This window comes from Pedobacter cryoconitis (assembly GCF_001590605.1).
Lineage (GTDB): Bacteria > Bacteroidota > Bacteroidia > Sphingobacteriales > Sphingobacteriaceae > Pedobacter > Pedobacter cryoconitis_A.
Genome location: NZ_CP014504.1, coordinates 3,748,476 through 3,805,896 on the forward strand (window position 1 = coordinate 3,748,476; position 57,421 = coordinate 3,805,896).

Consider the following 57,421-nt stretch of genomic DNA (forward strand, 5'->3'; position numbering starts at 1 on the left):
TCACCAGAAGAGGTTTATGACCTGTTGAAGATCAGCAAAAAAGCTTTCAAGAAAACAACTGGTGCGCTTTATAAGGAGCGTTTGATTACCATCGGTGATCATGAAATCAGGTTATTATCTGAATAGATTAAATGATTAGCTGAATACCAAAGAAGAGGCCTCTTATAAATATAAGAGGCCTTTTTAATGCTATCTACGTCCCCTTTCTTCCCGATGCGGGTTACCTTGATGTGGCTGGTGGGCTTCACGTTGCGGATGATGTTGTTGCATGCGGTGCTGTTGTTGATTAGGATGTGGCTGTTGCATATGATTTGGCTGTTGCATATGATTTGATTGCTGTTGTTGCATAGCATTTGAATGTCTGCTTATCCCAGGATGCCACTGTTGAGGTGATTTAGCTCCATTAGCCAGCCTGTCGTCTTTCAAAGGACTATTTCCGTTAATCTGCCTGTCATTTTTCATTGGATTATTTTCATTAGCCTGATGATTGTTCCCGGCTCCATTCCCATGTATCCTGTCCATTGCTGGATTTGCAGGCTTACCGTGATTTACATTAGCAAACTGATTGTGATCTTTTCCAGCCGATTGCTGATGAGCTAATTGAGAGGCAGTTGGCTGTATATGATTTTCGTTCATTGCCCTGCGTTCTTCTTCACGAGGCTGCACATTTACTCCCCCCTGACCATTAAAGCTTGTACGGTTGTTATTTACTATATTGTTATTAATTACTGTTTTATTGATATAAGTGTTATGAACGACAGTAGTATTTACATTAGTGATGGCTGTGTTATATCTATAGGATCCTCCCTCCCATCTCCCACCATAAAAGCCTGAACCACTATAACCATAGCCATAATTGATACCACCGTAAAAACCAATATGCGGCCCCCAGTAGCCAGAGTGAAAACTATAGACTCCACCGTCAAAGCCCCAGTAGGCAGGAGTCCATAATACACCAGCACGTGGAGGATGCACCCATACGCCTGGTACCCAGTAATAGCCATCTGCATCGTCATAGGCCCAGTAGCCAGGAGTCCATAAGTAACCATCGGCCGGACAAGGAGGTTGTGAATAAACCGGAAGTGCTGGCGGAGCAATTCTTGCAGATATATTAATGCCTACACTGATCTGCGCGAATGCAACAGTCCTGGCAAAAGTCATTGCTAATAGCAAAAGACTAATTTTCGCAATCTTTTTCATAAATATGAGTTTTAAATTTCATAGTTATAGGATCTGAAGATCAGGAGATAGTTTAAATTAGAATTCCATTAAAATTCGATTAGTAAATTTTAATTTTTATCGGGTCTGTTAGCCAATATTAAAAAAATGATTATAAATCAAACACCAATGGAATCGTGAAATATTTTCTCAGTGTCAGGATCGAAATCCTTATCCTGGTCTTGACTGTACCAATTGGAATGTTAAGAATTTTTGCAGTTTCAGCATGTGAATAGCCCTGAAAATAGACCAGATCAAGTACTTCTTTCTGAAAGGGATTTAATGTTGTCGTCAATTGTCCGATCCCAATAGTATCAGTATTGTAATAACAATAGTTATTCATTTCTACCAAGTCCATGATTTCTTCTATTTTTATATTTTTGGCGCTGTTAGTAGAACTACGCCCTTTGATATGATCAAAAGCTTTATTTCTTGCAATTCTTGCCATCCAGGTAAATAACCGGCCTTTAGTTTCATCGTACTGAACAATTTTGGAAGCCACTTTCGTAAAAGTTTCCTGCAATACGTCTTCTGCGGTTTCTCTGGATTTTACAATCTTTATAATGATAGCTAACAAAGCCGGTGAATATTGCGCATACAGGAAAGTAAATGCTCTCATATCCATTAATTTCAGATCTTTGATCAATTCCTTTTCCCGGTTACCGGCAACACTAATTGCGGGCAGGAGATTTGTCTTTACAGAAAAGATTCCGATGAGTATAAGCATGGCTTAGGATTAAGTAGCTATTTAAATAAATGTGTATTTTATTACACTATTAATTAAATTATCTACAAGCGTGCCATTTACTACATCTATTTATGTTGCATAGACTGAACAATCTGATTTAGGCCAAACCCTCCTAACTTAAAGAGGGCTTGAAATCTACTTAAACGCATAAATTCATTCTATATATTAAAATCCCGTTCAATTTATTCATTAACCTCCTAAACAAATTCTTAGCAGAAAGACATTCAATTGACTCAAATAAGATGCGGCAGATTTAATTAGATATAATCGTATATAACATCCAAATTGAACAGGAATAATGACCTGTATCACCAATCGGTTTATCCAACAAACTGAATCCCAGCTTCTCGTAAGCAGAAACTGCAGCGGAGAGTTCTGGCATTGATTCGAGATAAATATATTTGTAACCCAGTTCTCCGGCTAAGTCAATACATTTTTGCATTAGTATCTTCCCGAGTCCCTTGCCCCTATGTGCTGAAGCAAGGTACATTTTCACCAGCTCAACAGTATCTTCAGGAAGTCCTTTCGAAGGGTATAGTCCTACTCCACCTAAGATTTCATTTCCTTGTTCAGCAACAAAATATTTGCTTCCTGCTACCCGAAATGACTCGTACAAATGATTTGTACTTTCATCAAAATAGGCAGTACCTGGAATGTTAAGACCAAATTCTTCCAGACTTCTTTTTAGAATAATCGCCATTGCAGCATTATCTTGCGGCTGAATTTCTCTTATCGTTATATTCATAGGGCCCAATCTAGCTAATCTGCACAAAAAATAAAAGCCATTCTTCAAAACATATAGCTAGCAGTGTTTGTTATCTTTGATCAGATTAAAAGTTAAATTATATATTAATAATTAATGAAATATATCTTTATTATCGTCATTTTATTTTCCTCGCAAAAAATGTTCTCTCAGTCAGCTACTTATAAATTAATAAATAAGGAGAAAGGTACTTCGAGCAATATATCAGTTAGGAGAACAGACGATCAGGTGGAAGTAAACGTGCTGGCTAATTGGAACAATAAGGCTGGGACTTATGGTCAGTTTACGGGAAAAGGAATATTGACAGATAATAAAACCACTATTAAGGCAGAGAAAAAATCACTGCTGTGCAAAGTATCTCTTAAATTTTTGAAGGATTCATTAGAAGCCAGTTTCCAGGATTGCAATAATTATCAACTTACAGATCGCTTCAATGGCATTTACGCCAAGATTGCCGATAATGTAACCGGGGAATATATTGTTTCCACGGATATTTGTTATTTCTATAGCAAACCAGATGATAAATCAAGGAAGAAAGGTTTTGCTAATACTCCTGAGGTCATTAACGTTGAGGAAATTTTTGAAGGCGAATGGGGTTTTGCGACCCTCATGTCCAATGGGAAGCAACTTTTTGGGTATGTCAAATTATCAGATTTGAAGTTCAAAAGGACTTATTTGTATGATTAGGGATTAGGGCAAAAAGTCTTTGTTTTTAATTAGAATGCAAAGATAAATTATATTTTGCACCTTCGTTAGGGACAACAATGAGGAATAGTAAAAATGAGAATCTTATTAACAGTTGCACTATTTCTCTCTATCGCAGGCATTTCGTATGGTCAAAACAGCACCCCTCAAAAAGCTGAAGCTAATAGATTAATTAATGAAGCAGGTAATTTACTTTATAAACCTGGCAACATAACAGAAAGAGATAATAACCTTAAACAGAGTATTTCTTTAGCAAAAAAAGCGATTCAATTAGATACTAGCAGATTTGTAGCTTATGAACTTCTATTTGGTGCATATATGATGCTAAAGGATGCTAAAGGAAGTATAAACACTTGCTCGGAATGGTTAATTAATCATCCCAACGATTTAAATGTACGGTTAAGAAGAGGTGTTATTTATCACCGTATCCAAAAACAAAAACTTGCAGATAAGGATTTCAAATTTGTTAAAAATGGATTAGCTAAAACACATGTAAAAATTACGAATAGGCTATCAGAGAAAGAAATAGCTGGTATTGTGTCAAATGCATATACCTATCTTTTAATTGGAGATAGAAAAACTTCTTTAAATTCAATGGATAGTCTTTCTAAAGCATTTCCAGCTAATAAAAAAATTGCTCAAGCCAATAAAGAAATTCAAAATTTGGATATAGAGAAAAGCATGTACGAAACCACAGGTTTTTAATAAACTGCAGTAAGAATCTATAGAAACACTATAGGTTCTTACTCTTATAAATTGAATTAATTCAACATTAGTCAAAAAATGAGAATCTTATTAACAGTTGCACTATTTCTCTCTATCGCAGGCATTTCGTATGGTCAAAACAGCACCCCTCAAAAAGCTGAAGCTCAGAGATTGATTAATCAGGCTGGTGACTTGATGTATGATGTTGGGGATGGAAGCTTAGCTCAAAAAAATGGCAATCTTAAGAAAAGTATTATTCTGGCAAAAAAAGCGATCGAGTTAGACAGCAGCAGATTTGTAGCCTATCAGATTTTAATGGGTTCTTATCAAATGTTACATGAGCCACGGGGAATAATCAATACCTGCTCGGAATGGCTTAGAAATCATCCCAATGATATGAATGTACGATTAAGAAGAGGTATTATCTATCACCGTACTCAAAAACAGAACCTCGCAGACAAAGATTTCAAGTTCGTTAAAGACGGATTAGTCAAAGCGCATATAAAAATTAGTAATAAGCTATCAGAAAAGGAAATAGCTGCCATAGTATCTAACGCATATACTTACCTGCTAATTGGAGAGAAAAAAACATCTTTAAATACAATGGAAAGCCTTTGTAAAGCATTTCCAAATGATAAAAAACTTGTAGAAACTTATAAAAAGATTCAAACTATTGATATAGAAAAAGAATCAATTTAGTTTTATTAACTCCTTATGCAGCTGTATCCAATAAAAAAAAATCTATTCATCTCTGTCCTGACCTTTTTAATCTTAGGTTTCAGTATTTCCTTTGCCTGTGCACAGAAAAAATTTGATTATAATTATAAAACATCAAATAGTGAAGTAAAGAAGATAAATAACGATGCCTCTAAGATACTTTCCCAAATAAATATTGGTAAAGTTGAGGAATCTGCACTTATCTCTGTAAAGAAGGATTTAAAACGAGTTATTCACCTTGATCCTGATTATAAAAGATCGTATTTGAATCTACTGGATTGTATAAAATCACTGAACGAAAAACCTTATTCAGCTAAAATAGGTTTTCAAAAAGAGCAAATTGATATTTGTAGTACATGGTTAGCAAGACATCCTGATGATCAGGATATGAGAATTAAAAGAGGTATCCTGTATGAAAAAAACAAGGAAATAGTTTTATCTGATAAAGATTATGAAATGGTGAAAAACTATTTGGGTAAATTAAATATTAAGTGTGTTACTGGTATGTCCGAGCAAGAAATACAAGACAATGCCAGTTACTCATTACTGTTTTTTGTTGTTAGGGAAAGAGAAAAAGGATTAAAATTAATTAGCGATTTTAAAAAAATATATCCTAATAATGCTCGAGTAAATTTTATGTATAAAGTCATTGCAGATAATAATAGAGAAGAATATATATTCGAAACAAAGACAAGATCAATCAGTTATTGATTTTCGTGTTTTACAACCATTTAACAAATCAAATTCACTGTTTATTTTACCCTGGATGCTATTAATTCAACTTATTCTGCGTATCAATATAGCACCAACTAAAATATGCTTTTTTTCAATATAAACCTTGATGGCTTATTGTTTCTTGAAAATTTCGTAACGAGAATCAAGAAAAGTTTATTTGTTTTTGTGCCAATTATTTTTGGTCTATTAGGAATTGTTGTATTTATAAATTCTTTATCCACTCCGCCAGGGAGGAAAGGTTATTTAGTTGGTGCGTTTGTAGGTGTAGTCCTTATTGTAAAAATATTTATTATTAGGGGGATACAGCTTTTGTCCATAGTAAGATATACCATTACAGAAATTAAATTAACAAACGACAAAGTGATCTTTGTTTGTTCTAAAGGATTAAAAGGGCAAAAATATAATTTTGAGACTACTAAAGACAAAATTCTTATCAATGAAGAATTAAACCCTAAGATGGCATTTAAGGATGATAAAATTTTTACTTTTAAATTCGATGGTAACAAAAGATTATATTTTGTTCCGTCATTTTGGGACAATCAAGAAGAAATAATACAATTATTAAAACCTAAAAATGTATAACAAGATAAAATTTATAATAGCCTTACTATTATTCGTCAACTTCAGTTTATCAGCTCAGACAGAAAGCCTGGTAAATGGTAAATATAATAATAAGATAATTGGATGGAGCATGGACGTGCCTGCGGGCTGGCACATAGAAACTTCAAAAGATAAAGCAGAATTGTTTAAACGTTTAGAAAAAACTGCCAATCACAAACTTAATGATTCTGGAGCCACTCAATTGATAAGCTTTAGCAAAGGTGACAACACAGGTCCAATGTTTAGAAGCATGATTGAAGATAGTGTCTCATTAGCCAATAAAGGCGTAAAGAATCTTGATGATTTCACCAGGAACATTTTGACAGTATTAAAGAAAACTTATCCATCAGTTAAAATGGATACCAAGGTTCAAACTTTAACAGTTGGTTCACAAGATTTCAGATCAATAATTTATACTAGGGACGGCTATACTGGCGTAAATCAATCCATAGTTGCCTATAGAAAAGGTTATCTCTTTACGATGACCTGGTTCTTTGATAACGTTGAAGATAAAACAGCGATTGAGAACGCAGTTCTTAGCTCAACCTTCCAATAAAATTCAAGTGCATAAAAAAACCTGCAAATTACTTTGCAGGTTTTTTTATGTTTTATGTTGACTATTTAGCCCCTGTAATCTCGTTATAAACACCGTTCCACAAGTTGATCCTTTGCTGTAATGAAGCTACCGTAACCTCTTCTGCGGCTTTCCAAGCTGCTTCATCATCTCCGCAAAGTTCAGCAGTCATTTCCAGCGCTAAATGACTATGGTGGTCTCCATCCACCTCAATATGTCTGTCCAGATAATATTTGATCAGGGATAACTGATCAGGGAATTTCTTATTTAAATCGCCTACGATCGAGATAAACATATGTGGGATCAGATCTTCTCTGCCAAAAGTAAAAGCAGCAGATTGCAAATGAGATTTTCCACCATCAATAACCTTAAAAGTAAAGTCAACAAACTGACGTGCTTCCTGCGGTACTCCTGCTGCTTCATAAGCAGTGCTCAGTGATTCTGTTTCTTTTAAATTCTCTACAAATTTATGGATAGCTGTAATGTCAGCACCACATTGTGCCATCGCTTCCAGATACATCTCATAATGACTCTTCCGGATACCCGCTCCATCTACATCAGATTCTTCACCAGCAACGATTTCATTGATCAGATATCTTGTATTTGCATTTCCGACAGGAAACCACGGCGTAGTCGTACAGGTTAAACCAATTTGTAAGGATTTAAGCAATGACATGAAGTCCCATACCGCATAAACATGGTATTGCATAAAAACTTTCAAGTCATCCAGATTATTGATTACTGAATAAACTTTATGATTAATAATTTCTTGTCTTAGCGGCTCGATAACCTGCTGTATTCTTGCGATATGGTGATTCATTGCTGTTTTTCTTATGATCTAATCACAAATGTAATTAGTAATTGATATGTTTTTACACCTACCAATTGTTTTTTCAGACCCTAAATAATTAAATTACTTTTCTAAGAGGATAGCTATCGGTTATTCTACTTTTAATACAATTTTGCCGATATGTGTGCTGCTTTCCATCAATTGCTGTGCATCTCCGGCCTCTGCTAGTGGAAACACTTTATAAAGGATTGGTTTTATTTTTCCTGCTGTGATCAGTGGCCAGATTGTTTGCTCAATCTCCGCTGCCAGCAATGCTTTATAATCATCTGTTCTCGGTTTAAGCATACTTCCGGTAAGCATCAGCCGTTTACTCATCATCTGCAAAATATCGATCTCCGATTTAGAACCATTCATCGCATTAATGAAAGTAATCCGTCCATCAGGGTTCAGAATTTCCATGTTTTTCAAAGTATTCTCCCCTCCTGTCATATCCAGGATCACATCAATTCCAACAGGTTTAAGCAGCGCCACAAAGTCTTCTGTTTTATAGTTTACAGCCATAGTTGCGCCAAGGTCTTCACAGAACTGGCACTTCTCTACAGTACCGGCCGTTGCATAAGCTTTTCCACCCATAGCCACAATCATTTGTATAGCAGTTACCCCTATCCCACTGGTTCCACCGTGAATCAAGAAGTTTTCACCGGTTTTAAAAGCTGCATCTTTAAATACATTAGACCAGATAGTAAAAATGGTTTCGGGCAAAGTTGCAGCTTCTTCAAAAGATAAGCCCTCAGGTACAGGAAGACATAACCTTTCATCTACAGCTCTATATTGCGCATACCCACCGCCAGCAATTAACGCACAAACACGGTCACCGGTTTTCCAGCGTTTCACTTCGGGGCCGGTAGCTTCCACAATACCAGAAATTTCCAGTCCTGGAATTTCCCTGACAGTGTCTGTTCCATAGGGATTGCTCTTCCTTGAAATGATATCGCTCCGGTTTAAGCCCGCAGCATGTATTTTAATCAAAACCTCGTTTCCCTGGGGTACAGGTTTAGCTACTTGTTCTAACTTAAGAACTTCAGGCCCACCTTTTTCTGTAATTACTATAGCATCCATAATCCGTGTTCTCTAAAAAATTGGTTTCTTCTTAATCCGCGTAATGCTTTAAAAATTTCCTGATGAGAGGAAACATCATAATGATGATCGCCCGGTAAGATCTTTAATGTAAAATTCTTTTTCTGCAATTTCTCCATTGGCTTTGGGTCTTCATTCTTTCCGTAAAAACAGAAAATCGGGACGTTTACAGCTTCAATTTCGGGCTGAACCTTATATTGCCTGTCATCGCCGGCTAAGTTCAGCAGATCGGAGGTATGTACCTTAAAATCTGAGGTGAAATAAGGGGACATCAGCTCCAATGCGACAACTTTGTTTTTCATCGCCTCTGGTAAGCGGTTATAGATGAAAGGGACAACGTCTGCGCCAAAAGAATAACCAACCAGATAAATTACCCTGGTATTGTAAAGTGTGGAATATTTATAAATTAATAAGGCGATATCATCTGCCGTTTGCTGCGGCGTTTTGCCATCCCAGAAATAGCTTCTGGAATTAAAGCCAATCGTATGAAATCCTTTCTGTGCAAAACCAGTAGACAGCTGATCTTCAAAATCCAGCCACCCTCCGTCTCCCGAGAAAAGAAGGAGTAATCTTTTGGAAGAAGGAATAGCACTTGGGTAATTAATTACCGGGAGATTAAAGTCATCAGTTTCAACCCCATGGTGATTTGTTGCCCTGGTTTTCATCAGGATTCCACAGCTCGAAAAAAGAAAAATATAGATAAGGCATAAACCTCGTTGCCAATAACTCATTATAGCTTTAAAAATATGATAGATTCAGTGTATGCTGACGCATTTATGACAACAAACGTCAATTATAGTTTAATGGTTTTTCTAAAATTAAACCCGGCTCGCTTAAATATAGAGAAATAATGTTTAAAACAGATCTAATTGACCTCCTTTAGGCGGTTTAGCATCGCCAAAAATCGTTTTCCCTCCATACTTCCAGGAGTTATTCCGTTCTTTTTCAAGAAGTTCCTCAAAATTATTATTTGGAACAAAATCGTTTTCTGCCTGACGGGATAATTCGCCTAGTTTTTGAATCGCCTGCAGTTTGTCAGAAGCCCCTATTTTAGCTTTGTTAACTGCCTTTGTTAAAACACTGATGGTCTCGTCATAGACTTTCAGCGGTACCGGAAAAGGGTGTCCGTCTTTACCTCCATGTGCGAAAGAAAAACGGGCAGGGTCTTTAAAGCGGGAAGGTGTACCGTAAATTACCTCACTAACTAAAGCCATAGATTGTAAAGTTCTTGGCCCCATCCCTTCGAGCAACAGTAATTCTTCGAAATCGGCAGGTTGTTTTTCATGCGTGAGCCACAACATCGCACCAAGACGTTTCAGGTCTATATCTTTAGCTTTTACCTCATGGTGGTTTGGCAAAACGAGATGCTGTATTTCAGCAATCATACGCGAAGGATGTTCTGTAGTCATAGATAGCATGGATAAACGGGCAGGTTGCGCTGCCTGAGTGACCATATTCATTATTGTTCCCTGGTTAACCCCGCAAATCGCCGTATGCGGATCTTCTACGAAAGAATTCATTTCTGCGGAATGCCAGTGGTAACGGCGGGCGGTGGAACTTCCGTCTTGCATACCTTGCTGAACAACTGTCCATAAACCATCCGTATTGACAATAAAGCTGTGCATGTACAGTTGAAAACCATCTTGTATAGCTGTATTGTCTACTTTAGCACTCAGTTTACTGCAACGCACCAGTTCAGTTCCATTGAGTCCGTTATGGTCACTGTAATGCAGCAATTCCTGAGGGGTTTGACGGGAAGATTTACCTTTTCCTCCGCAGATATATATACCCAGTTCTTTGGAAAGTGGGTTAATTGCACTTTTCAAAGCGCCCATTACAGAGGTCGTAATGCCAGAAGAATGCCAGTCCATTCCCATGACCGCGCCCAGGCTTTGAAACCAAAACGGGTCACTTAACCTGCGCAATACTTCGGCAGTGCCATATTCTGTAATAATAGCTTCGGTGATAGCCAGTCCAAGACGTGACATCCTTAAGGAAAGCCATTTCGGAATATGGCCATAGTGAAGCGGTAAATCTGCTGTCCCTGACCTTTTCATTTATATATTATCCGAACTTAAATTGATCGATTCTTACCCAGTGCATTCCGGCTGCTTCAGCGGCATCTGTTCCTGGCTTTCCATCTTCAAACACCAGGCATTTTTTAGGGTCAACACCCAATAGTTCCGCTGCTTTGAGGAATGGATCTGCAAAAGGCTTACCTCTTGGTGTTTCTCCAGCGCAAACCATAGCTTCTACATAGTCACTTACGCCAACTACCTCCAGCGTATGCTGAACAGCCCTGCGATCTCCACCAGAAACTACAGCAATACGTACTTTAGCTGCGTTCGCTTTTAAATGGTCTACAACATAGGTGATTGGCTGTGCTTTACTCAAATATTCTTCAAAGTAAAGTTTTGCTTTTCTGGCAGTGAATTCTGCCGGATCCATATCAGCCTGGTAACGCCTGTTCAATTCTTCTACGACATTGAAAATAGGCCAGCCTGCAAGTTCATCTATAATTGCGGGATCCATAGCTACGTTGTATTGCTTGGCTATGGCCACATAAGTTTCGGTATGCGCTGGCATATTGTCGGCTAATGTACCATCACAGTCGTATAAAAATGCTTCGTAATCTCCCGCTGTTAGTTTACTGAGCCTTGAAAAATTAGTCTCTTCCATAAATAATATTTAACGCCTTTTTAGCAGGCTTAATGTGCTTCGGTATTACCTTTTTTTTGCTGAAAGCTGTAAATCAGATAAACCAATGCAGGTATAATAAAAATACTGCCAATCAGCAGTGCATAACCTAAAGTTTCTATTGTTTTGAATTGTCCCTGGTGAGTTAGTAAAGAAAGATTGTCTCCGCCTTTAAGTAAGATAATATCCGGGAAATGGCTGTAAGTAGCGGCAAAAAGGATCATGGTCACTTGAAAACCCGCCAATAAGCGTAATATAATCGGTTTATTCCGGTTCAGTAAGACAAAGGTAATAACAAGTGAAATGGTAGCCATAATCAATGCTATAATTCCCGGAACATCACTAAATATCCAGTTTAACAAAGGAATGCCTTCTGAGTGTGCTGCTAAGAATACCAAGCCTCCTGCTGCCATAACCACAAAAATAGTACGTCTTGCTTTCCGGGTAAATAATTGCCTGTCCTGCTCGTTTTCTGCTTCACCAATGATAAATACATTGGCCAGATACGCACAAATAGTAACGGTAAAGATGCCTACAGTAACTGAGAACCAGCTTAACCAGCTAAAGACATATGCTGAAAGAAAATCTTTAGCCTGCAGATCGATTTGTCCCGATACAGCGCTTGCAGCTATAATCCCTAAAAAGAAAGGGGTAACTACACTGGAAATAACGAATATTGGAGTATATACTTTTTGCATATCATCTTTTACGGCATCGTAATTCCTGAAAACAAAGGCTGTTCCCCTGGCAATAATCCCCATTAACATACAAACTAGCGGGATATGCAGATAAATGGAAACGGTAGTATAGATTTTAGGAAAACCGACAAAAAGGATAACGATCACAATGATGAGCCACATGTGATTGGCTTCCCAGACCGGGCCAATGGCTTCATACATCTTTTTACGCATTCTCGGTCTGTTAGCCCTGGAAGTAAATAGTTCTATAATTCCGGCACCAAAATCAGCTCCCCCCAATAAGATGTATAACAGTATGGCAGTCCACAGGAAAATTATTACGACGTATACCATATGCTATTGTATTTTTTTATCAGTGGAAGAATCATAAAGTTTATCAACCATCGTGATCTGGCGGAATAGCAACAGACTCACAATGATGGCGAGTGAAATGTAAACGGCTGTAAACAGATAAAATGAATAAGCAATTCCGGGCATTGGGGTAACTGCATCGGCGGTACGCATCACGCCATAAATAATCCATGGCTGACGGCCCACTTCTGTAACTGTCCAACCTGCTTCAAGTGCAAGAAAACCCATTGGAGTTGCAATAACAAATAGTTTGAGCATCCATTTACTTTCAGCCCAGCCTTTCTTTTTAATCAGTGCGATAAAGTAAATCACGGCCAGGCCTAGCATAGCCATCCCGAGCCCTACCATGATCTGGAAGGCATAGTGTACCACTACAACTGGCGGCTGATCTTTTTTAGCAAACTGGTCTAGTCCTTTAACTTCTGCATTAAAATCTCCGGTAGCCATAAAGCTTAGGGCTTTAGGTATTTCCAGTGCATATTTAACAGTTTTAGTCGCGGTATCCGGAATTCCTCCAATGATTAACCCGGCTCCTTTTTCGGTATGAAAGTGAGCTTCCATGGCAGCAAGTTTTGCGGGCTGCCGTTTTGCAACATCCTTTGCTGAAATATCACCACTAATAGGTTGAAGACAAGCGGCTACAGTTCCGAATATGGCTGCGATCTGAAATGCTTTACGATGAAAGTTTACATTTTTGCCTTTTAAAATCATCAGGGCATGAACTCCTGCAACGGCAAATCCTGTGGAGACAAAGGCGGCAACACACATGTGGAGTGCTTGTGAAAACCAAGCTTCATTAAACATGGCTTTCATTGGGTCTATATTCAGGTATTGCCCGTTGACGAAATCAAATCCTGCAGGGCTGTTCATCCAGGCATTGGCTGCAACAACAAGGATACCTGACAGTAATCCGCTGATCCCTACAATTACACCGGTAAACCAGTGAAACCAGGGATGAAAACGGTTCCATCCGTACAGGTAAAATCCTAGAGCGATGGCCTCGATAAAAAAGGCTGTTCCTTCTAATGAAAATGGCATTCCGAAGATCGGGCCTGCATGTTCCATAAATTTAGGCCAGAGCAGACCGAGTTCAAAAGACAATACGGTTCCTGAAACTGCACCGGTGGCGAAGAAAATTGCTACTCCTTTGCTCCATGCTTTAGTGACATCGAGGTATACTGCTTTTTTTCTTTTTAACCAAAGATAGTGGGCAGTACACATGAAGAATGGCATCACCATTCCGATACAGGAGAAAACAATATGAAAGCCTAATGAAAAGGCCATTTGGAGTCGTGCGGCTAAGAAATCATCCATGTAGCAAATGTAATAGTTATGGCTTATGAAGCCATAAATCAAGGGGCAAGAATTGCCTTATAATTGTAATATTAGCAGCTTTATAGCTTCTTGCTTGCCGGTCTGACGATCATCCTTAAGGATTGGTCTTTGGTAAAGTAAGCAATCATCCAATTGTATAAAGTTTTGATCCTGTTTCCCGAATTTATCAGAGAGATCAAATGGATAAATAACCACATCGCCCAGGCAATAAATCCACTGAAAAACAGCTTTGGTTTTGGCAGATCGGCAACGGCTTTATTTCTTCCGATAATCGCCATGGTGCCTTTATCTACATAACTGAATGCTTTAGGAAATTGGTTTTCCTCTACCCGGATCATGTTTTTACCTACATTATCTCCTTGCTGAAGGGCAACTTGTGCTAATTGCGGATGTCCCTGCGGAAAGCCGGGGTCGGTTAACTGGATACAGGTATCACCTATGGCATAAATATCTTCCAGCCCTTTTACTTTGTTGAATTCATCAACTTGTAGTCTTTTGCCTTTTCCGTAAGCTTCTTCTGGCATACCTTTAAAAGTCATTGCAGTTACTCCGGCTGCCCAGATCAGGTTTTTAGCTTCAATTGTACTTCCGTCAGCGAAATGAACGGTATCGTTTACAAAATCTTTCACCATCACATTCAGCTTTACTTTGACACCCATTTTGGTCAAGGTATCATATGTGTATTGCTGTGATTTCTCACTCATTGGGGCAAGTACTGATTTTAGTCCGTCGACAAGATGGATTTCACCATCTGCGCCTTTAAGTTCAGGATAATCTTTAGCCAGGATCGTCCGTTTCATTTCGGCAAACATTCCTGAGATCTCAACTCCTGTGGGGCCGCCACCTGCAACAACTACAGTCAGCAGCTTTTTACGCTCAACGGGATCTGTTGAGCGGGAAGCTTCTTCTAAACGCTCTAATAAGGTATTGCGCATTTGCAGCGCATCAGCAACTGTTTTCATCGGGATAGCATGCTTTGCGACATTGTCCATTCCGAAATAGTTAGTTTCACAACCTGTGGCAAAAACGAGGTAATCGTAGTTAACAGTGCCCGTGGAAAGGATAACTTGCTTTTGTTGTGGTAAAACTTCTTCCAGTTCTCCCAGTCTGAACATAAAGTTCTTCTTTCCCCGGAAAAGCTTACGAAACGGATAAGTGATGTTAGAGGTTTCCAGGTAACCAGTAGCTACCTGATATAGCAGCGGCGGAAAAAAGTTATAATTATTTTTGTCTACAAGGGTTATATCAAATGATTCATTACCCGCTAGTTTTTTCGCAAGGTTTACTCCTGCAAATCCACCACCTATAATGACTACTTTTTTTGGCATATGATTGAGATTTAAAATATCAGATCAATTCTAAACAGTTAGTTTACTAGCCTTAGAACAACAACAAACGTGCTATGTTTGAAGTTATTTAAATTTAGATGGTAAAATTGCTTATCGCTTAACAGAATAATATTTTGTGAAGAAAAAGTCAAATAAACTGGCAAACCAATCAGTTTAAAGATTCCTGTGCAAAGAATTTTATTACTATTACTGACGTTAAAGGTTTAAGTTTACAAAAAATTCAAAATGAGCAGCAAAGATCAATCGTCCGCAAATGTTTTAACATTCCAGAAAGGTAAATATGTATTTACTGACCATTTAGAAGAAGTACATCCTGAAGGAGCGAGCGTGCCGTTTTTAACTGCACAGGCAATTCTGATGACTGTTGAAAAAGATGTTTTCAAAGGAGATATCGCTACTGTAAAAATCAGTGACCTGATCTTAAAGCAATCAACTTTTATAGATGATAATGGAAAGGTTGTAGAAGCGCATAAGTTATACGTATGGCCACGTAATTTAGGAAGCACAAAGGAATGGACAGCTAATAAGCTTGAATTTCTGAATGAATTCGTACTGAACTTCCCAATTGAAATCATCTCTTTAGAAGAATCAAATGGGGTAACCTGGAAATATATTACACCTGAGAATTTCAAAAAGATCCCCGAAGGAATTGAGGCTTCTTCGAGCTTCCAGGAGTATGCAATGCATCAAAGTGAATATTTCTTTTTGCGCCGTCCTTTGAACGAGCCAAAATAAAGGCTGAAGGTTCGTCTGCGCTCAGAATTATTTATAAAAAGGGTCTTTTCTAGTTTATCCTGATCAGTCTCAGGTAGTCGAGCATAGCCTGGTTAATCTCACCATTCATATTCTCGTTCCAGTCTTCCAATGAAAGTTGGAATTCATGTGTCCCTGTAGTTAGTTTTACTGTATTTATATTGCTAAAACCCCAGTCAGACCATTCCTCTTTTCCGCGTTGTGGAAATACAAAGGTTCCTGCAAACTGACCATCCACATTAAATGTTCTGATGGCGCATTTGTTCTCTGTATTGGTTGGGCCATTCCCATTGGCATACCTGAAATCAATGGCATAAATCCCTGCTTCAGCTATATCAATCTCAAGCGTTATTTTATTATTCTTTGCTTTACTGATCTCGATAAAACCATTTGTGGTATATCCCTGATAAGGCAACGGTGATTTGGCAGCTACGGTTTCCATGGCAATAGTCTGTATTTCTTTTACGTCAGTAATTAAAACAGGTTCACTGGCAAATGAAGTAATCTTATCTTTATCTACAGCAATTACCTGGAATTCTCCACTTTGTTTTGCGGTATAACTTAAGTCTTGAGTTTGAGCAATTTCTTTGCCGTTACAGCTGATGTGATAAGTTTCAGCACCTGCTACCTTTTCCCAGCTAATCTGGTTATTCACTTTTTTCAACGCAGGCGCAGCGACTGAGAAGTAGTCTGCAGACGTTGCAACTTTACCTTGTTCCAATTTGTTATCAGCAAGTATAATATCGATTTGATGTTTTCCTTTTAGTGTGGCAGAGACCATAGCCCCTGGCAAAGGCTTACCATCAAGTGTGATTGATTTAATCTGGTTTCCGTATCCGCTCAATTTAATATCCAATACTGCATTGCGGTATTTAAAATTAGTCAGTGTTCTTTCTCCTTTTAATATTTCAGGAATAAATGGTTTAAATACCAGGGCGTTTGCTTGCATATCCATACCAAATAACACACTATAAACGAGGCTGATATTTCCAGCCAGGCTCCATAACATATTACTGGAATTGATTTGTGTACCTGCGAAATCTCCAGAGGTAGAAACGAAATTCTCTTTATTGGTCAGAAACAATGCTGCAGGGCGATAAATTGCGCTCATACTTTGCATAAGAGCTGCTGCATTTCCAGTTTTCGCCGCAGCGAGTGACCAGTAGGCTTGTACGAAAGGCCATACTGCATTGTTATGATAGGGTGGGATATTCGGAATCTGCGGATAGATACAGGGAATCCCAAATTTAGTGACTGGGGTATTTGCGATTACAGATTTCTGCTGCACTGCATCTGCAATATCAAATAGAACAGTTAGTGCTGCTCCTAATGCTTCGGAACGGGGAGACAAAATTTTAAACTGCCTGCCGTATAAGTATTGCCCATAGTATCCTTTTTCTGGCATCCACAGGTATTTGTTGATCCCTTCTTTTATTTGATTGGCAATACCCGCATATTTTTCAGTCCTCTCTTTGTCTTTCAAAAGCAGCGCCATTTGTGCAAGGACTTTATTGGCCTGGTAGTGAACTGCATTAGTTCCCAGATTTTCTGAGGCATAAATATCGGCAGACTGCATCCATTTTGGATAGGTCTGGTCCCGCCAGTCTAAAAAAGAGGATTCACCTCTGACCATGCCTGTTTGCGGGTCATATACGTTTTTCAGGTCATCTTCAACAGTATTTCTGATTATCGAATAAGCTTTGGTAAGCCATGCCTGATCACCTGTGGTTTTATAGACTTCCCAGGCTGCAACAGCCCAAATCATCCGGTCAGAAGACACTGGCCATGAACCTCCTGTTCCCGTATCCTGAATAACACGGTTATTTTTGACCTTTCTCAGTAAACTATTCTGGGCAACTTTGGGTTGCAGTGTAGCCATGGAAAGTATAATACTATAACTAATATCCCTTGTCCATACACCTGCCCATTCTTTACCCGTCCTGAAAGTACCGTCAGGCTCTATTGCATTCTCCATTTCTTCTAAACCAAGATTATAGAGTGCATCCATGATTGGAACAGTTGATTTATACTGAGGGAAAGCAGAAATGTCTTTGGAAAGTTTCCACGAAGAAGCCGTAGTTTTCTTTTCCTGAGCCTGATTCATTTCCAGCGTAATCCTATAAATACCATCACCATCAGTATCTTTTAATTCCAGTTCTTGGTGATTGCTCAGGTTATCGAAATCCCAGATAAGCGGACTGATACTTCCGGCTACAAAAACGCCTTTGAAATCTGCTTTGTAAATTTTTGTTCCATCATAAGTTGTATAAAAACCTTTGGACGCAAAATCAGCCAGCACTTCACGCAGATCAAGCTTGATTGTGAATTTAGTATCTGGTCTGAGAAATACACCTTTTGATAGTGGTTCTTTGAGTTGTTGTCCAAAACGGATCACTGGCGTTTCAAATTTTCCATCAACGGCAATAATACTGATCTGGTGATTTTTTCCAGAAGCCATTTCGTTGTCTTTACCATTAATACTGAACTTGAAGGACAGATCCGGACTGATGTCCAGGTTAACTGGACTTTGGTAGTTAGAATGTATGGTTGTGGGAGAAAGTGCAATCGCCTCAAATGCTCCTTGTGTAACTCTATCTTTTGATAAGGTATAAGCTTCAGATTGATATAGGTTGTTCATAGGTTTCCGGACCACAGCGGCCATAAATGAGAACGGGAAATTTCAGTTCTTATTCTTCGTCTTCCAGGATATTTCTATCCTCCCAGCTCAGATATGCTCTGTACCATTCTGCGCATTGTTTAAATACCTCAGTCAAATCCCCCTCTTCCAAAGTAAAATGCACTGCGAAAATATGATTTTCGACAACCCCATAAAGGTTCAGGTATTCAAACTCATAAGTTTTAGTATCCGCCTTAAAATTAAGTCCTTCAACTTCATCCGTCGCGATAACCTCCATGATCGTATGTGAGCCCGTATGCTGTATCACAGTGCGGCCCCCCATTTCATCTTCAACATGCTCACTTGGCTCTAAGAAAACTATTTCAGGAAGTGTAAAGTCCATTAAATTCATGCCGCGAATCTAAGGATTTTACGTTACAAAAAGCTAATCAAGATGTATTTATCCGTGTTGAACAGCTAGAAAAACATTTGATGAAACATGATCAGAAAATTGGGTTATTTATTTTTTCGCCTCAAGGTTTCTTTCTTTCTTTCTTTCTTTCTTTCTTTCTTTCTTTCTTTCTTTCTTTCTTTCTTTCTTTCTTTCCTCTTCCCAACCACTTCCCCCGCTTGGACATAGAAAAAAAACACCTATACTAATGTGAAGGGCATTCGTTCCGAGCCTTTTCGGCGACGGCAATGTCGCCCGAACATAGTATAGGTGTTTTTTTATTGGAGAAGCCTATCCCAATCCTTCCACACCGCCTCATACCCCTTTTCTTTCAACATTTCCTTAATCTCTTCCGGCGTCCTTTCATCACAAATCTCAAACTGTTCCAGCGATTCCGGTTCCACCGCATACCCACCAGGATTAGTTTTAGAACCCGCGCTCATAGAAGTAATCCCCAAGCCAATCACATGATCCCTAAAAACAACAGACTCCCTTGTAGAAATAGAAAGCTCAACCTCTTCATTCAACAACCTGTATGCGCAAATCAGCTGTACCAACTCCCTGTCTGACATTTCAACTTTAGGCGCTAACCCTCCACTAAATGGCCTTAACCGTGGAAACGATAAACTATATTTAGTCTTCCAATACTTTTTCTCCAAATATTCCAGATGCAACGCTGTAAAAAACGAATCCGTACGCCAATCTTCCAATCCGATCAACACCCCCAGTCCCATCTTATGCACCCCAGCTTTTCCTAACCGGTCTGGCGTTTCCAATCTATATTCAAAATTCGATTTCTTTCCCTTTGGATGATGCTTTTTATAATCTTCCCGGTGATAAGTCTCCTGGTAAACCAGCACTGTATTTAACCCCAAAGGAATCAAGACCTCATAATCCTCCGTATCCAGCGGCTGTACTTCCATTGAAATCAGTGCAAAATGTGGACGCAAAAGTTCCAGTACCCTTTTAAAATATTCAGTATGAACCGTCTGATTAGCCTCACCAGTCACCAGTAATACATGTTCATACCCCATTTCTTTTAACACAGCAACTTCCTGCATAATCTCCATGGGAGACAGTGTTTTACGCCTCACCTTATTATCCAGGCTAAACCCACAATAAGTACAAATATTATTACACTCATTAGAAAGATAAAGCGGTACATATAACTGCATTACTTTACCAAAACGCTTCAAAGTAGCCAATCTGCTCAACTGTGCCATTTGTTCCAGATAAGGAGCAGCAGCAGGAGAAATTAATGCTTTAAAATCTTCTAAAGTCCGATTGCTATTCCCCAAAGCACGTTCTACATCGTACGATGTCTTTTCATATATACTCTGTTTAATCTGTTCCCAGCTATAAGTATTAAAAAGTGCAGTAAAATTATCAGTCATCCAAAAATGAGGTTAGTGGGCTGCTTGACACAGCAGATGAATTGATAGACCCTAATTTTGCTTCAAATGCCATCCTTCCGGCAATGACCGCAATCTTAAATGCTTCAGCCATTTTCACTGGATCTCTGGAAACAGCGATTGCCGTATTTACCAGAACTGCGTCTGCACCAATTTCCATAGCCTTTGCGGCATCAGAAGGAGCACCAATTCCAGCATCTACAATTACAGGAACATTACTTTGACTAATAATAATTTCCAGAAAATCAATAGTTTTCAAACCTTTATTACTTCCGATTGGCGAACCTAAAGGCATCACTGCGGCAGTTCCAGCATCTTCTAAATGCTTGCATAATACCGGGTCAGCATGAATATAGGGTAAGACAATAAAGCCTAATTTCGCTAGTTCTTCTGTTGCCTTTAAGGTCTCAATCGGATCAGGCATTAAATATTTAGGATCAGGATGAATCTCCAGCTTAATCCAGTTGGTTTCTAAAGCTTCCCTGGCCATCTGAGCTGCAAAAACAGCTTCCTTCGCATTTCTCACACCCGAAGTATTAGGCAGCAGGTTAAACTGCGGATAATTTAAATGGCTTAATATATCGTCTTCCTGATCTTTCAGGTCAACTCTTTTTAAGGCTACAGTAACCAGTTCTGAACCAGAAACAAGCAATGCTTGCTCCATAATTTCTGCCGAACTGAACTTGCCCGTCCCTGTAAATAAACGGGAGTTAAATACTTTATCTGCAATAGTTAACATATCGTTTGTTTTGAATTAAGGTTTAATTCCTGATAGATCAAGCTGATATTTTCTGACGGATCAGTATGCTGTGTGAGTAAACCAGAAACAGCAATACCATAAATCCCCGTTTGGAGAATACTATTGATATCCTGGGTTTTTATTCCACCAATGGCTATAATGGGTAATTTAATTCCAGCAGCTAAAACCTGTTGCATGAGTTGCTGATATCCTTCAAGTCCAAGCACCGGACTTAAGTTTTGCTTGGTTGTGGTAAAACGAAAAGGGCCCAAACCAATATAATCCGCACCTTCCTCTACTCTTCTGCATATATCTGCAAAAGTGTTTGCTGTACCACCAATACACTTATCCTTTCCCAAAATACCCCTTGCCTGCGCTACAGGCATATCATTCAAACCCAAATGCACGCCATACGCACCTGATTTTAAAGCCAGTTCCGGATAGTCATTAACAATTAATTTTGCGCCGTACTTTTCACATAAACGACTGGCCTGAATGGCGAGTTCGAGTACTACATCTTCAGATTGCTCTTTAACCCGGAGCTGTATCCATTGACCACCTGCCTGCAGTACTTTTTCAATAGCAGTAAGGTGTGTCCCATTTTCCGGGGGCTGTGATATATAATGTAACTGATCAATTAACATCTCTTTTTTCTTCTAATGATTTGAGCATCTTTTCAAATTCTTTTAATGCGCCAGACGGGTGATTCCAAAGTGCACCAAGAACAGCAGCACCATCAAAATTCATTCGTTGCAATTCCTGGAACAGGTCTGCATTCACCCCTCCAATCCCAAAAACCTTTAATCCCTGTGGAACAGCAGACAAATAGAAATTACGCTCTACTATACTTTGATATCCAACTTTTGAAATACTATTAAATACTGGCCCAAAAAACACATAATCCAAAAAGGCAGTATCCGCTGGTGGTCCCCATTGATGAACAGACCGGCTTAAGTGAAAACCAGCTGCAAAAAGCGCTGTTTTTTTTTGCTGACTGGTAAGCTTCCATAGTTTTTCAGGATAATGAAGCCTGCGGATTGAAAACATGTTTGCCAATTCATGATGCTGATGAATTGAAATTGCCCGGTAATAATCCGGGTTAATCTCCAGCATCAGCCTCATAAATCTGGTCTCATCATTTTCCGGTTTCCTGAGATGCAATAATTGAAGTCCTGCCTCAAACAAGGCATTGATCAATTTGCCTTCTCCCTGGAAATAATCCGGACGTGTTACGGCTATAAGTTCCATTTACAGGTATATTTCACTTCCTTTTTCGGTGAATTCACGCGATTTATCTTCCATCCCTTTTGCAAGCGCCGCAGCTTCGTCCAAACCTTGTTTAGCTGCATATTCCCTTACGTCCTGGGTGATTTTCATAGAACAGAAATTCGGTCCGCACATGGAACAGAAGTGGGCGATTTTAGCACCATCGGCAGGAAGTGTCTCGTCATGAAACTCCTTTGCAGTATCCGGATCAAGTGAAAGATTAAACTGATCTTCCCATCGGAATTCAAACCTGGCTTTACTCAATGCGTTATCACGGTATTGAGCTCCGGGATGTCCTTTTGCTAAATCTGCCGCATGCGCAGCAATTTTATAAGTGATTACCCCGTCTTTTACATCTTTTTTATTGGGTAAGCCCAGGTGTTCTTTTGGCGTCACATAACACAACATTGCCGTTCCGTACCAGCCAATCATCGCTGCGCCAATTGCAGAAGTGATATGATCATATCCAGGTGCAATGTCAGTTGTGAGTGGGCCTAAAGTATAAAATGGAGCTTCACCGCAATGTTCCAGTTGCTTTTCCATATTTTCTTTAATCATATGCATCGGTACATGGCCCGGCCCTTCAATAATAGTCTGTATATCATGCTTCCAGGCAATTTTAGTCAGCTCACCTAATGTTTCCAGCTCAGCAAACTGTGCCGCATCATTCGCATCTGCCAGGCAGCCTGGTCTTAAACCATCACCTAACGAAAAGGCAACATCATAGGCTTTCATGATCTCACAGATTTCTTCAAAATGTGTGTACAAGAAGCTCTCCTGATGATGCGCCAAACACCATTTTGCCATGATTGATCCACCTCTGGAAACTATACCGGTAATCCTTTTTGCAGTCAATGGAATATATCTTAGCAATACTCCGGCATGGATGGTAAAATAATCAACCCCTTGCTCGGCCTGCTCAATTAATGTATCCCGGAATAGCTCCCAGGTCAGATCCTCAGCTTTACCGTTCACTTTTTCGAGTGCCTGGTAAATTGGAACTGTCCCGATTGGAACTGGTGAATTACGAATAATCCACTCCCTTGTTTCATGTATATTTTTACCTGTTGATAAATCCATAATGGTGTCAGCACCCCAGCGACATGCCCATACGGCCTTTTCAACTTCTTCTTCAATACTGGAAGTTACTGCTGAGTTACCAATATTTGCGTTGATTTTAACCAGGAAATTCCGGCCAATAATCATTGGTTCAGATTCAGGGTGGTTGATATTTGAGGGGATAACAGCTCTCCCGCAAGCGACTTCCTGGCGTACAAATTCTGGTGTAATGAAGCCCTTAGGTGTATTGGCACCAAAGCTATTTCCTGCATGCTGCTGACTCATCGCCTCTGCCTGCTCTCCTTTTTCATTATTCCACAGTTCTATCCTCTGGTTTTCTCTGATCGCGATATATTCCATTTCCGGAGTGATGATCCCTTTCCTGGCATAATGCATCTGAGATACATTCTGTCCTGCTTTTGCACGATAGGGTTGATGCTGAAAAGCGAAACGTAACTGGTCAAGTGATGGGTCTGCCAATCGCTGTGCACCATAAGCAGAGGTAATCTGATCCAGCTTTTCAACGTCACCTCTATCGGTAACCCAACTTTCTCTGATCCGTGGCAACCCTGCTTTAACATCAATATGTGCATTCGGATCTGTATAAGGCCCGCTGGTATCATAAACTGTTACACATGGGTTTGTCTCTGTCAGGCCAAAACCATTATGTATTTTGGTTTCGCTAAGGCTGATTTCACGCATGGCTACTTCAATAGCATGAAGTTCACCTTTTACAAAAACTTTACGGGAAGCCGGGAATGGCGTCCTGCTGATGACCTGGCCATCTGGAATTTTTTCTACTTTCATCGTTATGTGATTTTGTGAGGTTGCAAACAGAAATTAATGAATTATCCTCCTTGAGTTGCCTTGATTAGCATGACCTGGTCTCCGGGTTGAAGATGGTATACAGACCAATCAGATTTAGACATGACTGACTGATTAACAGCCACCGCAATACCGCTTCCAGAAATCTGCAAAACAGCAGTTAACAGCTGTACTAATGAGCATGGTCCGGCAATAGAATAAGTTTGATGATTTACAGTAATTTCCATTCTTTTCATTTTTAATAACGATAGGAATGACCTGTATAAGGAATGGAAAACCAACAACATAGTTGTGGCCTTACTTTTCCCTTCGGCAGTACTAACTGCATCAGGTTCAAAGGGTATATCTCAGCACAAGGCACCCCTAAAGTTTTTTGTAAACCTATAACATTTTTAAGAAGAAAAGAAATTTATTAAAAGATCAACTTCAAAAAAGACAGTTTCTCTTGTCACTTTTACATTACAAACATCAGACGTATGATCCGATTATATACCTTTGAAACATCAGATGTTTTAATCATGAAAAGAATCAATTTATCAGACAAAGTAATCGTTGCACTCAAAAGCGATATTGCCTCTGGAAAACTCAAAAAAGGCACAAAAATCCCATCAGAACCTGAACTGATGGAGCGTTATGAAGTTGGCCGTTCTACCATCAGGGAAGCAATTAAAACCCTTGCTATCTCTGGCATACTTAAAGTACAGCAAGGCTCAGGTACTTTTGTCGCTTCAAAAATAAAAGAGGAATCTCTTGCACAGCGTCTGCGCCGGGCAGACTTCGAAGAAATAAATACTGTCCGCTCTTTACTTGAAAAAGAAATCGTAAAACTTGCTTGTCTGAACAGAACTGAAGAAGATTTGACTGCCATGCAAAATCATCTTTCCCAGCGGAAAAAAGCTATCGATACTGATCAGCAACAAAAATGTACTGATGCAGATATAGCTTTTCACGTCAGCATTGCAAAAGCTTCAAAAAACAAAGTATTAATCGATCTCTATCAAAACTTCACTGCAGTAATCCTGGATTTCTTTACCAAGCGTAAAGAACAAAATATGGCTTATTTTGCCAGAAGCCATGCCTGGCATGAGGAACTTTCGCTGGCCATTGTCAACAGAGATCAGGCAGCGGCAGAACAACTCATTAAAACTTTATTAGATAACAATTACTAAAAACTATTATTAATTATACAACTCATGACAATTTTAACCTTTACCCTGATCCTGTTATTAGGGGCTTATCTTGCAGGACTTGCTGGTTCACTAACCGGTCTTGGCGGCGGCGTGGTAATTATACCCTTGCTGACCTTATTTTTTCACGTTGACATCCGTTATGCAATTGGTGCTGCGCTGATCGCATCAATCGCTACCTCTTCTGGCTCTGCAAGTGCTTATGTGAAAGAAGGCATTACCAATATCCGTCTCGGAATGTTCCTGGAGATAGCAACAACGGCAGGTGCTGTTTTGGGGGCTATTCTGGCGATCTATACGCCTGTTAACATTGTAGCCATTCTGTTTGGTGCCACCTTGATCTTTTCAGCAGCAATGACAATGAGAAAGAAACATGAAGGTGCATTAGCGGAAGGTAGTCAACTTTCCTATTTGCTGAAATTAAACAGCAGCTATCCTACAAAAGATGGTATAATAGACTATAAACTAAAGAATATAGGCGGGGGATTCTCGATCATGACCTTGGCGGGAATACTTTCAGGCTTATTAGGAATAGGTTCCGGTGCCTTAAAAGTATTGGCAATGGACAGTGCCATGCGTGTCCCTTTCCGGGTAAGTACTACGACCAGTAATTTCATGGTCGGAGTAACTGCTGCTGCGAGTGCTGTGGTTTATTTACAAAGAGGTTATATCGATCCTGGAATTGCTTTTCCAGTAATTATCGGTGTACTTGCGGGAGCTTTTACAGGCTCAAAGTTATTGATGAAGATCGATGTCAAATGGTTGAAGGTCATCTTCAGTTTTGCGATCACAGCTATCGCCCTTAACATGATTTACAATGGTTTTAATCACAAATTCTAGGAAACATGAATAACAGTAAAGAAACTAAAAGAGTAACCGACTACGATATGCAACAGCTAATCGGTCAGGTTTTAAGATATGGTGTATTAATTTCAGGCCTTGTTGCCATTATCGGAGGAATCTGGTACTTATTCCAGCAAGGCTCCGGCCTTCCTGACTACGGCACATTCCATGGGGAAGGCGAAGGCTATACCAGCTTACCAGGTATCATTAAAGGATTAGGGCAAGGCAGTGCAAAAGAAATCATCCAGCTCGGTGTAGTCATTCTGATTGCGACCCCGATTTTAAGGATTGTATTTTCACTGGTTGCTTTTGGAATGGAGAGAGATAAACTCTATGTATTGATCACATTGATTGTACTTTCAATTATCCTGTTCAGTACTTTCGGAGGATTGAGTATTTAAGCGGGCGAGTATTAAAACATAATGCGCGTATCGTTATGATACGCGCATTGCCTTATATAGTTTTAACTGCTGCCTGTCTGCTTTTATAATAGGCAAAGATACCAGTAGCAGTTATTCCTATTAATCCTTCGATTAATACTGCCGGTCTTGGGCCAATCAAATGAGCAACCCAGCCAATCAATAAACTACCAACAGGAATCAGTCCCTGGTAAGCCATTACATAATAACTGATTGCACGTCCGCGCATTTCGGGAATAGCATGTGTTTGAATATAAGTGTTGATAGCTGAGGACTGTGCCATCATCCCTACTCCTGATATTCCCATAAATAGTAAGGCAATAGGCAATTGTGGTGCAAAAGCAAGGAATAATAAACTACCTCCCAATACAGCCCCTGCAATAGTTGTTAATTTAATCAGCGTGCTGCTATCTTTTAAATTGGCCAGATAAATAGCACTGATAATTGATCCTAAACCAGCTGCACTTTCAAACCAGCTAAAGGTTTTGGCATCCCCATTAAAAATATCCTTGGCAAAAATCGGCATCAGTGTATTGAAAGGAATTACAAAAAGGCTGCTGATTCCGATCATCATGATCATGCTGCTTAATTCTTTATCTCCCGATACATATCTGAAACCTTCTTCCAGCTCTACCCAAATGCTTTTAGTTGATTTTGTAATAATCTGCACAGGTAAACGCATCATGAATAAACAGATCAGTACCGGGATATAACTCAGGAAATTTCCCATGAAACAAATGTCTGTACCAAAAGTACTCAGAATGATCCCTGCGACAGCCGGACCTGCAATACGTGCAAAATTGGCCATCGAAGAGTTCAGCGCAATCGCATTCGGTAAATCATTTTTATCATTCACCATCTCTACCATCAGTGATTGCCTGCAGGTTACATCAAAAGCATTGACAACTCCCTGTACCAGGCTCAATCCGATAATAAAAAGAATATTATTATATCCAAAATAAATAATCGCTGCCAGTGCTCCTGCCTGAATCATGGAAACAATCTGTGTAATGACCAGGATGCGGTACCGGTTATGCCTGTCGACCAGGCTCCCTGCGTATGGCGATAAAATTAACGAAGGGATCAAACTTACAAAACCAACTACCCCTAGTAAAACAGCAGATCCCGTAAGCTGATAAACCAGCCAGCTGACCGCCGTCTTTTGCATCCATGTGCCTATAAGGGAAATTGATTGTCCATAAAAGAAGAGTTTGAAATTACGTGATTTTAACGACCGGAAAACATTCATGATATTATTTTACTATTTTGAAGATCTGAAAGCTGGTGGACTGCATCTGATTTTCTCATCAACAGCTTCATCAGAAAGACTGTTACAAATTTCGGCATAAACTATCTATTTATAAAATTGATAGTTTTAATGATATTGATTAGTTTTAACGATCGATTATGGAAATCAGACAACTCAACTACTTCATCAAAGCCGCAGAACTCCTGCACTTTACAGCTGCAGCAGCAGCCTGCTTCGTAACGCAGTCTACCCTATCACAGCAAATCAAACAACTCGAAGAAGATTTAGGTATGCTCTTATTCGACCGCATGGGTAAACAAGTAAAGCTAACAGAAGCCGGTAATGTATTCCTGACGCATGCCTATCAAATCATGCTCGACATCAAGAAGTCAAGGCAAGCCATCTTTGAGCTCGCGAATATGGTTAACGGAGAGCTGAAAATCGGGGTGACCTATGCCTTCAGTTCTTTGCTGCTCCCAGCATTAACCCCTTTCTCAGAGAAATATCCCGGTATCATGATCCATATTGAATACGGAACAGCGGGTGAACTGGAAAACAAACTAAAAATGGCTGATCTGGATATCATTCTGGCCTTCCACGAACAACGTGACAGTAGTGGCTTTGAAATGCAGCCTGTATTTTCTTCCAAAATTGTCATGGGTATCTCCAAAGAAAACCCTTTGGCCAAACTTCCAAAAATCTCCCTGAAAGAACTCGGAAAATTAGACCTGATCCTCCCTAGCAAAGGCTTTAGTTCACGCGACCTATTCGATGAAATCTTTAGAAAAAACAATATTATACCCAATACAAGAATCGAAATGAATGATGTACATTCCCTGTTATCCATGGTTGAATCCGGGAACTGGGCAACCATCATTAATGAAAAGGCAATAAGCACCTGGGAAAACATTGCTGCCGTACCTATCTCAGATAAAAAGCTTTACAAACAGGCTTTCATCCTCTGGCAAAAAGGAGTATACCGTAAAAAATCAGCCATGCTATTTGTGGAGGAATTTATGAAAGTGGTATAGTGACGCAATGAGTTACCCACTGAAGTAATCAAACAGGACAATCCAAAAAACTATCCAACAAGGCAATCCAAAAAGCTAGCCAACAGGGTAATCCGAAAAACTATTCAACAGGAGAATCCAAAAAGCTATCCATTGGGTTATGAATCCAGCTATACATCCTGCAACAGGAGAAACTGTAAAAAAAGGAGTATGCTAATGTGAAGGGCATTCGTTCCGAGCCTCTTCGGCGACGGCGATGTCGCCCGAACATAGTATACTCCTTTTTTTACGTTTGAAGAACGCGCAAAAAATTATTTCAACAGCGATAAACGATACTGGAAAATATCTTCAATAGAAACCACAGTAGACTCATACTTATCCGCAAAAACAGAAATCTCAGCCAACCTTGCCATCGTACCATCCTCATTGGTCAGCTCACAAAGAACAGCTACAGGTCTGAACCCAGCCAGAACCACTAAATCAATGCTCCCCTCCGTATGACCACGTCTGCCGAAAACCCCATCCTCATTAGCCCTTAACGGGAAAACATGACCAGGTCTGGAAAGATCACCAGGCTTAGCCTGATCAGCAATCGCCGTTCTGATTGTCTGTAAACGATCCGCAGCAGAAACACCAGTAGTCACTCCCTCCTTAGCCTCAATAGACACTGTAAAAGGCGTATGATACTTACTTGTATTCACCTGTACCATAGGTTGTAACTCTAAAGAATCAACCTTATCGGGCTTCAAACACAAACAAATGATACCACTGCACTCCCGGATCATTAAAGCCATATCCGGCACTGTCATAGACTCTGCAGGAAAAATCAGGTCACCCTCATTCTCCCTGCTCTCATCATCAACAACCAGTACCCCTTTACCCTTTTTCAGACAGTCCAGCGCATTTTCAACTCTTTCCTTAAACCCTTTTCCGAAACGGGACAGCTCATAATGATCTTCCATATATTATATTTTTTTTGACCGTGCAAAGGTGATTAATTAAACTTTCAATTCAAATGCAAAGCAAACAAATCATTCTGAGAAGAAATCTGAAGACTTATAAAAAAAGTAGTCCCCACATTCAATGTACTCTCCACCCAGATCCTCCCCTCCTGTAACTCAATAAACTCCTTACACAAAACCAACCCCAAACCCACACCTTTCTCCTGGTTCGTTCCATAGGTGCTCTGAGAATTCAAAGAAAAGATATGATCAAAATCAACTTTATCAATTCCGATTCCCGTATCCTGTATCTTAATCCAGCACTCCTTGCCATGCACTTCAGAAGAAATTGTGAGCTGTCCGCCAGGTGGCGTAAACTTAATTGCATTATTCAGCAAATTGCGGACAATCAATTCTAACATATCATTGTCAGCAATCACGTACATATTCTGCTGCAGCTTATTGTTCAAAATCAATCCCTTTTCTTCTGCCAGGCTAGTCTGTAAAAGTAACGTCGTTTCCAGCGCCCACTCCAAATTAAGTACAAGCATTTTTACACTTGCCCCCTCCATCTGCGTTTTACTCCACGAAAGTAAATTGATTAACATCTGCCCAGTATACTTGGTTTCCTTCAGCAAACTCGAATTTATGCTTCTTTTCTCCTCCTCCTCAATTTCAACCTCCATAGAAATTTCAAGGAAACTCTGGATAGAATTCAAAGGTGACCGGAGATCATGCGCCAGAATAGAGAACAGCTTATTCTTTGACTGATTGGCAATCTCCAATTGCTCAGCGCGCTTTTCTGCCAGCAACCGCTCCCTATTATAACTTGTAATAATACTCGTCAGAATAAAATAAATGATAATTAAAGTAAAGAAGTATACATAACTAAAATCCAGGTGCCTGCTCAGATTATCCTCATAATTAACCGGTACCAGCTCAGGATAACGGTACTGAAAAAGGATAAGGCTGATCGCCACAATAATATTAACGGCCATCCACCCAAAGCGCTGATTTTTAGGAACGATACTGATCACCAAAAAGAAAAAAAGCAAATAAACTACCAGTCCGGGCCCATTAATACCTGAGTTTTTCAGAAAAAAAGCGATGAACAACAAATTACCAAGCACACAAAAAATTGTGACCGCAAGATTTAGTCTGTATTTAAACTTTGATAAATAGTAAACAAAACCAACAGAGAATACAGCTGGCACCAGCAATATTGATAAAGTGTATAAACCTATCAGATAATTAAAAATTATGCTGCAAATAAAAAGCAAACCAGTAAAAATGCAGGCAGTATGAAATATGATTGCTTCCAGCGTATGGGTATCAGGACTTCCCATAAGTTGTTGCCATAACTGCATTTTATCTTTTTTCATCAATAATAAAATTGTTTCTCGGTTGTGATGAAGCTATCATTTGCTAACGATTTTGCTCATTTCGCGATATATTCTGCTGCAAACAACAGTTCTATTCTATAATAAGACTCTGCAGTGGGCAATAGTTTTTAATTTCACGAAATAAAATATAAAGTTATGGAAATAAAAGTGACATGCGTCACTTTTTAAGGTTTCTGCTATCATTTTACAACTGAGATTATGCCCCCACTTTTGGAGGAAAGAATTTCAGCATGAAAGAAACAAACAGTATAGCCGTGGAAACACATTGTTTTCACTGTGGTGACCATCTTCCGGAAAAGCCCTATCCTGCGGACAATAAACAATTTTGCTGCCTGGGCTGTAAAGGTGTTTATCAGATTCTTTCAAAACATAACCTTTCCAGCTATTATCTCTATAATGACGTACCTGGGAGCTCCCAGAAGAAGAAAACTGTACATTTCGCTTATCTGGATGAACCCGGGATTGCTGCGGAACTGGTCGATTATACCGACGCAAAAGTAACTGTAATTACACTTTTCATCCCAGTGATCCATTGCAGTTCCTGTATCTGGTTGCTCGAACATTTGCATAAAATCAATCCCGCAATTGCACAGTCGCGCGTTGATTTTCTCAAAAAACAAGTCAGTATTACTTTCAGAAATCAACAAATATCACTCCGTGAGGTTGTAGAAAACTTAAGCGCAATCGGCTATGAACCGCTGATTAGCTTACAGGATATGATCAAAAAACAACAAACTGATCATTCCGAACGTAATCTTTTCACTAAAATCGCAGTTGCAGGATTCTGTTTTGGTAATGTAATGCTATTAAGTTTTCCAGATTATTTCGGGTTAAATAGCCTTGACCAGGACTTCAAAAACTTCTTTGGCTGGATTAATCTTGCCTTCGCCATTCCCGTACTGCTTTATAGTGCCAGAGATTATTTTATTTCTGCCTGGACAAACCTCAGAAATGGTGTCCTGAATCTTGATTTCCCACTCGCTCTGGGTATAGCAGTTATGTTTATACGCTCTGCCTATGAAATTATTACCCAAACAGGTGCAGGCTTTGTAGACACGCTGTGTTCACTTGTATTTTTTCTGCTGATCGGTAAATGGATGCAGAAACGAACCTATCATTATCTCTCCTTTGAGCGTGATTTCCGCTCGTATTTCCCTGTAGCCGTAACACAGTTAAAAGACGGCAAAGAAAAACCACTCCCTTTAAATGAGCTGAAAACCGGCGACCGTATTCTAATCCGCAGCAATGAAATTATTCCTGCCGATGCCATCTTATTAAAAGGCAATGCCAAACTTGATTTCAGCTTTGTAACCGGAGAATCTATTCCAGTAGAAAAGATTTTAGGGGAGATCGTTTACGCTGGAGGAAGACAGCTTCATGGCGCAATTGAATTGGAAGTTGTTAAGCCTGTTTCTCAAAGTTATCTAACCAAATTATGGAACAATGAGGCCTTTAATGGTCAAAAAGACCCTATAAAAACCTTTAGCGACACCGCCAGCAGGCACTTTAGTATCGTTCTGCTTGCCATAGCTCTTTCAGCTGGCCTGTACTGGATAAATACGGATATCAATAAGGCAGTGGCTGCATTTACAGCAGTACTGATTATTGCCTGCCCCTGTGCATTAGCACTAAGTTCTCCTTTTACATTGGCCGCTGTACTCAGCATTTTTGATAAAAATAAGTTTTATTTAAAAAACACTTCAGTTATAGAGGAGCTTGCCCGGATCGATACGATCGTATTTGACAAAACCGGAACGATTACCAACCCAGAAGCCAAAGGTTTTGAATTTAATGGAAAACTCGATCAATATGAGCGTCAATTGGTATTTGATCTGGCCAGGAATTCAGGACATCCCTTAAGCCGCGAACTGGTGAAATGGCTAGCAGAAACGCCATTATTCCAAGTCGGACACTATATGGAAAAAGTAGGCCGCGGAATTAGTGGCTGTGTAGACGGTCACGATATAAAACTAGGCAGTGCTGCTTACCTGGGGTTGAAAACAGAAGATGAAGGCAGCGTGGTCCATATCCTCATTGAAAAAAATTATTGTGGCTATTTCCGCTCTGCCCAGCAATGGAGAGTGGGATTTAAACCCTTGGCTTTAAAATTAAGCCAGACTGCTGACCTTCATTTATTATCAGGAGATCAGGACCATGACCGGAATGCACTGACTCCATTTTTCCCAAGAGTCCAGCAATTACATTTCCAGCAAAGCCCACAGCAAAAGCTGGATTATATTCTTCAACTGCAACAAGACGGAGCTAAAGTAATGATGTTAGGAGATGGTTTAAATGACGCGGGTGCTTTAAAACAAAGTAATTTAGGGGTGGCAGTGACAGATGATATCAATAACTTTTCACCAGGTTGTGATGCCATATTGGATGGAGTTGCTTTCCAAAAAATCCCACAGTTCATTAAACAGGCAAAAGATGCAGTAAAAGTGATCCATATGAGTTTCGTTATTTCGTTGCTCTATAATGTGGCAGGCTTGTTCTTTGCTGTACAAGGCTTACTTTCCCCACTCATGGCGGCGATACTGATGCCAATGAGTACAGTCACTATTATTTTATTCACCAGTTTAACCGCCCGGTTTTACGCCCGTAAAAACCAGTTATTATGAACATGATCTATATGCTGATTGGCTTCAGTATCCTATTGGCATTGCTATTTCTGCTCGCCTTTTTCTGGGCAAATAAATCTGGTCAGCATGATGATCTTTTTACACCGGGTGTACGGGTACTTTTTGAAGAAGAAGAACCTCAGGAAACCCGTAACGAAGAAAAAAGTGATGAAGATCATTCCGGGACATAACTCCTGTCACTCCCCAGGATAACACCAGCAGCTAATTTTACCCTCATAAACAACTACAAGTTTTTCTCATGACTGAAAAATTCCACTACGACAACAAGATCGTCAGAAACTTCGCATTAGCCACCATAGTCTGGGGCATAGTGGGAATGACGATTGGACTTCTGATTGCCATGCAGCTATTCAAGCCTGCCTTGAACATGGGTTCCCAATACACAACTTTTGGCCGGATCAGGCCATTGCATACCAATGCAGTAATTTTTGCATTTGTAGGTAATGCCATTTTCATGGGCGTTTATTACTCCCTGCAACGACTCCTTAAAGCCAGGATGTACAGCGATATTCTCAGCAAGATACATTTCTGGGGCTGGCAATTAATCATTATTGCAACGGTAATTACCCTTCCTTTAGGCTTAACCAGTTCTCATGAATACGCAGAGATGGAGTGGCCGATCGATATTGCCATTACCATTATCTGGGTAGTATTTGGTTACAACATGTTTGGTACTATTATTAAAAGACGGGAGAAACACATGTACGTGGCGATCTGGTTTTATATTGCAACTTTTGTTACCGTAGCCGTACTCCATATTGTTAACTCTATCCAGTTACCAGTCTCTGCTTTTAAAAGTTACTATGTCTATGCTGGCGTACAAGATGCACTGGTACAATGGTGGTACGGACATAATGCGGTTGCCTTTTTCCTGACTACCCCTTATCTGGGTATGATGTATTACTTTTTGCCTAAAATGGCAAACCGTCCTGTTTACTCTTATAAATTAAGTATCCTGCATTTCTGGTCACTTATTTTCATCTATATCTGGGCAGGCCCTCACCATTTATTATATACTTCTCTGCCTTCGTGGGCACAGTCTTTAGGAGTCGCTTTCTCTGTGATGCTGATCGCTCCAAGCTGGGGTGGTATGATCAACGGACTGCTGACTTTACGCGGTGCCTGGGATAAAGTAAGAGAAGATCCAAAACTAAAATTCATGGTCGTAGGTTTAACCGCCTATGGTATGGCGACTTTTGAAGGGCCTCTATTAGCCTTTAAACAAATCAATGCAATCGCCCATTATACAGATTGGATAGTTGCACACGTCCACGTTGGTGCTTTAGGCTGGAACGGATTCTTAACTTTCGCTATTTTATACTGGTTGATTCCAAGAATTTACAATACCACTTTATACTCGGTCAAATTAGCTTCTTTCCACTTCTGGATTGGTACCATGGGAATTATTTTTTATGCTGTCCCCTTATACTTTGCAGGATTTACGCAGGGGCTGATGTGGAAAGAGTTTACACCAGAAGGGTTGTTGAAATATCCTAACTTCCTGGAAACGGTACTTCAGATTATACCGATGTATGTGATGAGAGCCATTGGTGGTGCCTTATATCTGACAGGTGTGATCGTGATGACCTATAACCTGATCAAAACGATGAAAGCTGGTAAATTGGTGGCAAATGAAGCTGCAGAAGCACAGCCATTATCTCCGGTTTATGTGGCACAGGGTGATGACAAAAAATTGCACCGCATGCTGGAACGCAAACCAATGATCTTTATGGTGCTTTCGTTGATTGTGATCCTGATTGGTGGAATGATTGAGATGATGCCAACTTTCACGATTAAATCAAATATCCCTACTATATCAAGTGTAAAACCTTATACGCCATTAGAACTACAAGGCAGAGATGTTTATATCAGAGAAGGTTGTGTGAACTGTCACTCTCAGATGATCCGTCCGTTCCGTTCTGAAACTGAACGTTATGGAGAATACAGTAAGGCTGGAGAGTTCGTTTATGACCACCCATTTTTATGGGGTTCAAAACGCACAGGACCAGATTTGCAACGTGAAGGTGGAAAATATGGAAACGCATGGCATTACAATCACTTGTATGACCCGCAAACGATGTCTCCGGGTAGCATTATGCCTCCATACGAATGGCTGGCTGAACAAAAACTGGATACCACTACAACCCGCGTAAAAATTAATGCGATGCGGACTTTAGGTGTCCCATATGAAAAAGGTTATGAGCATCAGGCCAATGCTGATTTAGAAAAGCAGGCCAAAGCTATAGCTGCCGATTTACAACAGAATAACATTAAGGTAAAAAGTGATAAGGAGATCATCGCGATCATCGCTTATTTGCAACGCCTTGGAACTGATATTAAAGCCAAATAAAGCAAAACATGTTTAAGCAATTTTTAGATAAGGTTGATGGAAACCAAGGGTATCTGCTCAGCTCACTCGGCATCTTCATGCTATTTTTCTTACTGGTCGGCGTGTTATTGCTGACCATGAAAAAAGACGATATAAAATATATGAGCGAACTCCCTATAAAAGACGATCAGGATGAAAGAGGTAATTAACAGCAACTGGTCTACTGGAAGTACATCGGCTGATATTGTGATCGGTTTAATGCTCATCACTGCGGTTATGATACTTTGCGTAGCCATATTAATGCTCAAGGTGATTAAGTTTTATGTGAAGGAATCTGTCAATCCGACTCCTTTTGCAACGCCAGAAGAAAAAGAAAGAAGACGACTGGAACAGGAAGCATTACAGGTTATCAAAGATAAAAAACCTTCTATCTGGACGAAACTGATGCAACTCAAACCGCTGGAAGAAGAGAAAAACATGGTTATGGAGCATAAGTTTGACGGGATCGCCGAATTGAATAACCCTACTCCTGCCTGGTTTATGATCTTGTTTTATGGTACCATTATCTTCGCAATTGGTTATTTACTGACTTATGATGTACTGGGTTTCGGTAAATCGCAGGAAGAAGAATATATCGCAGAAATAGAGCAGGCAGCAGAGTCGAAAGTTGCTTTTCTGGCCAACCCGGCAAATGTGAAGAATGCCGTCAATGAAAACAACATGGAACAAAGCAAGGATGAGGCCGTCATTAAAAATGGTGCGTCATTGTTTGCCAACCGTTGTACGCCTTGCCATGGAGAACATGCAGAGGGTTTGGTAGGACCCAACCTGACTGATGAATATTGGTTACATGGTGGAAAAGCAAAAGATGTTTTCAAAACGATCAAGTATGGCGTTCCTGAAAAAGGAATGATTGCCTGGGAGAAATCACTCAGTGCGCAACAGATATCCGATTTAACGAATTACGTTTTGTCACTCCAGGGAACAAAACCTGCGGGAGCGAAAGCCCCACAAGGGAACAAAGAATAAGCTATGTCACAAAGTCCTGCACATTTCAGAGATCAGCCCGGTACGATTACCGATGACGGGAAAAAGAGAAAGTGGATCTATCCTAAAATTATTAAAGGAAAGGTTTACCAGTACCGCGCTGCGGTCAGTTACTTTTTCCTGGCCGTGCTGTTTTCTGCTCCGTTTCTAAAATTAAATGGAGAACAGCTGATTTTGCTGAATGTGCTGGAAAGGAAGTTTGTCTTCTTTGGAATAATTTTCTGGCCACAGGATTTTTATCTTTTTGTACTGGCTTTATTGATATTTATCATAGGTGTGGTGTTGTTTACGGTAGTTTTTGGCAGGGTCTTCTGCGGATGGGCCTGCCCACAAACTATCTTCCTGGAAATGGTTTTCCGGAAAATTGAAAACTGGATAGAAGGTGATCATTTGAAACAAAGAAAACTGGACGAAGGACCATTGAACTTTGATAAATTCTGGAAGAAAACGACTAAACATGGTGTGTTCCTGGCCATATCTTTTCTAATTGCCAATATCTTTCTTTCTTATCTGATCAGCACAGAAGTGTTGTGGAAAATAATAACCGAACCAGTCTCTGTGCATGTCTCTGGCTTTATAGCGATTTGTGTATTTACCATAGCATTTTATCTTGTGTTTTCAAAAATGAGAGAATTGGTCTGTACGGTAGCTTGTCCTTATGGGCGTTTGCAAGGAGTATTGTTAGACAATCAAAGTATCATTGTCGCTTATGATTATCAACGTGGTGAGCCCCGGGGAAGAAGGGTTAAAGAGGTGGAACAATCAACAGGAGATTGCATTGATTGTAAGTTATGTGTACAAGTTTGTCCAACGGGAATAGATATCAGGAATGGTACTCAAATGGAGTGTGTAAACTGTACCGCTTGTATTGATGCTTGTGATATGGTGATGGAGAAAATTGACCGTCCACTGCGTTTAATAGGGTTTAAATCTGAAGATGAAATTGCGGCAAAAAAACCATTTCACCTGAATAAACGGATTTATGGTTATGCCGGGGTTTTATTCATGCTGATGGCCGTGCTGGCTTATTTGCTGATCAGCCGCAGCGATGTGGAAACGACGATCCTCAGAGCAAGCGGAACATTATACCAACTTCGGGATAAAGATAAAACAGTCAGTAATCTGTACAATTCAGAGCTGATGAATAAAACGGCTCATCCCATAAAGTTTGAGATTGTACCCGATAACAAGGAAGCCAGCTTACAGTATATCCAGAAGGAGAATGTGATCAAACCAGGAGAAACTATCAAGCTTACTTTTTTTGTAATCCTTCCGCAAAAATCTATTCAGAAATATAAAACAGCTATAGGTTTTAAAATGATGTCCGGCCATAAAATTGCCGGACAGTTTAAGACCACATTTATTGCACCTGCTAACGATTAAATTATGAATTGGGGAATAAAAGTACTGCTCGGTATGGGCACATTCATGAGTTTCATTATCGTACTGGTTGTCATTATGTTTAATAGTAAAACTGATGCACTGGTAGACAATGATTATTATGAAAAGGGGATCAACTACGATAAAGTCTATAACCTGAAAGAACAGGTGAATATTGACCAGGCAAAACCAGAAATAGTGTTGAGTAAAGAAACAATCAGTCTTGTTTTTAAGGAACAGGCCAAAGGAAATTTGCGCCTGATGCGTACTTCGGATAAAAGATTGGACAGGACGATGCCTTTTGAGACGAATCAGGACAGACAGGTATTAATTCCTGCACAACATTTACCAAAAGGATCCTGGCGGTTAATTGCAGAATGGGAAAGCCAGTCTAAAAAGTATCTCATCGAACAGGAAATTAATCTCAAATGAGTGATCAGTATTTAGCCTTTCTAATAGGTTTGATGGGCAGTGTGCATTGTTTGGGCATGTGCGGTCCACTAGCTTTTGCTGTCCCCACCTTAAAAAAAGGATGGGGATTCCTGGTGCTGGATAAATTGAGCTATCAGGGCGGCAGAATTATCTCTTATTGTATTTTAGGAGCTATTATTGGCTTGATCGGACGACAAATCTGGTTAGCTGGTGCACAACAGTATATCAGCATTTTAAGCGGTATCCTGATCTTGATCGTCGCAGCTTCAAGGCTGTTTAATTTCTCTGCCGGCCGGATGAATGCGAAGTTATTGCAACCTTTTAACCAGTTATTTGGCTACGCATTAAAGCATAAAGCAAATCATCTGATTATTGGGATTGTAAATGGTTTTCTGCCTTGTGGTTTAGTCTACCTGGCTTTGACCGGGGCATTGAATACCGGAGCGGTAAATACAGCTATTGAATATATGTTCTGGTATGGAATGGGGACAGTTCCTTTGATGTTTATCGCCGGAATAAGTGCTGGTTTTACTTCTGCGATTTTCAGAAGAAAGCTGAATCAAATGATTCCTTATTTGATGGTAATGCTGGGGATCTGGTTTATCCTTCGGGGAATGGAATTAAATATTCCATATTTGAGCCCGGCCGGAGCCGGAACTGCGCTATGTAACTGATCCGGATTTGATAACCTTATCCAGCCATACTAAATAATTGAGTTTGCGGTTGGTTGGCGTAAAGTCTGGAATCAAGCGCCATACAGATATTTCTTAAGAACCTTTTACCCAATACGGTTACCTTTAATTCTGTGCCTTTGATCATCACCAGGCCATCATCTGCAATTAACATCATCCTTTCCAGGCCTTTGCTGAAACCTTCACTTTGTTGTTCAGGTTTAGCCCATGAGGTCTCTCCTTTACACATCAGGTTTAAGATATGCCTTCTGATTACCAAATCTTCCTGATCCAGGATATGGCCTTTAAAAACAGGTATTTTCCCTTCGTTAACCAAGCTCATATAATCTTCTACCTTTTTCACATTCTGCGCAAAAGCAGTCCAGCTATCACTGATAGAAGAGACGCCTAATCCGATCATCAGTTTACTATACTGATGAGTGTAACCCATAAAATTACGGTGTAACTTACCTTCTTTTTCAGCTTGATACAGGCTATCGGTCGCAAGGGTAAAGTGATCCATTCCGATCTCCACATATCCTCCTGCTTTTAGCATTTCGCGCCCCAATTCATATAATTCCTGCTTTAATGCAGGCGAAGGAAGATCCAATTCTGTATACCTGCGTTGTCCCGGTCTCACCCAGGGTACATGTGCATAACTATAAAAGGCTATCCTGTCTGGACGCAAGGTTAATACTGAAGAAATAGTATCAGATAAGCCATCAATATTCTGCAAAGGAAGGCCATAAATCAAATCGTAGTTGATAGAATGGTAACCTGCTGCTCTGGCTTGCTGCGTAACTAAAGAGACCTCTGCAACGCTTTGTATCCTGTTAATAGCGAGCTGTACTTTAGGATCAAAATCCTGGATACCTAAGCTCAGACGTCCAAAACCTAATTGATACAGTGTATCTAAATGCGCCTGGGTTGTGTTGCCTGGGTGCGCTTCAAAGCTAAACTCTGCATCTTCATGGATAACCGCCATACTCAGAATTCCATCTATCAGTAGCTTCAGGTTTTCGGGACTGAAAAATGTTGGTGTACCCCCTCCCAAATGCAGCTCTCTGATCACAGGTTTACTATCGAATAGTTTCTGGTATAATTTCCATTCCTTTAAGACGGTTTCAATATAAGGATGTTCCACCTTGTGATTTCTTGTAATACGTGTATTACAACCACAATAAGTACAAAGACTTTCGCAAAAAGGAAGGTGGATATATACGCTGATCCCCTCCTGCTGATTGCTGTGTGTGAATGACTTGCGTACTGCATAAGCCCATTTCTCCTGATCAAACCCTTCGGTATCCCAGTAAGGGACTGTGGGATAACTGGTGTAACGGGGTGCAGCAACATGGTATTTTGCAATCAATGTTTTAATGCTCATGGTCAGGTGTTTTAGGATGAATCTGATCACAAGCTTTTGAACAAACACAAGCGGAACCTAAACAACGGTTCTGTTGCCATTTATCAAGGTTTAAGATCGTCTCTCTGGCTAAAGCAAGGGACAGTTCATCAGTGGTATCTGCCATTAAAGAAACCGCCGGAACGTTTGCAATTTTAATATTGCGGAGTGCTGCAGTTTCCTGATGGATATGTTGGGTAGAAGTAGACCGGGTTGCGATATACTTCACGCCCAGGTCTGCCAGGCTATTGATCACAGCTTCAGAAACTACATCGTCTGTAAAGACAATAACAGCTTCTTTTCCTGCCGCATAGCTCACTGTATCCGGACTTAAAGAATTGGATATTAATGTAATATCGTGTTTTTTGTGATTGGCTATCGCCAGTGGCTCTTTTTCAAAAGATTTTATACTATAGGCTACTACTCTCATTCGGATCGATTTGTTAATAAGCAAAATTAACCCGAAAACACGTGGAAGAGAATGAGGCTGGTCAGCCATAAATATGATCTGGATCAGTTTTTCATTTGCTGAAGTTTAGTCTGATCGAGGATTCCGATAAGACTACCTTTTCTTTCTATAATGCCTTCATCTTTGAAATCGCTTAAAATCCGGCTAACCGTTTCCGTAGCCATTCCGGCCATTGCCGCGAGGTTATCTCTGGAGATCTTAAGGCTGATCTGTGCTTCCTGTTTTTCAAGTTTACAAAGGCGCAATAATACCTCTGCCATTCTTTTACGGACAGAATGATAAGCTAACTGCAGCAGTTGTTCTTCTTTCTCCAGCAGATTATTGGAAAGAATATGAATAAATTGTCTCGCCACATCGGGGTAACGGTTCAGTAATTCTTCGAGCATCTCTTTTGGAAGCTGGCATATTGTTGTATCTTCCAAAGCCTCTGCAGTTTCGGCATAAGGCTCATTTAAAAGTAAGGCAGGGATACCGAAATATTCATCAGCTCCATACATTCCTGTCAAAAGCTCTCTTCCGTCTTCAGTAAGTTTAATGGTTTTAACCTTTCCACTCAAAACCAGGTAGATTCCTGAAACACTATCTCCTTCATAGTAAATGATCTGTTTCTTTTTAATGGTCCGGACTTTACGGTCCTGCATAAGTTTGTCAAGCTCTTTCACGCCATGGCTGGAAGAAACCAGCGTATTTAATTTATCAATTGACTTGCTATAGAAAAGTTCTTGTTTTTCTCTCTTGCTGAACCTGCTTTCTATCGCATTCAGCAGTTCAACATCGTCGAAAGGTTTCACCAGATAATCATCTGCGCCCATTTCCATTCCTTTACGCATATCCATTCTTTCGGCTTTTGCAGTTAAGAAGATAAAGGGGGTGGCAGCAGTTTCCGGGCTTTTATTCAAGAGATAAAGTACACCGTAACCGTCCAGTTCAGGCATCATAATGTCGCAAAGAATCAAATCTGGTAAATGACTATGTGCCATTTCCACACCTGTTTTGCCATTGTCTGCCTGGAAAACCTCGTAATCGGCCAGTTCTAGTATTTCCGCTGTGCTTTCTCTGATATCATCATTGTCTTCAATAATTAATATCCTTTGTTTCTTATTTTCCATCCTGCTTGAATTCTGCCTATTTATTGAAAGATAGGGTGAATTTAGTTCCTTCGTTAATTTTACTTTCAAATTGTACCTCACCATTCATTAAACCTACATACCGGAGTACAATATTAAGGCCTAAGCCTGTACCTGGAATATTTCCTGTGTTATGCGCTCTGAAGAAAGGCTGGAATAAGTGTCTTTGATCGGTATCGGGAATACCAATACCGTTATCTTTCAGGGTAACCAGGCACTGATGTTCATTGATTTCAGTATTAAACTCAATAAAAGTATTTTCCCCCGAGTATTTGATTGCATTATTGATCAGGTTGATCATGCAATTTTTCAGCAGGTTCTGATCGAGTAAAACCATACTTTCGAGCCCGGTATGCTGATAAATAATGTTCTGATCCTGCTTGGCGATCATCTGCATTTCTTCGGTAATTTCTTCTGCTAATTTAACCAGATCAAAAGGCTGAAATGCAGGTTCTACCCTTCCCGCTTCCAGTCTTTCCAAAGACAGGAAATCGTTAAGGATTGTAGTCAGGTTACCGACCGCATTTTTTATTTTATGTACGTGTTTCTCAATATTTGCATTCTGAAATGGCTGCGCGTATTTTTCAATAAGAGAAGCAGAAAGTTGTACCGAGCTCAATGGGGTCCGGAATTCATGGGATGCCATAGAGACAAACCTGCTTTTCATCTGGTTCAGCTCTTTTTCTTTTTCAAGCGACAAACTGACCTCTTCTTTGGCTTCTCTTAATGCAGTTACTGTTTTTTTCAATGATTTAGTCCGCTCCTCTACCAGGTTTTCCAATTCAGCAGCATAGTCCTGCAGGCGTTCTTCTGCTTCTTTTTCTTTGGAAAGATCATGAATGAATCCAGTATATATTTTACGGCTTTCATATTGTACTTCGCTCACGGCAAGCCTGAAAGGAAAAGTAGTACCATCTTTCCGCAATCCTTTAACCTCTCTCCCTTTACCAATAATATGTTTTTCACCAGTATCATGGTACTTGGCCAGATAGCCATCATGCCTGCCTTTGTCCGGTTCAGGCATGAGTTTAGAGATATTTTGTCCGATTACATCCTCAATGGTATATCCGAAAAGTTTAAGCGCTGCAGGGTTAAGGCTTTCTATTTTCCCTCTCTCATCAATGGTAATAATCCCATCAATAGCTGTTTCAATAATTGCCTCTAATAACCTTGCTTTTTCCATAATCGATTTTTACAAATATAGAAAATCTATTAACAGGCCAGTATTTATAGACCTGCAACCGTAATTAAAAGGATCGCTGCATGGATCAATAAGCTCAGGTAAAATACACCTATAGTCACCCTGGTACTTGCGCTACTCATATTTGCCACAATATTAGCAAAGAAGATCAGCATGCTCACTGCTAAACATGGGATCACATAGCCACCTAAAGAATAGACCAGCACAAAAGTTAACGGAACAAGGATTGTAGCGTGTAAAACGATAGAGACTAAAAACCAGCCTAAGTGATTAGGTTTCTGACTATCAGCAAAATTTAAGTATTTAGACCATAGACTGATGGATGGAGCGGTGTTTAAGGTTAAAGTTGCCATAATATGTTGTTTTTGTTACCACAAATATCTGCTCATCTACTGGCCCTATCTATGACTTTTGTCATGCCGGGTGCCTGTATAAATCATAAAAAATAATGATCCATGTCATATTTTATCCCCGGATTTCTCCGCTATTTTGCCGTCCTACAGATAAAATAGAATTGCATGAACCACACTTTTCATATACCCGTTTTGGGATTAGGTTACTCCATTGATACTCCTTTAAAAGTAGCTAAATATGGTATTTCTTCAGTCCTTTCAATCGTTGATGATGAATTGACAGAGCGAATGAGAAAATTTCATTCCGAAGCAAATAAGCTTGATTACGTTTTGATCAAAAAAGAAGAACAGGACGGGCGTGCAAGACGGGTTACAGCCTATCTTGACTTGATTGGCAAATTGGTTGATCAGCAATTTGAAGCGCTAAGAGCTGAACCTTTTGACGAAGGCGCAACTATACATACTTATTTTGAACTTCTTCCGGAAAACTCTGTTTTGAAAGGTGAATACCTGGAAATGCTTCAGTTGGAAGAAGGTCCTGTAAAAGCAAGTTTACAAGACAACTTGCGTCAGCAAATGAAAGCCGGAAATATTGATGTTAACATTATGTCGAAGGTAGACAAAGCCAATTATACAGTTAACCAGGAAAGCCTGGGTAATGATTATACAGATGCACTGGCAGCGATGCGTGGTTTTGGGAACAGTAGTTTATCTTCTGCTGTGGTGATTTCTGCAGGATTAAATCCAAGGTTATATACTTATATGGAGAACTGTACAGATTTTTACCCCGATGCAAACGGCAAGGCTAAAAAGAAGATCATCCTGAAAGTTAGTGATTTCAGATCTGCATTGATACAAGCGAAAATGCTGGCCAAAAAAGGATTATGGGTAACAGAATTCAGAGTAGAATCTGGTCTGAATTGCGGAGGCCATGCTTTTGCGACCGAAGGTTTATTGCTCGGGCCAATATTACAAGAATTTAAACAAAAACGGAACGAGCTGCGCGAAGAGTTATCGGGCATTTATCAGGCTGCATTATTGACTAAAGGAATTTCACTCGTGGAAACTCCAGCTCTAAAATTTACTGCTCAGGGTGGCATTGGTACAGCCGGAGAAAACGAATTCCTGCTTAATTATTATCAGTTGGATGCGACAGGATGGGGAAGTCCGTTTCTGCTGGTTCCGGAAGCGACTAATGTGGATGCACAGACTTTGGAAGCTTTAGCCAATGCAGCGCAGGACGATTTTTATGTTAGCAATTCTTCGCCTCTGGGGGTATTATTCAATAATTTCAAAAATAGTACAATTGAAGAGCAGCGTTTACAACGGATAGAAAAAGGAAGACCAGGCAGTCCTTGTACTAAAAAGTTCCTTTCTACGAATACGGAATTTACGGAATTGCCTATCTGTACTGCTTCCAGAGAATATCAGCGACTAAAGATTAAACAGTTAGAAGCGACAGAACCAGATCCTGCACTTTTTGCTGAGAAATTTGAAGCGATTACAGAAAAAATATGTTTATGTGAAGGATTATGTGCTTCTTCTTACCTGAAAAATGACCTGTTAAAACCAAGGGAAAATAAAGCAGTAAGTATTTGTCCAGGCCCTAATCTTGCTTATTTTTCTAAACAATACACGCTGAAAGAAATGATTGGTCATATTTATGGCAGGGAGACCATTACATTTAAATTTAACCGTCCGAATTTATTTATCAATGAATTGCATTTATACGTTGATTATCTCAAAAAAGACCTCACCGCGCAATTGCATGACCTGAATGCAAAAAAGACTAAATATTTCGAGAAGTTCAGAGCCGAACTATTTAAAGGGATTGACTACTACAGAGAGCTGATTCCAGAATTAAAGCTTCAGACAGATATAGCCACGCAAGAATTGCATCAGCAGTTACAGAAGGCAGAAGAAAAGTTAAAATTAATTACACAGGTACTTGACCCTGTCAGCGTTCAGGGATAAGAAGAAAGGGGCATTTTGTATTCAACAAAAATGCCCCTTTAATTTTGACTGTCTTCATCCTGAGAATGCAAAGATTTAAACAGGAGAATTATTTCAGCTTTGCCTGAATAGCTTTTGCTTTTTCATAATGGCCGGTAATAATTGGCAGCATCTTTTTAGCAAACTCACTTACTTCTTTCGAAGTGGAAGCCGCAGCACCTTTAAATAAGGTAATGGTTTTATCATGATCGGTTACCATCATATCAATATAGTGATGATCAAAGGCTGTACCTGTCATGGTTTTCATCATATCCATATGTGCTTTATCTTCTGCTGGAAATGCCGACGGCAAAATAATTTTCGCTTTTTCTGCTATAGTTTTAAGTTCTGCATTTGCTGTAGAGTGGTCTTTAACCATTTCTTCTGCAAAAGCTTTTACTTCCGGATTAGTTGATTTTTGGGCAATCTTGCCTAAATCAACTTCCATCATTCCACCAAGAGCAGCTTTTTCCATAAAGGTTGCTACATCTCCGTCAACTTTAGATTGATTGGTTGGATCGGAAGGTGTGGTGCCACTCTGATTTGAACCCATTTTCGAGCTGTCTGATTTACTGGAATCCATGGTGGTAGAATCTCCTTTAGTGCCACGGTTTTCCGGACTTGTACAAGCCTGAATAGAACAGGCACCTATAACTAACAAGCCAAATAAACTTAATTGCTTCATAATCGTATTATTAAAATAAGTTTTGTTTACCCCAAATAACAGTTATAACTGGAAAAGGTTTCTATTATAAATCAAAACATAACTGTAATTTCGCATAAACAAAACTTATTCTAATGAACACAATACTCAAAACAACATTTTTGGTTGCATTGGCTTTCAGCTTAAATGCAGACCTGAAAGCACAAGGAATCAGTATTCCTCAACCAAGTTCTGGTCAGACTATAATACAGGATTTCGGACTTGGAAAAATAACAGTTAAATACTCCCGTCCAAATACTAAAGGACGTAAAGTATTCGGAGAACTTGAACCTTATGGATCAGTTTGGCGTACTGGTGCAAATGGTGCAACAACAATTACTTTCACAGATAACGTGACTTTAGAAGGTCAGGCAGTTCCTGCGGGTGATTATGCCTTATTTACTATTCCAGGTAAAACTGAATGGACAGTAATTCTAAACAAAAACACCAAACAATGGGGTGCTTATGACTATAAAGAATCAGAAGATTTTTTGAGGTTCAAAGTTAAACCAGGTACTGCAAAAGATAAAGCTGAAACATTTACGATTGGGTTTACTGATGTATTACCAACCAAAGCTGTGATGCAATTAACCTGGGAAAATGTTGTAGTACCCATCAATATGACGACAAGTATTGATGCCAAAGTAATGGCAAGTATTGACGAAGCGATGAAAGGTGATAAGAAACCATACTTCCAGTCAGCTATTTACTATCTGGAAAATGGAAAAGACCTGAACAAAGCAATGGAATGGATGAATGCAGCGGATACAGCTGATGGTGGGAAAAGCCCATGGGTAAAACTTTGGAAAGGCCGTGTTCAGCTTAAAATGGGCAATAAGAAAGGTGCAGCGGAAAGCGCAGCAGCTGGTATTAAAATAGCTACCGAAATTAAAAACCCTGAATACATACGTTTAAACACTGCTTTATTGGCTGACGCTAAGAAATAGTCTTAAAAAAAAATCCTTTAAAAAGGGTGTCTTAATTTGAATTAAGATACCCTTTTTTGTTTATTCACTCTTATAGGCTTTACCTTAACGATAATGAGAAAACTTAGTAATCCCCGTTATTTTAATTCAGGCTAAAAGATCTGGTACAGCAAAGGTCTTATATTTCAGGCAGAACTTCCGCTTCGCTGGTTTCCCCTTTTTTCCTGATGACCAGTTGAAACAACAAAGAGAGCAATACCACCAGCAAACAGCCAATTACGTTCAGCCATAAATAAGCGACTACTTTTTGATAGCCACAAATACAAACCACAACTTCAGTTGCAATGGCAGCGTAAAATACGGCTCTGCCGTTGACATGTTTTAAATAAAAAGCTACTAAGAATACCCCTAGAATAGTTCCATAGATATAAGACCCCAGGATATTGACCGCTTCAATCAGGTTTCCTATTTTACTGGCATATAAAGCCATTGCGATACAAACCAATCCCCATATAACCGTTGACCATCTTGATGCTTTCAAGTAATTTTCTTCAGTCGCATTCTTATTGATTAATCTTTTATAAATATCAATTACACTAGTAGAAGCCAGTGAATTCAGCGCGCTTGCAGTAGAACCCATAGAAGCCAGGAATATAATTGCAATGAGCAGCCCTATCAGCCCCTTAGGCAGATATTTGGTCACAAAGCTTAGAAAGATGTAATTGTTATCATTGACATCAGCACCGGGATCATTTTGCAGCATCAGGTCAGTGACCTGCTTACGCACAACCTTGGTTTGTTCATCAGCTTTCTTCAATGCAATCCTTTGCTGATCAATCACAGGTTTATTCTGCTGATCTAAAGCAGCATCCAGTTTATTAACCTCCGTTTGTTTCTCTTCAAAGGCTTTCTCATAATCCTTTTTCAACTGATTCAACTGTGGATTATATTTACTTTTCTCCAGTTTATTCAGTTCAAAACTATTAAAGAATACTGGCGGTTTATTATACTGGTAAAAAGTAAAAACCAATACCCCGATCAAAAGAATCAGAAACTGCATGGGTATTTTCACCAGCCCATTCATGAGTAACCCCAGCCGGCTTTCACTTACAGATGCACCAGTTAAATACCGGCCCACCTGGCTCTGATCCGTTCCAAAGTAAGATAACTGAAGGAAAAAACCGCCTATTAATCCACTCCAGACCGTATAGGGATTATTCCAGTCAAACTTAAAATCAATTGCATTGGTCCTGCCCATCTTTCCGGCGATACTGATGGCCTTACCAAATCCGATTTCTCCTGGAAGTAAATGCACAACCATGATCCCTGCAGCAAATAAGCCGCAGAAGATAATACTCATTTGCAGCATTTGTGTATAGGAAACAGCTTTGGTTCCTCCGTAAACTGTGTAGGCAACTACAATACCACCAATAACTAAAGTAGTATAAGTGGTATTGATATCCAGAATAGTAGACAGGATAATAGAAGGGGCATAAATGGTGATCCCTGTGGACAAGCCTCTTTGTATTAAAAACAAAAAAGCAGTCAATGCACGGGTCTTCAAGTCAAATCGCTGTTCCAGATATTCGTAAGCTGTATAAACTTTTAACCGGTGAAATATAGGAACAAAGGTTACACAAAGCACAATCATGGCCAGTGGCAAACCAAAGTAAAACTGCACAAAGCTCATCCCTGAAGAATAGGCCAGCCCCGGAGCAGATAAAAAAGTAATCGCACTGGCCTGGGTAGCCATCACCGATAAACATACGCTATACCATGGTAAAGACCGGTTCCCCAATAAATATCCATCAATGTCTTTTGCACCCCTGCTTTTGTAAACGCCATAAGCGACAATTGCAATCAGTGTACAGCATAAAACTGCCCAGTCAATATAACTCATTCAAAATATCGGGTAAATAGGTAAAAGCACAAGATCAGGAAAACCAGCCAGCCTGCCAGCAACCAGTAAAACTGTTTCCAGCTTTTCACAAAAGGTGGCAATTCAGTGCTGCGTTTTTCAGATTTCATTTTGTGCTGTATTATTTAGAGATCAAGTTAACAAATAATCTGTATGCACCGGGAACACCAGCAGGCAGCTCTCTGAAAAAGGCCAGAGAAGTATAAACAAACTTTCCTTTTCCATAATCAGTGACCAGTAATGAACCATTGCTTGCTTGTTCTCCCGTATCATTCATCTGTAAAACCGGGGCATAATGTGCATCAATACCGGTGGCAAAATATAAACCGCGTTCCTGAATCCAGCCATCAAAATCTTTCGCTGTAATTTGATTAGGAAAATTCAATGCCGGATGAGCAGGTTTCAGGAAAGTAACTTTCGCATCTTCTTCAGTAACCCTATCACGGCTAAGCTGAAAAGGATAAGGACCCAGATTTGTAATTTTCAGCGGGGCATTTACATTGTACTGAACCAATAAAACCCCACCCTCTTTAACATAACTCATTAGCTTCGGCTGCATAAGGCCTATTTTATCATTGATGTTATATAAACGTACACCTGTAATGATCGCATCATAACCAGAAAGATTACCGTTGATAACCTGGTTTTCAGTTAGTCTGGTCACCTGGTAACCGATTTGTGTCAGTGACTCCGGAATTAAATCTCCGGCACCTGCAATATAACCAATTCTTTTACCGGCAAACTTCAAATCAACTCTTTCCACCCGGGCTTCTGCTACAGGAAACAAAGTCTGTACAGGAATATGATCATAGCCGATCACCTTCAGCCCTTTTTGATAGGTTTCTCCATCCACCTTTACAGATAAAGAAAGTTGACCACCAGAAACCTGACCTGCAGGCGTAACCGTGAATTCAACGTTTAGCTCCTCTCCTTTTTCATGAAGTTCAAAATCAACTTTTTCCGGTGTAACTTTCCATCCAGAAGGAATAACCGGCTGAAGAACACCTTTGGCATTTGCTTCAAAACTCTTTAGCTGAACAATAATTGTTTTAGGGGCATTATTTGTAAAGACAAAAGAGTGTTCGGCCAGTGTAGCAGTAACAGGAGGTGCAACCACTAAAGGCTGATAGAGCTCCCCTTTTACCGGATCTGTATGTTTATAGACTAATGGTCTTGTTACTTCAATAGATTGATTACCAAATATTACTTTGAATACTCCGGCAACAGGGGCTATAGCTTCTGGTAAACTCAGGTTTTTCAAAGAATCAATGATATAACTGCCTATAGGATGTTTTTTCTCCAACCAGTAAGGCTGCGTCAAACCGATTTGACGCGCTGAGATTTTAAATTCCCTGGTGAGCATATGGTCGGGGATCAATTCTTCTGTATGTCCCGGGTTTAATTCCTGCAAAGAGATCGTGATCGGAGAATATTTTCTTACTCTTGATATCGCACTCATAGTGACAGGAATTGAATCGTTAATGGCATAAGATTGTTCTGGAACCGTAGTTTCTATCCAGATACCTGCACAGGCTAAAATCAGTTCATCCAGCTGTTTATGTTTAAAAGGCAGATTTCTGACTTCTTCTTTCAACTGCAATAAAGCATTGATCGATTTTGAAGGATCTGAAGCATCATAATCACTAATCAGTCTGTTGAGTATTTGTTGTGCTTTTTCTGTCCCTTTATTTCTGTCCAGATCCAGGTTTACCCCATCAAACAAATCTGTTTTGGCTGCCTGGCCACCTACCGGGCTAAAAAACTCAATAGCGGAGCCACGCTGTTTTGCGGAGCCGAAACCTTGACTTTTATGATTAGAGCGGCTTTCGGCTGCAATTTCGCCATAACCTTTTCCTAATAAGGGATTAAAAACACCAACATCTATTTTGAGCTGATCATCGGCAGTGGTATTGGTAGAACCAAAGTTGAAGGTATTCCATAGAATCCTTTTCGCCTGCCAGACTTTAACTTTTTTCAGCTGTTCAGGAAAACGATTGGGGTCTGCAGCAGCAGTAAAAGCTTCTCTTGCAAGAATTGCTGAAGCCGCATGATGACCGTGCCCTGCACGTGCGTCTTCCGGAAAACGGGTAATAATCACATCCGGTTGAAAATTACGGATTACCCAGACTACATCAGAAAGGATTTGTTCTTTATTCCAGATTTTAAAGCTTTCTACTGAGTTTTTAGAGAAACCGAAGTCATTTGCCCGGGTAAAAAACTGTGATGCGCCGTCCATCCGCCTTGCGGCTAAGAGTTCTTGTGTACGAATTAATCCTAACAGCTCTCCTTGTTCCGTGCCAATGAGATTTTGTCCGCCATCACCCCTGGTCAGTGATAAATAACCTGTCCGTACTTTTCTCTCTTTCGCGAGATAAGCCAATAGCCGGGTATTTTCATCATCAGGATGTGCAGCAATATATAAAACACTTCCAGTAACGTTTAAACTGGCTAATCCCTGCCTGATTTCCGCAGCATTCAATTCAACTTGCTGGGCTTTTCCAAAAAATGGGGCATAGGATAATAAACAAAGAAAAAACAGACGATTCCGCATAACAGGGTTAGATCAATTGTCGAAAATAATTAAAATAACCCTGTCTATCTCTTTATTTGGAAATAAATATTGGTAACAAAGTTGTCAAAAATTATAACAGGATTTTACTGCTCACTTCTTTATCAATGCTGATAAAACCCGGATATTTCACTAAAACCCCGCCTACCATAATACTAGGTCTGATTTTAAGTGTCACCAATCCTTTTCTTTCTGAACCACCACTGGCACCACCACGCAAAAAGTCTGAGATTTCTGACATCACTTTCTGGTTAGAAATAAACTGGTAAACATTCACATTCAAATCTACTGGTACAACTATAGACTGACCTGCAGGAATACTTACCTGCTGATTCACAAAACCATTAGCCAGCTCTTGTTTATTGATCAGTACTTTATATTCAAACTGATTGATTGCCGCAAGATTGCCCGATGGATTAGAAATTTCCATATTTAATCTTGCACGGAAAGGTACATCTCTTCTAAGCAGTCCAAATGCCAAACCTGGTAAGCTTGCCAGATTGATATCCTGACCATTCACTATTTTTTTTACATCTGCCCCGGCCACTGAAAGGTTCTCAGCCGAAACGATTCTATATTTACAATTTTCAAGTGCTTTGATTTGCTGAGCTTGTTTATTCACGCCGCATCCCATCACTGTCATTACCGTCAGGCAAACCAATACAATCCTTTTCATATATATTTCTTTAATATTCTACTAATAACGGTTTAACCGGGAATTATTGTCCAGCTAGTAACCTCTTCTTGATTTGGCAGATTTCTGGCTGATCAGGCTATCGATGCTTAATCTTCCGCCACCAGCAAATAGCAACACGATATAAGTCAATAGATAATGAATAGCCAATTCTTTTTCACTCAATCCTTCATCACCATGGGCAACAAAAATAGCAATCAGCATAGTGATCATTAACGGCAAGACAGCTAAACGTACAGCCAACCCCAGAAGAATCAATACAGAACAGATTACTTCTGCAAAAACAGCTAAGGCTAAAGTTGCAGTATCACCAAGGCCAATAGGATCCATAAATTTGATTTCACCACCAGCAAGCAGCATTTCAAGTTTAGGTATTCCATGAGAAAGCATCAGGCCCGCGATACTAATTCTTAAGATCAGCAAAACAAAATCAAGGCCTCTATGATTGTAATTAGTGTTGAATAGTCTGTTCATGGGTCTGTATAAGTTTTAATTTAAGCGTAAACTTAATATTTTTCTCTGAATCAACAACAATCCTGCCGCTTCTTATAATGCCAGAGATCTACAGAACCCACTAATGGCATCTTTTAAAATCATTTTTTTAAAGGCATCGGTTTTGCCACTGTTTTCGATCATTTGTATAGAAACAAGACCATGAAGTATCGACCAATAGCCATGATACTTTAAAAAATAATCTGCTTCTTCATTTTTGGCCTGTATCAAAGCTTCCCGTATCGTAGAAACCAGAATACTGGTCATTTCTTTAATTTCTGTGATCTGATTGACCATTTCACAAGCTGGAATGCCCAGACCAAACATCAATTGATAGTATTCTTTGTTGCCAAAGGCAAAATCCCAATAGGCAATTGCCATCACTTCGAGCTGATCTGCAGGTAAAGCCGCTGAATTTCTCGCTTCCTGTAAGGCTAAAGCCAATTTCTGATAACCTTCTTTGGAGAATTCAAGTAGTATTGCTTCCTTATTTTCAAAGTGATTGTAGATAACCGGAATACTGTATTCTATGGCATCAGCGATCTTCCGGATGGAAAGTGATTGCCAGCCATCAGTTACTACCATATGCCATGCTGCCCCCAGAATTCCAGTACGGATTTCTTCTTTATGACGCATTTTGCGTTCCACTATTCCCATTTAATCTCCCTAAGTTAACACTGTTAGCAAATGTAAGCCTATTATTTTATCATTCAGAAAGGAGTAGGAATTTTGACTTAGCTGCAACAATCAATTTTAGATGACTGGGGTGATTTGTGACGAATAGATCAAAGATGGCCAGAAAATCCTTTTTTCAGGGTCAATCTGAAAGTTAGGTTAATTCTCGGTCCTGCAGCGAGTGTAGTTTTTGGTAAACGCTGTTCCCAAAATTCTTGTGTTTGTTTTTTCACAAGCAAGACACCCCCATGCTCAAGCTCTAAGGAGACTACAGGTACTTTTTCCTTATAATCTCTGAACTGAAAAATTCTTGTTGCCCCAAAACTCACCCTGACAATGACAGGGTATTCGCCTAATGCGTGTGCATTATCCCGGTGCCATCCCATATAATCTCCCCCATCCCGATAATAATTAAGTAAACATTCATTAAATGAAGTCTCAAATTTAGCTTCGAGTTTTGTTTTAATATTTAACAAAGGGACGGTCCAGTATTTGGCTTTCAGCGTTAAACCTCTAGTATGACATTCCGTGTGTTCATCTCCTGAAAAAGCCGTCAAACGAGGTTGCAATCTCTTTTTGCCAGATTGAATAATGGGTGCCTGTATCCAGGAAACATCATTTTTTAGATGATTAAAATAAGTATCACTCTCTTCTGTGGTAAAGAAATCAGGGAATAACAATGCCTCGCCATGTGATGGGAGGATGTTGTGGTGATCTGCGTCAATCAGCTGTTGCATACGATACGAATTGAGATACTTTGCAGGATCAAATAGCGTCTTTTATGCTGAACAATCATGCAGCTGATATTGTTGGGGAAATACTTAAAAAAGTATCGGCCAGTATGTTCTTTATAGGAGGCTACAAAAAGCACGCTGACCGATGGGTATAGCTTATCCTGCCGAAACTGGATAAGTGACTCTATTTGTTAAATCAGAACAGGGATTATGCTGTTTCTAATTTTACTATGTTTCTGTAAGGAAAAGAATTGAAAATATGGCGACGTGCAAATCTTCCTGGAGAATCTGCATTGACCAATTTCACATAAATTGCTTTTGGAACTTCAAAATACTCGTATCCGCTTCCATCAAGGAAATGAACGGTAAGTACCAGGCCAGCCCAGTTATAATCAGCAATACCACATGAAGTGATTGTACTTGTATACTCTTCAATTGAGCCAGCAAGTGTTTCAGGAGCAATGCTAACCAGGAAATGATAAGCTTCAATAATTTCTTTACTTTTTGTTTCAGCAGCTAATTTAGCTTCATCACTTTCTTGAAATTTATCAGGATGATATTCCTTCATTAAATTTCTGTAAATGGTTTTAAGCTCTTTCAGCTCGGCATCTTTTTGAACGCCTAACAATTTTCTGTAATCGACAATCTTCTTCATAAATATATTTAATGCAATTATTGTCGACATTTAACCGGCTGAAATTCAGGATCAACCCGTAATAATGGCTAACAATTTTGCAAAGGTACAATTTTATATGGGAAAGAAAGATTAAGGTTTGATTAATAGTGATTAACAATATTTTAATCTGGCTTAATCAGGGTTTTAATCCACTTCTTCATCACTGTTAAACAGATTTAATTTCACTTTTTCACGCTCAACCTCTGCAATCAACTCTTCTTCTGTTGGGAGATACCTCATATACTTGGTTGCAAAAAGTCGCGGGTTATCATTAATTACTGAATATTTAACCACCGTCTCACTTTTTTCCGTGCAATGAATGATACCAATTGTTGGATTATCGCCTTCTGGCTTCTTTAAATCATCAAACATACGACGATACATATCCATTTGACCAACGTGCTGGTGCGTAAGTTTACAAGTTTTCAAATCAATCAAGACAAAACACTTCAGCAGATAATTATAAAAAACCAGGTCAACATAAAAATGTTCGGTTTCTGTACCAATCCTAAATTGCCGTCCAGCAAAAGTAAAACCTTTTCCTAATTCCAATAAAAATTGCTGAAGATTTTCAATTAAAGCAGCTTCAATTTCTGACTCATTGACACTAGTTGACTGTTGAATATTTAAAAACTCAAAGATAAATGGATCTTTAATAAAATCTTCCGGACTTTGTTTTTGCAACTGCTGGCTTTTTCCTGATTTCTCAGGCTTATTATCGGACGACAAAAGTCTTTGATAATAGAATGTATTAATATTGCGTTCAAGAGTACGAACACTCCAACCTTGCTCTGACGCTTCATTTAAATAATAAGTTCTTGCATCCCTATTTTCAATCCTCATAATAAGCCTGTTATGACTCCATGTCAAATTGCTACACAGTGTGTAGCAAATCTCATTTTCAGGATAAATAAGATAAAATTGCCGGAAATTACGAAGGTTCGCATATGAAAATCCTTTCCCAAATTCAAAAGTCAAAGCCTTAGAAAGTTCTTTCAATATCGCTTCTCCATAAACAGCTTTTTCTTCTCCGTGTTGCTCTTGTTCTACAATACGTTTACCTATTAGCCAGTATGCATCTACCATCGCTTTATTCACAGCTGTATAAGCTTTCTGCCTTGCCTTACTTAAGATTAACTTGATTTCGTCTATATAATTATTCATAACTCAACTTACCCCACATTCACCAATTAAAGTTAATTTAATTTCATAAATTCAACAATCCCCTTAACCTCCCAACATTTTAACCCCATTTTAATCCCGTTTTAACAAGACTTTAATTACCCCATTTTACTTTTGTTCAAGCAAAACACACCATAAGCCTGTCCGGGCAATATTTTTAAAACCCGGACAGACTTTAAATAACATCACTAACCAAAATAATATGCTTCAGCACCCTATTTTAGCCGCATTGGGCACACCAGAAATCCTTGTTATCCTGGTTGTTGTTTTACTCCTTTTTGGAGGCAAAAAAATTCCTGAACTGATGAAAGGCCTGGGCCAGGGCGTCAAAGAGTTTAAAGACAGTCAAAAAGGGAATGAATGAGTTTGGATTTAGATAGTTATCTTTGCAGCTCAACAAACCCCGAGCAGCAAATGTTTAATATCGGATTAGCAGAAGATGATGTAAAAATCGCCAGCCTGGTTAAAACCGGATTGGAAGAACATAATTATAATGTCACTACTATCCCTG

60 protein-coding genes and 1 riboswitch (2 of these 61 only partly in view) are annotated in these 57,421 nt (G+C 39.6%); of the genes, 24 read left to right on the top strand and 36 right to left on the bottom strand.

Annotation, left to right across the window (positions count from 1 at the left end):
- Positions 1-126 carry the 3' portion of a S1 RNA-binding domain-containing protein gene (locus AY601_RS15430; RefSeq protein ID WP_068402653.1) on the top strand. It extends 708 nt beyond the left edge of the window, so 126 of the gene's 834 nt are visible here — the last part of the coding sequence; its start codon lies beyond the left edge, outside the window; the stop codon is at positions 124-126.
- A gap of 63 nt (positions 127-189) precedes the next feature.
- Here the strand turns inward: AY601_RS15430 and AY601_RS15435 are convergent, their stop codons facing one another.
- The 3 genes from AY601_RS15435 to AY601_RS15445 form a co-directional block, all read right to left on the bottom strand.
- Complete coding sequence (locus AY601_RS15435) at positions 190-1,200, bottom strand: YXWGXW repeat-containing protein (protein ID WP_068402655.1); 1,011 nt, start codon at positions 1,198-1,200, stop codon at positions 190-192.
- A 130-nt stretch (positions 1,201-1,330) separates the two neighbouring features.
- Complete coding sequence (locus AY601_RS15440) at positions 1,331-1,945, bottom strand: RNA polymerase sigma factor (RefSeq protein WP_068402656.1); 615 nt, start codon at positions 1,943-1,945, stop codon at positions 1,331-1,333.
- A gap of 274 nt (positions 1,946-2,219) precedes the next feature.
- On the bottom strand, positions 2,220-2,711 hold the full coding sequence (locus AY601_RS15445) for a GNAT family N-acetyltransferase (RefSeq protein ID WP_068402658.1): 492 nt from the start codon (positions 2,709-2,711) through the stop codon (positions 2,220-2,222).
- 114 nt (positions 2,712-2,825) lie between these two features.
- Here AY601_RS15445 and AY601_RS15450 point away from each other — a divergent pair, with 114 nt between their 5' ends.
- The 6 genes from AY601_RS15450 (at position 2,826) to AY601_RS15475 (ending at position 6,747) form a co-directional block, all read left to right on the top strand.
- Complete coding sequence (locus AY601_RS15450; RefSeq protein ID WP_068402660.1) at positions 2,826-3,416, top strand: hypothetical protein; 591 nt, start codon at positions 2,826-2,828, stop codon at positions 3,414-3,416.
- Between the two features lie 93 nt (positions 3,417-3,509).
- Positions 3,510-4,139 (top strand): tetratricopeptide repeat protein, encoded by a 630-nt coding sequence (locus tag AY601_RS15455; protein ID WP_068402662.1) that lies wholly within the window; start codon positions 3,510-3,512, stop codon positions 4,137-4,139.
- 78 nt (positions 4,140-4,217) lie between these two features.
- Positions 4,218-4,838, top strand: coding sequence for a tetratricopeptide repeat protein (locus AY601_RS15460; protein WP_068402664.1), 621 nt, complete (start codon positions 4,218-4,220; stop codon positions 4,836-4,838).
- Between the two features lie 15 nt (positions 4,839-4,853).
- Entirely contained in the window at positions 4,854-5,567 is a 714-nt protein-coding gene (locus AY601_RS15465; protein WP_068402666.1) for a hypothetical protein, read from the top strand.
- 105 nt (positions 5,568-5,672) lie between these two features.
- A complete protein-coding gene (locus AY601_RS15470) occupies positions 5,673-6,173 on the top strand; it encodes a hypothetical protein (protein ID WP_068402668.1) in 501 nt (166 codons plus the stop codon).
- Positions 6,166-6,747, top strand: a complete 582-nt coding sequence (locus AY601_RS15475; RefSeq protein ID WP_068402670.1) for a hypothetical protein — start codon at positions 6,166-6,168, stop codon at positions 6,745-6,747. Before AY601_RS15470 ends, AY601_RS15475 begins: the two co-directional genes overlap by 8 nt.
- 61 nt (positions 6,748-6,808) lie before the next feature.
- On the opposite strand, the gene AY601_RS15480 is transcribed toward AY601_RS15475, so the two are convergent.
- The 8 genes from AY601_RS15480 to AY601_RS15515 all read right to left on the bottom strand — a co-directional run bounded on the left by AY601_RS15480 (position 6,809) and on the right by AY601_RS15515 (position 15,101).
- Positions 6,809-7,585, bottom strand: coding sequence for a DUF3050 domain-containing protein (locus tag AY601_RS15480; protein ID WP_068402672.1), 777 nt, complete (start codon positions 7,583-7,585; stop codon positions 6,809-6,811).
- A 120-nt stretch (positions 7,586-7,705) separates the two neighbouring features.
- Entirely contained in the window at positions 7,706-8,674 is a 969-nt protein-coding gene (locus AY601_RS15485; protein ID WP_068402674.1) for an NAD(P)H-quinone oxidoreductase, read from the bottom strand.
- Entirely contained in the window at positions 8,662-9,357 is a 696-nt protein-coding gene (locus tag AY601_RS15490; RefSeq protein WP_068402676.1) for an AcvB/VirJ family lysyl-phosphatidylglycerol hydrolase, read from the bottom strand. Before AY601_RS15490 ends, AY601_RS15485 begins: the two co-directional genes overlap by 13 nt.
- Before the next feature lie 189 nt (positions 9,358-9,546).
- The gene (locus tag AY601_RS15495) at positions 9,547-10,749 is read right to left on the bottom strand and encodes a DUF763 domain-containing protein (RefSeq protein ID WP_068402677.1); all 1,203 of its coding nucleotides are present in this window, start codon (positions 10,747-10,749) and stop codon (positions 9,547-9,549) included.
- 7 nt (positions 10,750-10,756) lie between these two features.
- Positions 10,757-11,371 carry an HAD family hydrolase gene (locus AY601_RS15500; RefSeq protein WP_068402679.1) on the bottom strand — a complete coding sequence of 205 codons (615 nt, stop codon included), beginning with the start codon at positions 11,369-11,371 and terminating at the stop codon, positions 10,757-10,759.
- A gap of 29 nt (positions 11,372-11,400) precedes the next feature.
- Positions 11,401-12,420 (bottom strand): cytochrome d ubiquinol oxidase subunit II, encoded by a 1,020-nt coding sequence (locus AY601_RS15505; protein ID WP_068402681.1) that lies wholly within the window; start codon positions 12,418-12,420, stop codon positions 11,401-11,403.
- A 3-nt stretch (positions 12,421-12,423) separates the two neighbouring features.
- A complete protein-coding gene (locus AY601_RS15510) occupies positions 12,424-13,752 on the bottom strand; it encodes a cytochrome ubiquinol oxidase subunit I (protein ID WP_068402683.1) in 1,329 nt (442 codons plus the stop codon).
- 80 nt (positions 13,753-13,832) lie between these two features.
- Positions 13,833-15,101 carry an NAD(P)/FAD-dependent oxidoreductase gene (locus AY601_RS15515; protein WP_068402686.1) on the bottom strand — a complete coding sequence of 423 codons (1,269 nt, stop codon included), beginning with the start codon at positions 15,099-15,101 and terminating at the stop codon, positions 13,833-13,835.
- A 246-nt stretch (positions 15,102-15,347) separates the two neighbouring features.
- On the opposite strand from AY601_RS15515, the gene AY601_RS15520 reads away from it, so the two are divergent.
- Positions 15,348-15,857 (top strand): hypothetical protein, encoded by a 510-nt coding sequence (locus tag AY601_RS15520; protein ID WP_068402688.1) that lies wholly within the window; start codon positions 15,348-15,350, stop codon positions 15,855-15,857.
- A 49-nt stretch (positions 15,858-15,906) separates the two neighbouring features.
- Here the strand turns inward: AY601_RS15520 and AY601_RS15525 are convergent, their stop codons facing one another.
- From AY601_RS15525 to thiS, 8 genes are all read right to left on the bottom strand, one after another.
- Positions 15,907-18,513 carry an MGH1-like glycoside hydrolase domain-containing protein gene (locus AY601_RS15525; protein ID WP_232324613.1) on the bottom strand — a complete coding sequence of 869 codons (2,607 nt, stop codon included), beginning with the start codon at positions 18,511-18,513 and terminating at the stop codon, positions 15,907-15,909.
- Positions 18,514-18,562: 49 nt separating this feature from the next.
- The gene (locus AY601_RS15530) at positions 18,563-18,904 is read right to left on the bottom strand and encodes a hypothetical protein (protein WP_068402693.1); all 342 of its coding nucleotides are present in this window, start codon (positions 18,902-18,904) and stop codon (positions 18,563-18,565) included.
- 317 nt (positions 18,905-19,221) lie between these two features.
- Positions 19,222-20,337, bottom strand: coding sequence for a 2-iminoacetate synthase ThiH (gene thiH, locus AY601_RS15535; RefSeq protein ID WP_068402694.1), 1,116 nt, complete (start codon positions 20,335-20,337; stop codon positions 19,222-19,224).
- A complete protein-coding gene (locus AY601_RS15540) occupies positions 20,330-21,094 on the bottom strand; it encodes a thiazole synthase (protein WP_068402696.1) in 765 nt (254 codons plus the stop codon). Before AY601_RS15540 ends, thiH begins: the two co-directional genes overlap by 8 nt.
- Positions 21,088-21,738, bottom strand: a complete 651-nt coding sequence (locus tag AY601_RS15545) for a thiamine phosphate synthase (RefSeq protein WP_068402698.1) — start codon at positions 21,736-21,738, stop codon at positions 21,088-21,090. The genes AY601_RS15540 and AY601_RS15545 overlap by 7 nt, the downstream gene beginning before the upstream one ends.
- On the bottom strand, positions 21,728-22,342 hold the full coding sequence (locus AY601_RS15550) for a thiamine phosphate synthase (RefSeq protein ID WP_068402700.1): 615 nt from the start codon (positions 22,340-22,342) through the stop codon (positions 21,728-21,730). Before AY601_RS15550 ends, AY601_RS15545 begins: the two co-directional genes overlap by 11 nt.
- Positions 22,343-24,226, bottom strand: a complete 1,884-nt coding sequence (gene thiC, locus AY601_RS15555; RefSeq protein ID WP_068402702.1) for a phosphomethylpyrimidine synthase ThiC — start codon at positions 24,224-24,226, stop codon at positions 22,343-22,345.
- A gap of 41 nt (positions 24,227-24,267) precedes the next feature.
- Entirely contained in the window at positions 24,268-24,471 is a 204-nt protein-coding gene (gene thiS, locus AY601_RS15560) for a sulfur carrier protein ThiS (RefSeq protein WP_068407612.1), read from the bottom strand.
- A gap of 60 nt (positions 24,472-24,531) precedes the next feature.
- Positions 24,532-24,619: riboswitch (TPP riboswitch) on the bottom strand.
- Between the two features lie 143 nt (positions 24,620-24,762).
- Between thiS and AY601_RS15565 the strand changes: the two genes are divergently transcribed.
- From AY601_RS15565 to AY601_RS15575, 3 genes are read left to right on the top strand one after another with little or no spacing between them, the layout of a single operon-like run.
- Positions 24,763-25,413: a FadR/GntR family transcriptional regulator gene (locus AY601_RS15565; protein WP_068407615.1), complete on the top strand. Its 651-nt coding sequence runs from the start codon at positions 24,763-24,765 to the stop codon at positions 25,411-25,413.
- Between the two features lie 24 nt (positions 25,414-25,437).
- The gene (locus AY601_RS15570; protein WP_068402704.1) at positions 25,438-26,271 is read left to right on the top strand and encodes a sulfite exporter TauE/SafE family protein; all 834 of its coding nucleotides are present in this window, start codon (positions 25,438-25,440) and stop codon (positions 26,269-26,271) included.
- 5 nt (positions 26,272-26,276) lie between these two features.
- On the top strand, positions 26,277-26,675 hold the full coding sequence (locus AY601_RS15575) for a DUF1634 domain-containing protein (RefSeq protein ID WP_068402706.1): 399 nt from the start codon (positions 26,277-26,279) through the stop codon (positions 26,673-26,675).
- 52 nt (positions 26,676-26,727) lie between these two features.
- Here the strand turns inward: AY601_RS15575 and AY601_RS15580 are convergent, their stop codons facing one another.
- Positions 26,728-27,942 (bottom strand): MFS transporter, encoded by a 1,215-nt coding sequence (locus AY601_RS15580; RefSeq protein WP_068402708.1) that lies wholly within the window; start codon positions 27,940-27,942, stop codon positions 26,728-26,730.
- Positions 27,943-28,100: 158 nt separating this feature from the next.
- On the opposite strand from AY601_RS15580, the gene AY601_RS15585 reads away from it, so the two are divergent.
- The gene (locus AY601_RS15585) at positions 28,101-28,973 is read left to right on the top strand and encodes a LysR substrate-binding domain-containing protein (RefSeq protein WP_068402710.1); all 873 of its coding nucleotides are present in this window, start codon (positions 28,101-28,103) and stop codon (positions 28,971-28,973) included.
- A gap of 290 nt (positions 28,974-29,263) precedes the next feature.
- On the opposite strand, the gene ribB is transcribed toward AY601_RS15585, so the two are convergent.
- Both ribB and AY601_RS15595 read right to left on the bottom strand, forming a co-directional pair.
- On the bottom strand, positions 29,264-29,914 hold the full coding sequence (gene ribB / locus AY601_RS15590) for a 3,4-dihydroxy-2-butanone-4-phosphate synthase (RefSeq protein ID WP_068402712.1): 651 nt from the start codon (positions 29,912-29,914) through the stop codon (positions 29,264-29,266).
- 44 nt (positions 29,915-29,958) lie between these two features.
- On the bottom strand, positions 29,959-31,275 hold the full coding sequence (locus AY601_RS15595; RefSeq protein WP_068402714.1) for a sensor histidine kinase: 1,317 nt from the start codon (positions 31,273-31,275) through the stop codon (positions 29,959-29,961).
- Positions 31,276-31,526: 251 nt separating this feature from the next.
- Here AY601_RS15595 and AY601_RS15600 point away from each other — a divergent pair, with 251 nt between their 5' ends.
- From AY601_RS15600 to AY601_RS15635, 8 genes are all read left to right on the top strand, one after another.
- The gene (locus AY601_RS15600) at positions 31,527-33,917 is read left to right on the top strand and encodes a heavy metal translocating P-type ATPase (protein ID WP_068402716.1); all 2,391 of its coding nucleotides are present in this window, start codon (positions 31,527-31,529) and stop codon (positions 33,915-33,917) included.
- Positions 33,914-34,108, top strand: a complete 195-nt coding sequence (gene ccoS / locus AY601_RS15605) for a cbb3-type cytochrome oxidase assembly protein CcoS (protein WP_068402718.1) — start codon at positions 33,914-33,916, stop codon at positions 34,106-34,108. The genes AY601_RS15600 and ccoS overlap by 4 nt, the downstream gene beginning before the upstream one ends.
- A gap of 68 nt (positions 34,109-34,176) precedes the next feature.
- Positions 34,177-36,288, top strand: coding sequence for a cytochrome-c oxidase, cbb3-type subunit I (ccoN, locus tag AY601_RS15610; protein ID WP_068402720.1), 2,112 nt, complete (start codon positions 34,177-34,179; stop codon positions 36,286-36,288).
- A gap of 8 nt (positions 36,289-36,296) precedes the next feature.
- On the top strand, positions 36,297-36,476 hold the full coding sequence (locus tag AY601_RS15615) for a hypothetical protein (RefSeq protein WP_068402726.1): 180 nt from the start codon (positions 36,297-36,299) through the stop codon (positions 36,474-36,476).
- On the top strand, positions 36,460-37,296 hold the full coding sequence (locus tag AY601_RS15620; protein ID WP_068402728.1) for a cbb3-type cytochrome c oxidase N-terminal domain-containing protein: 837 nt from the start codon (positions 36,460-36,462) through the stop codon (positions 37,294-37,296). The genes AY601_RS15615 and AY601_RS15620 overlap by 17 nt, the downstream gene beginning before the upstream one ends.
- Positions 37,297-37,299: 3 nt before the next feature.
- Complete coding sequence (gene ccoG, locus AY601_RS15625) at positions 37,300-38,697, top strand: cytochrome c oxidase accessory protein CcoG (protein WP_068402730.1); 1,398 nt, start codon at positions 37,300-37,302, stop codon at positions 38,695-38,697.
- A gap of 3 nt (positions 38,698-38,700) precedes the next feature.
- On the top strand, positions 38,701-39,126 hold the full coding sequence (locus tag AY601_RS15630) for a FixH family protein (protein ID WP_068402733.1): 426 nt from the start codon (positions 38,701-38,703) through the stop codon (positions 39,124-39,126).
- Complete coding sequence (locus tag AY601_RS15635; protein ID WP_068402735.1) at positions 39,123-39,800, top strand: sulfite exporter TauE/SafE family protein; 678 nt, start codon at positions 39,123-39,125, stop codon at positions 39,798-39,800. Before AY601_RS15630 ends, AY601_RS15635 begins: the two co-directional genes overlap by 4 nt.
- 16 nt (positions 39,801-39,816) lie before the next feature.
- Here AY601_RS15635 and hemN read toward each other — a convergent pair whose 3' ends face one another.
- The 5 genes from hemN to AY601_RS15660 form a co-directional block, all read right to left on the bottom strand.
- Positions 39,817-41,181: an oxygen-independent coproporphyrinogen III oxidase gene (gene hemN / locus AY601_RS15640; protein ID WP_068402737.1), complete on the bottom strand. Its 1,365-nt coding sequence runs from the start codon at positions 41,179-41,181 to the stop codon at positions 39,817-39,819.
- Positions 41,171-41,629, bottom strand: coding sequence for a lactate dehydrogenase (locus AY601_RS15645; protein WP_068402738.1), 459 nt, complete (start codon positions 41,627-41,629; stop codon positions 41,171-41,173). Before AY601_RS15645 ends, hemN begins: the two co-directional genes overlap by 11 nt.
- Before the next feature lie 83 nt (positions 41,630-41,712).
- Entirely contained in the window at positions 41,713-42,777 is a 1,065-nt protein-coding gene (locus tag AY601_RS15650) for a response regulator (protein ID WP_068402739.1), read from the bottom strand.
- Between the two features lie 16 nt (positions 42,778-42,793).
- Positions 42,794-43,978 carry a PAS domain-containing sensor histidine kinase gene (locus AY601_RS15655; protein ID WP_068402741.1) on the bottom strand — a complete coding sequence of 395 codons (1,185 nt, stop codon included), beginning with the start codon at positions 43,976-43,978 and terminating at the stop codon, positions 42,794-42,796.
- 44 nt (positions 43,979-44,022) lie between these two features.
- Positions 44,023-44,349: a hypothetical protein gene (locus AY601_RS15660; protein ID WP_068402742.1), complete on the bottom strand. Its 327-nt coding sequence runs from the start codon at positions 44,347-44,349 to the stop codon at positions 44,023-44,025.
- 165 nt (positions 44,350-44,514) lie between these two features.
- Here AY601_RS15660 and AY601_RS15665 point away from each other — a divergent pair, with 165 nt between their 5' ends.
- Positions 44,515-46,323 (top strand): hypothetical protein, encoded by a 1,809-nt coding sequence (locus tag AY601_RS15665; RefSeq protein ID WP_068402743.1) that lies wholly within the window; start codon positions 44,515-44,517, stop codon positions 46,321-46,323.
- 88 nt (positions 46,324-46,411) lie between these two features.
- Here AY601_RS15665 and AY601_RS15670 read toward each other — a convergent pair whose 3' ends face one another.
- A complete protein-coding gene (locus AY601_RS15670; protein WP_068402744.1) occupies positions 46,412-47,026 on the bottom strand; it encodes a DUF4142 domain-containing protein in 615 nt (204 codons plus the stop codon).
- 113 nt (positions 47,027-47,139) lie between these two features.
- Between AY601_RS15670 and AY601_RS15675 the strand changes: the two genes are divergently transcribed.
- A complete protein-coding gene (locus AY601_RS15675) occupies positions 47,140-47,991 on the top strand; it encodes a DUF2911 domain-containing protein (protein ID WP_068402746.1) in 852 nt (283 codons plus the stop codon).
- 157 nt (positions 47,992-48,148) lie between these two features.
- Here AY601_RS15675 and AY601_RS15680 read toward each other — a convergent pair whose 3' ends face one another.
- The 8 genes from AY601_RS15680 to AY601_RS15715 all read right to left on the bottom strand — a co-directional run bounded on the left by AY601_RS15680 (position 48,149) and on the right by AY601_RS15715 (position 56,892).
- Positions 48,149-49,870, bottom strand: coding sequence for a sodium:solute symporter (locus AY601_RS15680; RefSeq protein ID WP_068402748.1), 1,722 nt, complete (start codon positions 49,868-49,870; stop codon positions 48,149-48,151).
- A 139-nt stretch (positions 49,871-50,009) separates the two neighbouring features.
- Positions 50,010-52,439: a PIG-L family deacetylase gene (locus AY601_RS15685; protein ID WP_068402751.1), complete on the bottom strand. Its 2,430-nt coding sequence runs from the start codon at positions 52,437-52,439 to the stop codon at positions 50,010-50,012.
- A gap of 91 nt (positions 52,440-52,530) precedes the next feature.
- Positions 52,531-53,133, bottom strand: coding sequence for a hypothetical protein (locus AY601_RS15690; protein ID WP_068402753.1), 603 nt, complete (start codon positions 53,131-53,133; stop codon positions 52,531-52,533).
- Between the two features lie 54 nt (positions 53,134-53,187).
- Positions 53,188-53,625, bottom strand: coding sequence for a DoxX family protein (locus AY601_RS15695; protein WP_068402754.1), 438 nt, complete (start codon positions 53,623-53,625; stop codon positions 53,188-53,190).
- Between the two features lie 72 nt (positions 53,626-53,697).
- On the bottom strand, positions 53,698-54,300 hold the full coding sequence (locus AY601_RS15700) for a TetR/AcrR family transcriptional regulator (RefSeq protein WP_068402755.1): 603 nt from the start codon (positions 54,298-54,300) through the stop codon (positions 53,698-53,700).
- A 128-nt stretch (positions 54,301-54,428) separates the two neighbouring features.
- Entirely contained in the window at positions 54,429-55,055 is a 627-nt protein-coding gene (locus AY601_RS15705) for an alpha-ketoglutarate-dependent dioxygenase AlkB family protein (RefSeq protein ID WP_068402757.1), read from the bottom strand.
- A 205-nt stretch (positions 55,056-55,260) separates the two neighbouring features.
- On the bottom strand, positions 55,261-55,707 hold the full coding sequence (locus AY601_RS15710) for a KTSC domain-containing protein (RefSeq protein WP_068402759.1): 447 nt from the start codon (positions 55,705-55,707) through the stop codon (positions 55,261-55,263).
- 165 nt (positions 55,708-55,872) lie between these two features.
- Positions 55,873-56,892, bottom strand: a complete 1,020-nt coding sequence (locus AY601_RS15715) for a PDDEXK nuclease domain-containing protein (protein WP_068402760.1) — start codon at positions 56,890-56,892, stop codon at positions 55,873-55,875.
- A 220-nt stretch (positions 56,893-57,112) separates the two neighbouring features.
- Here AY601_RS15715 and tatA point away from each other — a divergent pair, with 220 nt between their 5' ends.
- Positions 57,113-57,274: a twin-arginine translocase TatA/TatE family subunit gene (tatA, locus tag AY601_RS15720; RefSeq protein ID WP_068402762.1), complete on the top strand. Its 162-nt coding sequence runs from the start codon at positions 57,113-57,115 to the stop codon at positions 57,272-57,274.
- A protein-coding gene (locus tag AY601_RS15725) for a response regulator transcription factor (protein ID WP_335340580.1) crosses the window boundary here: on the top strand, positions 57,271-57,421 show its start. Its footprint extends 581 nt past the window's final position; 151 of the gene's 732 nt are visible here — the first part of the coding sequence; it begins with the start codon at positions 57,271-57,273; its stop codon lies off the right edge, out of view. The genes tatA and AY601_RS15725 overlap by 4 nt, the downstream gene beginning before the upstream one ends.

Bases quoted from the DNA above. Each gene is read 5' to 3' on its own strand.
- thiS (WP_068407612.1), bottom strand. From the start codon at position 24,471: ATGGAAATTACTGTAAATCATCAAACTTATTCTATTGCCGGACCATGC.
- AY601_RS15485 (WP_068402674.1), bottom strand. From the start codon at position 8,674: ATGGATGCTATAGTAATTACAGAAAAAGGTGGGCCTGAAGTTCTTAAG.
- AY601_RS15525 (WP_232324613.1), bottom strand. From the start codon at position 18,513: ATGAACAACCTATATCAATCTGAAGCTTATACCTTATCAAAAGATAGA.
- AY601_RS15530 (WP_068402693.1), bottom strand. From the start codon at position 18,904: ATGAATTTAATGGACTTTACACTTCCTGAAATAGTTTTCTTAGAGCCA.
- AY601_RS15675 (WP_068402746.1), top strand. From the start codon at position 47,140: ATGAACACAATACTCAAAACAACATTTTTGGTTGCATTGGCTTTCAGC.
- AY601_RS15700 (WP_068402755.1), bottom strand. From the start codon at position 54,300: ATGGGAATAGTGGAACGCAAAATGCGTCATAAAGAAGAAATCCGTACT.
- AY601_RS15620 (WP_068402728.1), top strand. From the start codon at position 36,460: ATGAAAGAGGTAATTAACAGCAACTGGTCTACTGGAAGTACATCGGCT.
- AY601_RS15710 (WP_068402759.1), bottom strand. From the start codon at position 55,707: ATGAAGAAGATTGTCGATTACAGAAAATTGTTAGGCGTTCAAAAAGAT.
- AY601_RS15715 (WP_068402760.1), bottom strand. From the start codon at position 56,892: ATGAATAATTATATAGACGAAATCAAGTTAATCTTAAGTAAGGCAAGG.
- AY601_RS15705 (WP_068402757.1), bottom strand. From the start codon at position 55,055: ATGCAACAGCTGATTGACGCAGATCACCACAACATCCTCCCATCACAT.
- AY601_RS15540 (WP_068402696.1), bottom strand. From the start codon at position 21,094: ATGTTAACTATTGCAGATAAAGTATTTAACTCCCGTTTATTTACAGGG.
- AY601_RS15490 (WP_068402676.1), bottom strand. From the start codon at position 9,357: ATGAAAACCAGGGCAACAAATCACCATGGGGTTGAAACTGATGACTTT.
- AY601_RS15680 (WP_068402748.1), bottom strand. From the start codon at position 49,870: ATGAGTTATATTGACTGGGCAGTTTTATGCTGTACACTGATTGCAATT.
- AY601_RS15580 (WP_068402708.1), bottom strand. From the start codon at position 27,942: ATGAATGTTTTCCGGTCGTTAAAATCACGTAATTTCAAACTCTTCTTT.
- AY601_RS15450 (WP_068402660.1), top strand. From the start codon at position 2,826: ATGAAATATATCTTTATTATCGTCATTTTATTTTCCTCGCAAAAAATG.
- tatA (WP_068402762.1), top strand. From the start codon at position 57,113: ATGCTTCAGCACCCTATTTTAGCCGCATTGGGCACACCAGAAATCCTT.
- ccoS (WP_068402718.1), top strand. From the start codon at position 33,914: ATGAACATGATCTATATGCTGATTGGCTTCAGTATCCTATTGGCATTG.
- AY601_RS15615 (WP_068402726.1), top strand. From the start codon at position 36,297: ATGTTTAAGCAATTTTTAGATAAGGTTGATGGAAACCAAGGGTATCTG.
- ribB (WP_068402712.1), bottom strand. From the start codon at position 29,914: ATGGAAGATCATTATGAGCTGTCCCGTTTCGGAAAAGGGTTTAAGGAA.
- AY601_RS15660 (WP_068402742.1), bottom strand. From the start codon at position 44,349: ATGGCAACTTTAACCTTAAACACCGCTCCATCCATCAGTCTATGGTCT.
- AY601_RS15465 (WP_068402666.1), top strand. From the start codon at position 4,854: ATGCAGCTGTATCCAATAAAAAAAAATCTATTCATCTCTGTCCTGACC.
- AY601_RS15505 (WP_068402681.1), bottom strand. From the start codon at position 12,420: ATGGTATACGTCGTAATAATTTTCCTGTGGACTGCCATACTGTTATAC.
- AY601_RS15695 (WP_068402754.1), bottom strand. From the start codon at position 53,625: ATGAACAGACTATTCAACACTAATTACAATCATAGAGGCCTTGATTTT.
- AY601_RS15445 (WP_068402658.1), bottom strand. From the start codon at position 2,711: ATGAATATAACGATAAGAGAAATTCAGCCGCAAGATAATGCTGCAATG.
- AY601_RS15550 (WP_068402700.1), bottom strand. From the start codon at position 22,342: ATGGAACTTATAGCCGTAACACGTCCGGATTATTTCCAGGGAGAAGGC.
- AY601_RS15435 (WP_068402655.1), bottom strand. From the start codon at position 1,200: ATGAAAAAGATTGCGAAAATTAGTCTTTTGCTATTAGCAATGACTTTT.
- AY601_RS15635 (WP_068402735.1), top strand. From the start codon at position 39,123: ATGAGTGATCAGTATTTAGCCTTTCTAATAGGTTTGATGGGCAGTGTG.
- AY601_RS15575 (WP_068402706.1), top strand. From the start codon at position 26,277: ATGAATAACAGTAAAGAAACTAAAAGAGTAACCGACTACGATATGCAA.
- hemN (WP_068402737.1), bottom strand. From the start codon at position 41,181: ATGAGCATTAAAACATTGATTGCAAAATACCATGTTGCTGCACCCCGT.
- AY601_RS15665 (WP_068402743.1), top strand. From the start codon at position 44,515: ATGAACCACACTTTTCATATACCCGTTTTGGGATTAGGTTACTCCATT.
- AY601_RS15685 (WP_068402751.1), bottom strand. From the start codon at position 52,439: ATGCGGAATCGTCTGTTTTTTCTTTGTTTATTATCCTATGCCCCATTT.
- AY601_RS15460 (WP_068402664.1), top strand. From the start codon at position 4,218: ATGAGAATCTTATTAACAGTTGCACTATTTCTCTCTATCGCAGGCATT.
- AY601_RS15500 (WP_068402679.1), bottom strand. From the start codon at position 11,371: ATGGAAGAGACTAATTTTTCAAGGCTCAGTAAACTAACAGCGGGAGAT.
- AY601_RS15480 (WP_068402672.1), bottom strand. From the start codon at position 7,585: ATGAATCACCATATCGCAAGAATACAGCAGGTTATCGAGCCGCTAAGA.
- AY601_RS15690 (WP_068402753.1), bottom strand. From the start codon at position 53,133: ATGAAAAGGATTGTATTGGTTTGCCTGACGGTAATGACAGTGATGGGA.
- AY601_RS15670 (WP_068402744.1), bottom strand. From the start codon at position 47,026: ATGAAGCAATTAAGTTTATTTGGCTTGTTAGTTATAGGTGCCTGTTCT.
- AY601_RS15585 (WP_068402710.1), top strand. From the start codon at position 28,101: ATGGAAATCAGACAACTCAACTACTTCATCAAAGCCGCAGAACTCCTG.
- AY601_RS15650 (WP_068402739.1), bottom strand. From the start codon at position 42,777: ATGGAAAATAAGAAACAAAGGATATTAATTATTGAAGACAATGATGAT.
- AY601_RS15545 (WP_068402698.1), bottom strand. From the start codon at position 21,738: ATGTTAATTGATCAGTTACATTATATATCACAGCCCCCGGAAAATGGG.
- AY601_RS15600 (WP_068402716.1), top strand. From the start codon at position 31,527: ATGAAAGAAACAAACAGTATAGCCGTGGAAACACATTGTTTTCACTGT.
- AY601_RS15630 (WP_068402733.1), top strand. From the start codon at position 38,701: ATGAATTGGGGAATAAAAGTACTGCTCGGTATGGGCACATTCATGAGT.
- AY601_RS15510 (WP_068402683.1), bottom strand. From the start codon at position 13,752: ATGGATGATTTCTTAGCCGCACGACTCCAAATGGCCTTTTCATTAGGC.
- AY601_RS15455 (WP_068402662.1), top strand. From the start codon at position 3,510: ATGAGAATCTTATTAACAGTTGCACTATTTCTCTCTATCGCAGGCATT.
- thiC (WP_068402702.1), bottom strand. From the start codon at position 24,226: ATGAAAGTAGAAAAAATTCCAGATGGCCAGGTCATCAGCAGGACGCCA.
- AY601_RS15655 (WP_068402741.1), bottom strand. From the start codon at position 43,978: ATGGAAAAAGCAAGGTTATTAGAGGCAATTATTGAAACAGCTATTGAT.
- thiH (WP_068402694.1), bottom strand. From the start codon at position 20,337: ATGACTGATAATTTTACTGCACTTTTTAATACTTATAGCTGGGAACAG.
- AY601_RS15515 (WP_068402686.1), bottom strand. From the start codon at position 15,101: ATGCCAAAAAAAGTAGTCATTATAGGTGGTGGATTTGCAGGAGTAAAC.
- ccoG (WP_068402730.1), top strand. From the start codon at position 37,300: ATGTCACAAAGTCCTGCACATTTCAGAGATCAGCCCGGTACGATTACC.
- AY601_RS15570 (WP_068402704.1), top strand. From the start codon at position 25,438: ATGACAATTTTAACCTTTACCCTGATCCTGTTATTAGGGGCTTATCTT.
- AY601_RS15495 (WP_068402677.1), bottom strand. From the start codon at position 10,749: ATGAAAAGGTCAGGGACAGCAGATTTACCGCTTCACTATGGCCATATT.
- AY601_RS15440 (WP_068402656.1), bottom strand. From the start codon at position 1,945: ATGCTTATACTCATCGGAATCTTTTCTGTAAAGACAAATCTCCTGCCC.
- AY601_RS15565 (WP_068407615.1), top strand. From the start codon at position 24,763: ATGAAAAGAATCAATTTATCAGACAAAGTAATCGTTGCACTCAAAAGC.
- AY601_RS15470 (WP_068402668.1), top strand. From the start codon at position 5,673: ATGCTTTTTTTCAATATAAACCTTGATGGCTTATTGTTTCTTGAAAAT.
- AY601_RS15645 (WP_068402738.1), bottom strand. From the start codon at position 41,629: ATGAGAGTAGTAGCCTATAGTATAAAATCTTTTGAAAAAGAGCCACTG.
- AY601_RS15475 (WP_068402670.1), top strand. From the start codon at position 6,166: ATGTATAACAAGATAAAATTTATAATAGCCTTACTATTATTCGTCAAC.
- ccoN (WP_068402720.1), top strand. From the start codon at position 34,177: ATGACTGAAAAATTCCACTACGACAACAAGATCGTCAGAAACTTCGCA.
- AY601_RS15520 (WP_068402688.1), top strand. From the start codon at position 15,348: ATGAGCAGCAAAGATCAATCGTCCGCAAATGTTTTAACATTCCAGAAA.
- AY601_RS15595 (WP_068402714.1), bottom strand. From the start codon at position 31,275: ATGAAAAAAGATAAAATGCAGTTATGGCAACAACTTATGGGAAGTCCT.